At 64.1% G+C, this 57025-nt stretch carries 48 protein-coding genes and 3 tRNA genes (1 of these 51 running past the window's edge); 24 read left to right on the top strand and 27 right to left on the bottom strand.

Going from position 1 to position 57025, the window contains the following annotated elements; translation table 11 throughout:
* On the bottom strand, window positions 1-257 hold the 5' portion of the coding sequence (locus WFP39_RS02130; protein ID WP_336917480.1) for a cell division protein ZapA. Its footprint begins 55 nt before the window's first position; 257 of the gene's 312 nt are visible here — the first part of the coding sequence; the start codon lies at window positions 255-257; its stop codon lies beyond the left edge, outside the window.
* Complete coding sequence (locus WFP39_RS02125) at window positions 254-457, bottom strand: hypothetical protein (RefSeq protein WP_336917479.1); 204 nt, start codon at window positions 455-457, stop codon at window positions 254-256. Before WFP39_RS02125 ends, WFP39_RS02130 begins: the two co-directional genes overlap by 4 nt.
* Before the next feature lie 171 nt (window positions 458-628).
* On the opposite strand from WFP39_RS02125, the gene tkt reads away from it, so the two are divergent.
* Genes tkt through WFP39_RS02110 form a run of 3 tightly spaced genes read left to right on the top strand, consistent with a single transcriptional unit; the run spans window position 629 to window position 4875 of the window.
* Entirely contained in the window at window positions 629-2626 is a 1998-nt protein-coding gene (gene tkt, locus WFP39_RS02120) for a transketolase (protein WP_336917478.1), read from the top strand.
* Between the two features lie 15 nt (window positions 2627-2641).
* A complete protein-coding gene (gene gap, locus WFP39_RS02115; protein ID WP_336917477.1) occupies window positions 2642-3649 on the top strand; it encodes a type I glyceraldehyde-3-phosphate dehydrogenase in 1008 nt (335 codons plus the stop codon).
* 23 nt (window positions 3650-3672) lie between these two features.
* Window positions 3673-4875, top strand: coding sequence for a phosphoglycerate kinase (locus WFP39_RS02110; RefSeq protein ID WP_336917476.1), 1203 nt, complete (start codon window positions 3673-3675; stop codon window positions 4873-4875).
* Here WFP39_RS02110 and WFP39_RS02105 read toward each other — a convergent pair.
* The gene (locus WFP39_RS02105; protein ID WP_336917475.1) at window positions 4872-5282 is read right to left on the bottom strand and encodes a putative periplasmic lipoprotein; all 411 of its coding nucleotides are present in this window, start codon (window positions 5280-5282) and stop codon (window positions 4872-4874) included. The two genes, WFP39_RS02110 and WFP39_RS02105, sit on opposite strands and share 4 nt — an antisense overlap.
* 80 nt (window positions 5283-5362) lie before the next feature.
* On the opposite strand from WFP39_RS02105, the gene thiE reads away from it, so the two are divergent.
* Complete coding sequence (thiE, locus tag WFP39_RS02100) at window positions 5363-5992, top strand: thiamine phosphate synthase (protein WP_336917474.1); 630 nt, start codon at window positions 5363-5365, stop codon at window positions 5990-5992.
* Between the two features lie 6 nt (window positions 5993-5998).
* Here the strand turns inward: thiE and WFP39_RS02095 are convergent, their stop codons facing one another.
* Complete coding sequence (locus WFP39_RS02095; RefSeq protein ID WP_336917473.1) at window positions 5999-6358, bottom strand: elongation factor P; 360 nt, start codon at window positions 6356-6358, stop codon at window positions 5999-6001.
* Between the two features lie 129 nt (window positions 6359-6487).
* On the opposite strand from WFP39_RS02095, the gene efp reads away from it, so the two are divergent.
* From efp to WFP39_RS02075, 4 genes are all read left to right on the top strand, one after another.
* The gene (gene efp / locus WFP39_RS02090) at window positions 6488-7051 is read left to right on the top strand and encodes an elongation factor P (RefSeq protein WP_336917472.1); all 564 of its coding nucleotides are present in this window, start codon (window positions 6488-6490) and stop codon (window positions 7049-7051) included.
* 6 nt (window positions 7052-7057) lie between these two features.
* The gene (locus WFP39_RS02085; protein WP_336917471.1) at window positions 7058-7879 is read left to right on the top strand and encodes an inositol monophosphatase family protein; all 822 of its coding nucleotides are present in this window, start codon (window positions 7058-7060) and stop codon (window positions 7877-7879) included.
* Window positions 7880-7965: 86 nt separating this feature from the next.
* Window positions 7966-8049, top strand: a tRNA-Leu gene (locus WFP39_RS02080).
* Window positions 8050-8137: 88 nt separating this feature from the next.
* Window positions 8138-9937, top strand: a complete 1800-nt coding sequence (locus WFP39_RS02075) for an SLC13 family permease (protein WP_336917470.1) — start codon at window positions 8138-8140, stop codon at window positions 9935-9937.
* Window positions 9938-9944: 7 nt separating this feature from the next.
* Here WFP39_RS02075 and WFP39_RS02070 read toward each other — a convergent pair whose 3' ends face one another.
* The gene (locus WFP39_RS02070) at window positions 9945-10463 is read right to left on the bottom strand and encodes a hypothetical protein (RefSeq protein WP_336917469.1); all 519 of its coding nucleotides are present in this window, start codon (window positions 10461-10463) and stop codon (window positions 9945-9947) included.
* A 214-nt stretch (window positions 10464-10677) separates the two neighbouring features.
* On the opposite strand from WFP39_RS02070, the gene WFP39_RS02065 reads away from it, so the two are divergent.
* From WFP39_RS02065 to WFP39_RS02045, 5 genes are read left to right on the top strand one after another with little or no spacing between them, the layout of a single operon-like run.
* Window positions 10678-12063, top strand: coding sequence for a TIGR03013 family XrtA/PEP-CTERM system glycosyltransferase (locus WFP39_RS02065; protein ID WP_336917468.1), 1386 nt, complete (start codon window positions 10678-10680; stop codon window positions 12061-12063).
* Entirely contained in the window at window positions 12063-14210 is a 2148-nt protein-coding gene (gene prsK / locus WFP39_RS02060; RefSeq protein ID WP_336917467.1) for an XrtA/PEP-CTERM system histidine kinase PrsK, read from the top strand. The genes WFP39_RS02065 and prsK overlap by 1 nt, the downstream gene beginning before the upstream one ends.
* Complete coding sequence (prsR, locus tag WFP39_RS02055) at window positions 14207-15571, top strand: PEP-CTERM-box response regulator transcription factor (RefSeq protein WP_336917466.1); 1365 nt, start codon at window positions 14207-14209, stop codon at window positions 15569-15571. The genes prsK and prsR overlap by 4 nt, the downstream gene beginning before the upstream one ends.
* A complete protein-coding gene (locus tag WFP39_RS02050) occupies window positions 15555-17330 on the top strand; it encodes a tetratricopeptide repeat protein (RefSeq protein WP_336917465.1) in 1776 nt (591 codons plus the stop codon). Before prsR ends, WFP39_RS02050 begins: the two co-directional genes overlap by 17 nt.
* 45 nt (window positions 17331-17375) lie before the next feature.
* Window positions 17376-18341: a bile acid:sodium symporter family protein gene (locus WFP39_RS02045; protein ID WP_336917464.1), complete on the top strand. Its 966-nt coding sequence runs from the start codon at window positions 17376-17378 to the stop codon at window positions 18339-18341.
* On the opposite strand, the gene WFP39_RS02040 is transcribed toward WFP39_RS02045, so the two are convergent.
* Both WFP39_RS02040 and panB read right to left on the bottom strand, forming a co-directional pair.
* On the bottom strand, window positions 18325-19389 hold the full coding sequence (locus tag WFP39_RS02040) for a DUF475 domain-containing protein (protein WP_336917463.1): 1065 nt from the start codon (window positions 19387-19389) through the stop codon (window positions 18325-18327). The two genes, WFP39_RS02045 and WFP39_RS02040, sit on opposite strands and share 17 nt — an antisense overlap.
* Window positions 19390-19457: 68 nt before the next feature.
* Window positions 19458-20327, bottom strand: a complete 870-nt coding sequence (gene panB, locus WFP39_RS02035; RefSeq protein WP_336917462.1) for a 3-methyl-2-oxobutanoate hydroxymethyltransferase — start codon at window positions 20325-20327, stop codon at window positions 19458-19460.
* Between the two features lie 119 nt (window positions 20328-20446).
* Here panB and WFP39_RS02030 point away from each other — a divergent pair, with 119 nt between their 5' ends.
* From WFP39_RS02030 to WFP39_RS02000, 7 genes are all read left to right on the top strand, one after another.
* Window positions 20447-21862 (top strand): sodium-dependent transporter, encoded by a 1416-nt coding sequence (locus WFP39_RS02030; RefSeq protein ID WP_336917461.1) that lies wholly within the window; start codon window positions 20447-20449, stop codon window positions 21860-21862.
* A gap of 98 nt (window positions 21863-21960) precedes the next feature.
* Window positions 21961-22713 (top strand): hypothetical protein, encoded by a 753-nt coding sequence (locus WFP39_RS02025; protein WP_336917460.1) that lies wholly within the window; start codon window positions 21961-21963, stop codon window positions 22711-22713.
* On the top strand, window positions 22664-24229 hold the full coding sequence (locus tag WFP39_RS02020; RefSeq protein WP_336917459.1) for a Y-family DNA polymerase: 1566 nt from the start codon (window positions 22664-22666) through the stop codon (window positions 24227-24229). Before WFP39_RS02025 ends, WFP39_RS02020 begins: the two co-directional genes overlap by 50 nt.
* Before the next feature lie 68 nt (window positions 24230-24297).
* Window positions 24298-25539, top strand: a complete 1242-nt coding sequence (locus WFP39_RS02015) for a putative DNA modification/repair radical SAM protein (protein WP_336917458.1) — start codon at window positions 24298-24300, stop codon at window positions 25537-25539.
* Complete coding sequence (locus WFP39_RS02010; protein ID WP_336917457.1) at window positions 25539-27029, top strand: UdgX family uracil-DNA binding protein; 1491 nt, start codon at window positions 25539-25541, stop codon at window positions 27027-27029. Before WFP39_RS02015 ends, WFP39_RS02010 begins: the two co-directional genes overlap by 1 nt.
* A 6-nt stretch (window positions 27030-27035) precedes the next feature.
* Window positions 27036-30461, top strand: a complete 3426-nt coding sequence (locus WFP39_RS02005) for an error-prone DNA polymerase (RefSeq protein ID WP_336917456.1) — start codon at window positions 27036-27038, stop codon at window positions 30459-30461.
* A 2-nt stretch (window positions 30462-30463) separates the two neighbouring features.
* The gene (locus WFP39_RS02000; protein ID WP_336917455.1) at window positions 30464-31186 is read left to right on the top strand and encodes an extensin-like domain-containing protein; all 723 of its coding nucleotides are present in this window, start codon (window positions 30464-30466) and stop codon (window positions 31184-31186) included.
* Between the two features lie 4 nt (window positions 31187-31190).
* Here the strand turns inward: WFP39_RS02000 and phoB are convergent, their stop codons facing one another.
* The 11 genes from phoB to recJ form a co-directional block, all read right to left on the bottom strand.
* Window positions 31191-31880, bottom strand: a complete 690-nt coding sequence (gene phoB, locus WFP39_RS01995) for a phosphate regulon transcriptional regulator PhoB (RefSeq protein WP_336917454.1) — start codon at window positions 31878-31880, stop codon at window positions 31191-31193.
* A gap of 80 nt (window positions 31881-31960) precedes the next feature.
* Window positions 31961-32629: a phosphate signaling complex protein PhoU gene (gene phoU / locus WFP39_RS01990; protein ID WP_336917453.1), complete on the bottom strand. Its 669-nt coding sequence runs from the start codon at window positions 32627-32629 to the stop codon at window positions 31961-31963.
* On the bottom strand, window positions 32629-33438 hold the full coding sequence (gene pstB, locus WFP39_RS01985) for a phosphate ABC transporter ATP-binding protein PstB (protein ID WP_336917452.1): 810 nt from the start codon (window positions 33436-33438) through the stop codon (window positions 32629-32631). The genes phoU and pstB overlap by 1 nt, the downstream gene beginning before the upstream one ends.
* Window positions 33432-34715, bottom strand: a complete 1284-nt coding sequence (pstA, locus tag WFP39_RS01980) for a phosphate ABC transporter permease PstA (RefSeq protein WP_336917451.1) — start codon at window positions 34713-34715, stop codon at window positions 33432-33434. The genes pstB and pstA overlap by 7 nt, the downstream gene beginning before the upstream one ends.
* Window positions 34708-36087, bottom strand: a complete 1380-nt coding sequence (pstC, locus tag WFP39_RS01975; RefSeq protein ID WP_336917450.1) for a phosphate ABC transporter permease subunit PstC — start codon at window positions 36085-36087, stop codon at window positions 34708-34710. The genes pstA and pstC overlap by 8 nt, the downstream gene beginning before the upstream one ends.
* A 32-nt stretch (window positions 36088-36119) precedes the next feature.
* Window positions 36120-37163 (bottom strand): substrate-binding domain-containing protein, encoded by a 1044-nt coding sequence (locus tag WFP39_RS01970; RefSeq protein ID WP_336917449.1) that lies wholly within the window; start codon window positions 37161-37163, stop codon window positions 36120-36122.
* Between the two features lie 154 nt (window positions 37164-37317).
* On the bottom strand, window positions 37318-38712 hold the full coding sequence (locus WFP39_RS01965) for a porin (RefSeq protein ID WP_336917448.1): 1395 nt from the start codon (window positions 38710-38712) through the stop codon (window positions 37318-37320).
* 110 nt (window positions 38713-38822) lie between these two features.
* Entirely contained in the window at window positions 38823-40007 is a 1185-nt protein-coding gene (locus tag WFP39_RS01960) for a sensor histidine kinase (RefSeq protein ID WP_336917447.1), read from the bottom strand.
* Between the two features lie 94 nt (window positions 40008-40101).
* A tRNA-Glu gene (locus tag WFP39_RS01955) sits at window positions 40102-40176 on the bottom strand.
* Between the two features lie 55 nt (window positions 40177-40231).
* A tRNA-Glu gene (locus WFP39_RS01950) sits at window positions 40232-40306 on the bottom strand.
* 123 nt (window positions 40307-40429) lie between these two features.
* Window positions 40430-42139: a single-stranded-DNA-specific exonuclease RecJ gene (recJ, locus tag WFP39_RS01945; RefSeq protein ID WP_336917446.1), complete on the bottom strand. Its 1710-nt coding sequence runs from the start codon at window positions 42137-42139 to the stop codon at window positions 40430-40432.
* 374 nt (window positions 42140-42513) lie between these two features.
* Here recJ and WFP39_RS01940 point away from each other — a divergent pair, with 374 nt between their 5' ends.
* On the top strand, window positions 42514-43266 hold the full coding sequence (locus WFP39_RS01940; protein WP_336917445.1) for a hypothetical protein: 753 nt from the start codon (window positions 42514-42516) through the stop codon (window positions 43264-43266).
* Window positions 43267-43337: 71 nt separating this feature from the next.
* Here the strand turns inward: WFP39_RS01940 and WFP39_RS15220 are convergent, their stop codons facing one another.
* Complete coding sequence (locus tag WFP39_RS15220) at window positions 43338-43502, bottom strand: SGNH hydrolase domain-containing protein (RefSeq protein ID WP_419716199.1); 165 nt, start codon at window positions 43500-43502, stop codon at window positions 43338-43340.
* A 143-nt stretch (window positions 43503-43645) separates the two neighbouring features.
* Here WFP39_RS15220 and WFP39_RS01935 point away from each other — a divergent pair, with 143 nt between their 5' ends.
* Entirely contained in the window at window positions 43646-44137 is a 492-nt protein-coding gene (locus WFP39_RS01935; protein WP_336917444.1) for an AHH domain-containing protein, read from the top strand.
* A gap of 9 nt (window positions 44138-44146) precedes the next feature.
* On the opposite strand, the gene WFP39_RS01930 is transcribed toward WFP39_RS01935, so the two are convergent.
* From WFP39_RS01930 to miaA, 7 genes are all read right to left on the bottom strand, one after another.
* The gene (locus tag WFP39_RS01930; protein ID WP_336917443.1) at window positions 44147-45733 is read right to left on the bottom strand and encodes an ATP-binding protein; all 1587 of its coding nucleotides are present in this window, start codon (window positions 45731-45733) and stop codon (window positions 44147-44149) included.
* A 249-nt stretch (window positions 45734-45982) separates the two neighbouring features.
* Window positions 45983-47677, bottom strand: coding sequence for a 2-isopropylmalate synthase (gene leuA / locus WFP39_RS01925; RefSeq protein WP_336917442.1), 1695 nt, complete (start codon window positions 47675-47677; stop codon window positions 45983-45985).
* Window positions 47678-47950: 273 nt separating this feature from the next.
* A complete protein-coding gene (locus WFP39_RS01920) occupies window positions 47951-48601 on the bottom strand; it encodes a YceI family protein (RefSeq protein ID WP_336917441.1) in 651 nt (216 codons plus the stop codon).
* Between the two features lie 143 nt (window positions 48602-48744).
* Window positions 48745-49764, bottom strand: coding sequence for a ketol-acid reductoisomerase (ilvC, locus tag WFP39_RS01915; protein WP_336917440.1), 1020 nt, complete (start codon window positions 49762-49764; stop codon window positions 48745-48747).
* A gap of 135 nt (window positions 49765-49899) precedes the next feature.
* Window positions 49900-50415, bottom strand: coding sequence for an acetolactate synthase small subunit (gene ilvN, locus WFP39_RS01910; protein ID WP_336917439.1), 516 nt, complete (start codon window positions 50413-50415; stop codon window positions 49900-49902).
* Window positions 50416-50425: 10 nt separating this feature from the next.
* Window positions 50426-52171: a biosynthetic-type acetolactate synthase large subunit gene (gene ilvB, locus WFP39_RS01905; protein WP_336917438.1), complete on the bottom strand. Its 1746-nt coding sequence runs from the start codon at window positions 52169-52171 to the stop codon at window positions 50426-50428.
* Between the two features lie 143 nt (window positions 52172-52314).
* Window positions 52315-53256, bottom strand: a complete 942-nt coding sequence (gene miaA, locus WFP39_RS01900) for a tRNA (adenosine(37)-N6)-dimethylallyltransferase MiaA (protein WP_336917437.1) — start codon at window positions 53254-53256, stop codon at window positions 52315-52317.
* On the opposite strand from miaA, the gene serB reads away from it, so the two are divergent.
* Together serB and WFP39_RS01890 are read left to right on the top strand one after the other, a co-directional pair.
* Window positions 53249-54133: a phosphoserine phosphatase SerB gene (gene serB, locus WFP39_RS01895; RefSeq protein WP_336917436.1), complete on the top strand. Its 885-nt coding sequence runs from the start codon at window positions 53249-53251 to the stop codon at window positions 54131-54133. The genes miaA and serB overlap by 8 nt on opposite strands.
* Window positions 54133-54768, top strand: a complete 636-nt coding sequence (locus tag WFP39_RS01890; RefSeq protein WP_336917435.1) for a DUF1345 domain-containing protein — start codon at window positions 54133-54135, stop codon at window positions 54766-54768. The genes serB and WFP39_RS01890 overlap by 1 nt, the downstream gene beginning before the upstream one ends.
* Window positions 54769-54771: 3 nt before the next feature.
* Here the strand turns inward: WFP39_RS01890 and purL are convergent, their stop codons facing one another.
* Window positions 54772-57006 (bottom strand): phosphoribosylformylglycinamidine synthase subunit PurL, encoded by a 2235-nt coding sequence (purL, locus tag WFP39_RS01885; RefSeq protein WP_336917434.1) that lies wholly within the window; start codon window positions 57004-57006, stop codon window positions 54772-54774.
* Between the last annotated feature and the right edge of the window lie 19 nt (window positions 57007-57025).

Here is a 57025-nt window from a genome sequence, read left to right as displayed (position 1 = left end):
GCGAGATTTTCGAGTGGTTCGGCCATGTTCGGGGCCGTTTGGTGCCCCTTGGCCGCTTTCTGTCCTTCCGCCACTTCATCGGCCAGCAACAGCGCGGCATAGAGGAGTGTGCGCACCTCAGTCTGTCCGGCAAGGCCCGGTGCTTCCGCCAGTCGCCCGTTGATAAGCGCGCCCAGCGCTTCGATATGCGCTTCCTCGCCCGCAGCGCAGGCAACGGTATAGCGACGTCCGCCAATATCGAGAGTGACATTGCTCATGCGTCCAGCGCCTCGATCAGCGAATCGATTTCCGCCAGCGCGGCCCATGCTTCCTCGCGCAGTTTTTCGTGCCGCTGAACCAGATCGCTTTCGAACAATGTTGGGGCAGGCGCGGGCTGCTTTTCGAGTGCTGCCTCGATCCGGCGAGCGGCGGCCTCGATCCGGGCCAGTGCGGCCGCGATGCGCTCCTTTTCCTCCATGCCGGCCAGCCTATCGCAAACCGGCAAATGCGGCAAAGCCGTGTCCGGCGAAGCTGTGAATAAGCTCTGCCCGTTCCCGTGCGGCGGGCTTTGCTTGACGCCTGCGGCCACGCTGCCCAATGAGCGGGCAACCGAATCGTGCCGAAGAACTTGAGTGGAGAGAACCCGACCATGAGCCAGGACGCCGCCCGTTTCACGCAAATGGCCAATGCCATCAGGGCGCTCACCATGGATGCGGTGCAGGCCGCCAATATTGGGCACCCCGGTATGCCGATGGGCATGGCCGATGTGGCAACGGTGCTGTGGTCGGATTATCTGAAGTTCGATCCCGCCGATCCCAAATGGCCCGACCGCGACCGCTTCGTGCTGTCGGCCGGCCACGGTTCGATGCTGATTTACGCGCTGCTGCACCTTACCGGCTACGCCAGCCCCACGCTGGACGACATCCGCAATTTCCGCCAGCTGGGCAGCCCCTGCGCGGGGCACCCGGAAAACTTCCTGATCGACGGGGTGGAATGCACCACCGGCCCGTTGGGGCAGGGCTTAGCGATGGGTGTGGGCATGGCCATGGCCGAGCGGCACCTCAACGCGCAGTTCGGCGACGATCTGGTCGACCACCGCACCTGGGTGATCGCGGGCGATGGCTGCCTGATGGAAGGCATCAATCACGAGGCGATCGGCCTTGCGGGGCACTTGAAGCTGGGCAATCTGATCGTGCTGTGGGATGATAACAAGATCACGATCGACGGCGCTGTCTCGCTCGCCTCGTCCGAGGATATTCCCGCCCGCTACCGCGCAACCGGCTGGCATACGGTGGAATGTGACGGGCATGATCCCGCCAGCATCCGCGCCGCGCTGGACGAAGCGCTTGCCGATCCGCGCCCCTCGCTGGTCGCGTGCAAGACGGTGATCGGCAAGGGGGCGCCCAACAAGCAGGGCACGCACAAGGTGCACGGCGCGCCGCTTGGTCCGGACGAAGTGGCCGCCGCGCGCGAATATATGGGCTGGCATCACGAACCTTTCGTGGTGCCCGCCGACGTGCTGGCCGATTGGCGCGCGCTGGGCGCACGGGGTGCGGCGCTGCACGCCGAATGGAAGGCCCGCCATGCGGCCAGCGCGAAGGGTGAGGAGTTTTCCGCCCGCTTCGCCTCCATTGCCGACAAGGCCGCGCCCGCGCTGGAATCGCATATCCGCGATCTCGCCGCCAACCCGCCCGCCATTGCCAGCCGCGTGGCGAGTCAAAAGGCGCTGGTCGCGCTGACGGCAGCGATCCCGCAACTGGTCGGCGGCTCTGCCGATCTTACGGGATCGAACAACACCGACACGCCCAGCCTGCTGCCGTTTACGGCGGAAGATTACAGTGGCCGCTATGTCTATTACGGCATCCGGGAATTCGGCATGGCCGCCGCGATGAACGGGATGTTCCTCCATGGCGGGATTGTGCCTTATGGCGGCACTTTCCTGATCTTCAGCGATTACGCCCGGAACGCCATCCGCCTGTCCGCGCTGCAACATGCGGGCGTTGTCTATGTGCTGACGCATGACAGCATCGGCCTTGGCGAAGACGGCCCCACGCACCAACCGGTCGAACAGGTGATGAGCCTGCGCCTGATTCCGAATCTCAATGTCTACCGCCCCGCCGACGCGATCGAGACAGCGGAATGCTGGGCGCTGGCGCTGCAAACGCCGGGAACGCCTTCGGTGCTGGCCCTGTCGCGCCAGAACCTGCGGCCCGTGCGCGGGGAAGGCGATGCGGATTGGACTGCCGCCGGCAACCGCTGCGCCAAGGGCGCCTATCGCCTCAAGGCTGCCTCTGCCGCGCGCCGCGTCGTGCTGCTGGCGACGGGCAGTGAAGTGGCCGTGGCGCTGGATACCGCCACCGAACTGGAGGCGCAGGGGATCGGCGCGGATGTCGTTTCCATGCCGTGCCAGGAATTGTTCAATGCGCAGGATGCCGCCTACCGGGCGGACCTGCTGCCTGCCGACGCGCTGATCGTCAGCATCGAGGCGGGCGTGACGCAAGGCTGGGAACGCTATACCGGCACAAACGGCCTCAATATCGGGCTCGACAGTTTTGGCGCATCGGCCCCGGCCAATGTGCTGTTCGACCATTTCGGCTTCAGCGCCGCTAAGATCGTTCCGCAAGTGCTCGCAAAGCTGGGCAACTGAACAGGAGTTAAGTCCATGACCATCAAGGTTTCCATCAACGGCTTCGGGCGCATCGGGCGCAATGTGGCGCGCGCCATTCTGGAACGCGGCGATCACGATCTGGAACTGGTGCATATCAACGATCTGGCCAGCCCCAAGGCGAACGCCATGCTGTTTGCGCGCGACAGCGTGCACGGCCCCTTTGCCGGCACGGTGACGGTGGATGGCGACGATCTGGTGATCAACGGCAAGCGCGTGCGCGTGACCGCCGAACGCGATCCCGCCAATCTGCCGCACGGGCAGTTGGGGGTGGACATCGCGCTCGAATGCACCGGCTTCTTCACCGACCGCGCCTCTTGCGAAAAGCATCTGGCCGCAGGCGCGAAGAAGGTGCTGATTTCGGCACCGGGCAAGAATGTCGATCTGACCGTTGTCTACGGCGTGAACCATGAAAAGCTGAGCGCGGAGCACACCATCGTGTCGAACGCCAGCTGCACGACCAACTGCCTCGCGCCCTTCGCCAAGGTGTTGAACGACGCGATCGGGATCGAGCGCGGCCTGATGACCACCGTGCACGCCTATACCAACGACCAGAAGATCCTCGACCAGATCCACGACGACCCGCGCCGCGCCCGCGCCGCCGCGATGAGCATGATCCCCACCACCACCGGTGCCGCGCGTGCCGTGGGCGAGGTGCTGCCTGAACTGAAGGGTAAGCTGGACGGCTCGGCCATCCGCGTGCCCACGCCGAATGTCTCGGTTGTGGACCTGACTTTCATGCCCGGCCGCGACACGACCAAGGAGGAGGTCAACGCCCTTCTCAAGGCCGCCGCCGATGGCCCGATGAAGGGCGTGCTCGGCTTCTCGGACGAACCGCTGGTGTCGATCGATTACAACCACTGCCCGAACTCCAGCACCATCGACAGCCTCGAAACGGCTGTGATCGATGGCAAGCTGGTGCGCGTGCTGAGCTGGTATGACAACGAATGGGGCTTCTCCAACCGCATGGTCGATACCGCCGGCGTGATGGGCAAGCTGCTGTAAGCACGGGACAGGGGAGATTTTCGATGACCGGTTTCAAGACTCTCGACGATCTCCCCGCCGATATTTCGGGCAAGGTGGCACTTGTCCGTGTGGACCTGAACCTGCCGATGGCCGATGGCGCGGCGACTGACCTCACCCGCGCGCAGGCGGTGGCGCCGACTATCCTCGAACTGGCGGGGAAGGGCGCGAAGGTGCTGTTGCTCGCCCATTTCGGGCGGCCCAAGGGCGAACGCAATTCGACCATGTCGATGAGCTTGGTGCAAGGCGCGCTGGAAGGCGTGCTGGGCCGCGAGGTGATGTTCATCCCCGAAGTCGCCGGGCCGGTTGCGGCGCAGGCGATCGACATCCTGCGTCCCGGCGATGTGGGCCTCATGGAAAACACCCGCTTCTGGAAAGGCGAGGAGGCGAACGATGCCGAATTCGCCCGCGCGATTGCCGCAAATGGCGATTTCTATGTGAACGATGCCTTTTCCGCCGCGCACCGTGCCCATGCGACGACCGAAGGGCTGGCGCATCTGCTCCCCGCCTATGCGGGCCGCTCGATGGAGGCGGAGCTGAAGGCGCTGGATGCCGCGCTGGGCAATCCCGAAAAGCCGGTGGCGGCAGTGGTGGGCGGGGCCAAGGTTTCGACCAAGCTCGCGGTGCTGGAAAATCTGGTAGGCCGGGTGCAGCATCTGATTATCGGCGGCGGCATGGCCAACACCTTCCTCGCCGCGCGCGGAGTGGATGTGGGCAAGTCGCTCTGCGAACATGATCTGGCGGCAAAGGCGGAAAGCATCATGGATGCCGCCGACGCCGCAGGCTGCATTGTCCACCTGCCTTACGATGTGGTGGTGGCAAAGGAATTCGCGGCCAATCCGCCATCTCTGCGCACCTGCAATGTGCACGAAGTGGGTAGCGACGAGATGATCCTCGATGTCGGCCCGCAGGCGACAGTGGCGCTAGGCGATGTGCTCAAGACCTGCCGCACACTCGTTTGGAACGGCCCGCTGGGTGCATTCGAAACGCCGCCATTCGATACGGCCACGGTGTCGCTCGCGCGCATGGCGGCAGCGCTTAGCGCGGAGGGCTCGCTCATATCGGTGGCGGGCGGGGGCGATACCGTTGCCGCACTCAACCATGCGGGCGTCGCGGGCGATTTCACCTATGTTTCCACGGCAGGCGGCGCCTTCCTCGAATGGATGGAAGGGCGTGAATTGCCCGGCGTTGCCGCTTTGCTGGTTTAATCCAGCGGGCGGCCGGGCGGCCAGCCTTCAAAGGCAAAGCGGTAATCGGCGGGCTTCACCGCCGGGCCGCCCGCCATCTGGCCGGGCTCTGCCGAAATCAGGTTGAGGATATAGCCGCGCACGCCGGCGGGTTCACCCAGTGTCAGATCTGTCGTCTCGCGCCAGCCGGGGCCGTCCACCCGTGTTTCCACGACGATCCGCCCCGCCTGTATGCAGCGGGCATTGATGGGGCAGCGCGAATCCTCGATCACGCGCATCGGGGTAAGGGCGATATTCGCCACCGTCACGGCTTGGCCCAGCGCCACGGCGCTACCTGCTGGCAGGGGCGGACCTGCGTCCACAATCGGAGTTGTCGCGCATCCGGCGATCAGGAGCGGGGCTGATAAAGCGAGAAGGATCCGGTTCATTCCGCCTTATGGCGCGCTGTTTCATTTCGCTTTGCTTAACACATTGGCGCGGCGCGGCGCGTCGGCTAAAGGCGCGAGCCATGACCGATTGCCAGCTCTATCTCATCTCGCCGCTTGATGTCGGCGGTACCTTTCCGGCGCGACTCGCCCGCGCGTTGGACGCAGGCAAAGGGCTGGTTACCGCGTTCCAGTTCCGCGTGAAGGGCGTTGACCAGCACGAGGCCGCGCGCCTTGCCGCGCCGCTTCAGGCGATTTGTGCGGCGCGCGAAGTGGCGTTCATCGTCAATGACGATGTGGCGCTGGCCAAGCGGATCAAGGCCGATGGCGTGCATCTGGGGCAGGACGATGGCTCGCCCAAGGAGGCGCGCGAGGAACTGGGGCGCGAAGCGCAGATTGGCGTCACCTGCCATGCCAGCCGCCATCTGGCGATGGAAGCGGGCGAGGCGGGGGCCGATTACGTCGCCTTTGGCGCGTTCTATCCCTCCACCACCAAGGACAAGGGCCCGGATGCCGAACGCCCCCAACCGGAACTGCTCGCCTGGTGGGCCGAACTGTTTGAGATACCGTGTGTGGCGATTGGCGGCATCACGCCCGAAAATTGCGCGCCGCTGGTCGAGGCAGGGGCTGATTTCCTCGCGGTATCGGGCGCTGTGTGGAACGGGGATGAAGTAGCGGCGGTGAAAGCCTTTGCGAGGGCGATGAAGGGCTAGGCATGCTCAGCGCTCCCGCCGATAGCAGCGCAGCTGGCCCGGCTGGCCGTTCTCGATCTTGCGCAGGAATACCGGCGAGATCACCGCATATTGATCGCCGTTGCGCGGGCCGCTGCTCATGGTCAGCACATCGCCGCGCCGCAGGTATGTGCCATTGCCCTGCGGGCTGCGATACCGGCTGGCGCTGGCAATGGTGAAATCCTCGTCCGGCTGGTGAATCCCGGCATCGCCGCCTGCATCGCCCGGCAGTTCGCAGACATAGCGGCCACGCTCTACGGTCCCGATCGGGCCGTTGGCGGGTATCTGGGCGGATGCGCTGGCAGCCAGCAACAGCCCGGCGGCGGGGATCAGGGGGAAGGCTTTCATGGCAAGCGGCCTTAGCACGCCACGTTTGCCCGGTCATGAATGATTGCGCGCACTTGCCCAAACGCCCTGTGCCAGCTAGGGCCGCGCGCAATCCTGAAAACCCATATACTATGCGAAGGCCCTTCTGCCATGAAGATCAGCGGCGTTGATATCCGTCCCGGCAATATCCTCGAATATGAAGGCGGCATCTGGAAAGTTGCCAAGATCCAGCACACCCAGCCGGGCAAGGGCGGTGCCTATATGCAGGTCGAAATGAAGAACCTGATCGACGGCCGCAAGACCAATGTCCGCTTCCGCAGCGCCGACACGGTGGAGCGCGTGCGCCTCGATACCAAGGATTACCAGTTCCTCTATGAAGACGGCGACCAGTTGGTGTTCATGGATCAGGATACGTATGAACAGATCAATCTGCCGTCGGATCTGCTGGGCGATGCGCGTCCCTTCCTGCAAGACGGGATGCAGGTGATGCTGGAACTGTGGGACGAACGCCCCATCTCGGTCGAACTGCCCAGCCAGGTGGAAGCCACCATTGTGGAAGCCGATGCCGTGGTGAAGGGGCAGACCGCCTCGTCCAGCTACAAGCCTGCCGTGCTCGATAACGGGGTGCGCATCATGGTGCCGCCGCATATCGAAAGCGGCACGCGCATCATCGTGGATGTGTACGAACAGGCCTATGTCGGCAAGGCCGGCTGACGCGTAATGGCTGTTCTTTCCGGTTTGATCCGCGTGATGGAAAAGGCTGCCCGCAAGGCGGGTGGCCGCCTGCGCCGCGATTTTGGCGAGGTTGAGCATTTGCAGGTCTCGCGCAAGGGGCCGTCCGATTTCGTGTCCAAGGCTGATCAGGCAAGCGAACGCACGATCTATGACGAACTGCGCGCCGCGCGCCCTGACTGGGGCTTTCTGATGGAAGAAGGCGGCGAGATCGAGGGCGATCCCGCCAAGCCGCGCTGGATCATCGATCCGCTCGATGGCACCAGCAATTTCCTCCACGGCATTCCGCATTTTGCCATTTCGATCGCCGCGCAGGAGCCGAAGCTCGATGGCAGCGGCTGGGGTGATGTGGTGGCGGGCGTGGTATATCAGCCGATCACCGATCAGACCTTCTGGGCCGAAAAATCGCGCGGTGCCTGGCTGCATGACGGCCGCCTGCGCGTGTCAGGCCGCCGGCAATTGTCGGAAGCTCTGATCGCCACCGGCACGCCCTATCAGGCGCATGGCGACTTTGGCGAATGGATGAAGATTTACGGCGCGCTGGGACCGCAGGTCGCGGGTATTCGCCGCTTTGGCGCGGCCTCGCTCGATCTCGCATGGGTGGCGGCGGGCCGGTTCGACGGCTTCTGGGAAAGCGACCTTGCGCCGTGGGATACCGCCGCCGGATGCCTGCTGGTGCGCGAGGCGGGCGGTTTCGTGTCCGATTACCGCGGCCGTTCGCTGCCGATATGCGATGCGCAGGTGATTGCGGGTAACGATCCGCTGCATTCGCGCCTGCACAAGATCGTGGTGGAGGCGTTGAAGGGCTGAATTGCCGCATTTGTTGCCTTGAACCTGCCTGAATGCGCCGCTAATCCGCGCGAATCCATTATTCGGGAACGAATTTGGGAACCCAGGCCCCCGTGGCGGAATTGGTAGACGCGCTCGACTCAAAATCGAGTTTCTTTGAAGTGCCGGTTCGAGTCCGGCCGGGGGTACCAGGGTTCAACACAAGGCCATTTCGGCATCTGCGCTTCGGCCCCTACCGACAGGCGGAGCAGCCAGGCATTTTGCAGAGGCAACGGGCACTTGCTGGCATCGATACTGACTGATTACAGCGCGTATATCGGCCTCTTGCTGCTGATCGTCACCTTCGTTGCTTTCGCGATGGAACGGCGCCCGCCCGTTGTGATCGCGGTGGTGGCCGGTATTGCCATGCTGGCACTCGGCTATCTGACATCTGGCGAATTGCTGGCAGTTTTCAGCAACACCGCGCCCATTACCATTGCGGCGATGTTCGTGCTGAGCGGCGCTTTGCTGCGAACTGGCGCTCTGGAAGCGATTGCGGCCTGGGTGATCCAGCGCACGCAGCGCCACCCGCGGCTTGCCGTGGTCGAAGTGGGCGGGGGCACGATGATTGCCTCGGCCTTTATGAACAACACGCCGGTGGTGATCGTGATGATCCCCATCATCCAGCGCTTGGCCAAGGCGCTGGACATTGCGCCCACGCGGCTGCTGATCCCCCTTTCCTATATCGCCATCATGGGCGGCACCTTGACGCTGATCGGCACATCGACAAACCTGCTGGTAGACGGGGTAGCGCAGACGCAGGGGCTGGCCGCGTTCGGCATTTTCGAGATCACCATTGTTGGCCTCGTCAGCGCTGGCGCGGGGCTGGTGCTGCTTCTGGCGACGGGGCGCTTTCTGTTGCCCGACAGAGCGGCGCACGCAATATCGGAAAAGGGGGAAAGCGATTCCTACCTTTCCCATCTCCAGGTGCAGGAAGAGAGCGATCTGATCGGCAAATCGGTGGAAGATGCTGCGGTATTCAAGCGACCTGGTATCCGCCTGATCGGTATCCAGCGCGGCACTACAATCGAGCGCTCTGACCTGGAGGAATGGGTGCTGGGCGCGGGCGATCAGTTGGTGGTGGAGGCGAGCCCGGTCGAACTCGCGTCTCTGGCCGAGGCCAGCGACTTCCAGACCGGGCTGACAGGCGTGGGCGGCGGCGTACGCACATCCGGCCCCGACCGACCCAAGGATATGCAGTTGATCGAGGCGGTCATTTCCTCCTCGCATCCGATCATCGGCCGCCGTCTGGCGGAAATTCCGTTGCTTTCCCGTCTTAAGGTCCGCGTGCTCGGCCTGTCGCGCCCGCGCCATGTGGCGGGACCTGATCTTGCCAATGTGCGCGTGCGGGCAGGCGATCGGCTGCTGATTGCAGGCGGTAGTGACGCGGCGCAGGCGTTGCAGGCCAATGTCGGCCTTGCCGATGTGGCGGTGGCACCGGTGCGCGCCTTTCGCCGCAAGAAAGCGCCGATCGCGGTTGCGGCGCTGGCCGGGGTGGTGCTGCTGGCTGCCACGATGGGCTGGCCGATCGAGGGGCTCGCTTTGGCAGCGGTGGGCGTGGTGCTGCTGTTCCGCTGTGTCGAGCCGGAGGAAGCCTGGCAGGCCATTGACGGCAACACTTTGGTGCTGATTTTCGGAATGCTCGCCTTTGGCCGCGGGCTGGAGAATGCCGGCACGGTGGAATTGCTGGTGAGCGCCGCGCAGCCCTTTCTCGCCACGATGAGCCCGCTTCTGCTCATCATGGCCATTTATGCGGTATCGAGCCTGTTGACCGAAACGGTCACCAACAATGCGGTGGCGGTCATCATGACGCCGATCGTTATCGCGCTGGGCGGCGCGCTGGATATCGACGCGCGGCAATTGGTGGTGGCGGTGATGTTCGGGGCGAGTGCGAGCTTTGCCACACCCATCGGATACCAGACCAACACACTGGTTTACGGTGCGGCAAATTACCGCTTCATGGATTTCGTCAAGATCGGCGTCCCGATGAATATCGTGGTGGGACTGGCCGCCTCCTGCGCGATCTACTGGCTGCTCTAGCGCCGCACTAGTTTGCGTGCTGCATATGGCCGCTGCGGCGGCGCGATGCGGCTTCGATGATCGCCGTTACGCGCTGCATTTCTTCAGGACTGGTGATCCCCCCGTCGCGCAGGGCCTGCAACATGGCATCAAGTTCCTCGTCGCTCAGCGTGTCGAGATAGGCAGGGGTCAGCTGCGCGTTCTCGGAATTGGCGGGCGGAACATTGGAAAAGGAGATAAAGCCGCTGCGTCCGCGCACGCGCTGGCCCTTGCCAAAGCCTGTGCCCGGTGCGGCTTCCTCGCCAAAACTCGCGTTGCCGCCCCCGCGCGTGGAAAAATTGGCCTCGCCATAGGCAGGGGTGCTGGTGGAGCGCGGTGCGCCGACCGGGGGTGTTGAGGATGTGGTCGCGCTGGCCTCTCTTTCGCCGGGTCTTGCACCTTCGCCATTGCCCGCAAGCAGCGCCACACCGGCGGCGAATGTCACCGTGATGGCCGCGATGTGGCGATAGGTTTTGGCCGTGACCTGGGGCTTTGTAATCTGCGCCATGGGCAGCGGCCATAATCCAAGGGCCTTAACGTCCCAGCGGACAGGCATGGTTAATTTCGCACTACGCGATCACCTGCTGCCGGATCGGCGCGCAAGGGGAGCAGCCATCGCTTGGCGACATAGTGACTGTAAAGTTTACCGACATTTCACCTCTGCCCGCTAGGTGAACGGCAGGTAGGTGCGTCATCCGGGACGCAGCCAGGCAAAAGGGCCAATGGTCAGACTTTTCAAACATTATGTGCCGCACGCCGTGCTGCTGCTGGGCTTGATCGACCTGGTGCTGCTGCTGGTGGCAAACAACCTGGCTTGGACAATGCGCGCCAACCAGATCGGCATGGATCAGGGATTGCTGATCGACCGGATGCCGACAATCGGCGGTATCGCCGTCGTTACGCTGACCGCGATGATTGCGGTGGGCGTTTTTGGGCCGGAAGCGCTGCGCTCCATGCGCTTTGCCGGAGCGCGGCTGCTGGTTGCGGTGAGCCTGGCGGTGCTGGGGCTGGCCTTCCTCGATTTCCTGCTTCCGGGGCATACCTATTGGCGTTCGATCCTGCTGTATGCGATGGGTTTTTCCATCGTCTTCCTGATGCTCAACCGACTGGTGGTTGGGGGAATCCTGGGCAATTCCGCCTTCCGGCGCCGTGTGCTGGTGCTGGGTGCCGGCGCGCGGGCCAAACGGATTGTTGATCTGGCAGAGCGGCCCGAAAGCGGCTTTGCCGTGGTGGGTGCGGTTTCGATGGGCGCTGCCAACCCGGCGGTGGAGCAGGCGATCCCGCGCGCTGCGATCGAGGATTTGCAGCGCCACGTTGCCAATCTGGGTGCGAGCGAAGTGGTGCTGGCGCTGGAAGAGCGGCGCAATGCGCTGCCGCTGAAAGACCTGCTGCGAATCAAGACGCTGGGCGTGCATGTGAACGATTTCTCCAGCTTCCTGGAACGCGAGACTGGCCGGGTCGATCTCGACACGCTTAACCCAAGTTGGCTGATCTTTTCCGATGGCTTTTCGTCAAGCCGGATGCTGTCGAGCGCGGTGAAGCGGGTGTTCGACATCACGGTCAGCCTGCTGCTGCTGGCGCTGACCTTGCCGGTGATCGCGCTGTTTGCGGCGGCGGTGAAGCTGGACAGCCCTGGCCCGGCCTTCTTCCGCCAGACACGCATTGGCCTCTACGGCCAGCCTTTCACGCTCATCAAGCTGCGTTCGATGCGCACCGATGCGGAAAAGGACGGCGCGCAATGGGCGCAGAAAGCCGATCCGCGCGTGACGCGGGTGGGCCGCATCATCCGCAAGCTGCGGATCGACGAATTGCCGCAAATCTGGTGCGTGCTCAAAGGCGAGATGAGCTTTGTCGGTCCGCGCCCCGAAGTGCCGCAATTCGTGGAGGATCTGGAAAGCCAGCTGCCCTATTACGCCGAGCGGCACATGGTAAAGCCGGGCATTACCGGCTGGGCGCAGATCAACTACCCCTATGGCGCCTCGATTGCGGATTCCCGGCACAAGCTGGAATATGATCTCTACTACGCCAAGAACTATACGCCATTCCTTGACCTGCTTATCCTGTTGCAGACATTGCGCGTGATCCTGTGGCCGGAAGGGGCGCGGTGATGGCTGCGCTGGGGCAGATCTTCCTCGATGCCTTGCACGCGCTGGCAGGCTGCGCGGCAATTATCCTGGCTCTGTGGCATCTGTCGCACAAGGATGCGGCGGGCCACTTGCGCCCACGGGTCGTCGCGGCGCTGGTGCTCAGCGCGGTATGGGCCTTTGCCACTGCTGTGGTGGGGCATCGCGCGATCGGGGCGCAAGTGCTGGTCAGTGCGACATATCTGGCGTGGCTGTGGCTGCTGTTTGGCCTGTTCACAAATGACAAGCGTGACGAAACCCTGCGTCCGATCAGGCCCGTAGTCCATGCGCTTATCTTCGTCGAAGCGCTCCAGATCGGCGTGACGCTGTCGGCATTGGGCCTGTTGGACAGGTTTGGAAGCTCGGCCCTGTTGGAGCCGCTGGCGGTGATGCTGCGGCTGCTGTTTGCGATTGGCGCGCTGGTGCTGGTGCACAACCTGTATGCGGGCGCGGCGCAATCGGCCCGTCAGGCGCTGCGCTGGCCCGCAGCGGCGCTGGCGGCGTTCTGGCTTTACGACCTCAACCTCTACACGATCAGCTATCTGGCCCATGCCTTGCCCGCGCCGCTGGTGGAGTTGCGTAGCCTGGCGCTGCTGATGGCGCTTGCGTTTCTGGGCTATGGCACGATGCGCCAACGCAGCAATCTGCGCTTCCAGCCTTCACGCAGCTTTGCCTTCCGCTCCTTCTCGTTGGGTGTGATTGGCGTCTACCTGATGGTGATGGTGCTTATTGCGCAGGCGCTCGCCTATGCGGGGAGCGATTACGGGCGCGTGCTGCAGATCGCCTTCGTGCTGGTGGCAAGCGGCGTGGCGTTGGCGCTGGTCCCGTCACGAAAGCTGCGCAGTTGGCTGCGCGTCACATTGGTCAAGAACCTGTTCCAGCACCGTTACGACTACCGCAACGAATGGCTGCGCTTTACCGATACGATCGGACGCGCGGGTGCGCAGTCCGCGCCGCTGCACGAACGCGCAGTGCAGGCGGTGGCCGACATAACCGACAGTTCGGCAGGCCTGCTCCTCACCCCGCGCGAGGAAGGCGGCATGGCGCTGGCCGCCCGCTGGAACTGGCCGCAGATCGACGTGCCTTCGCCCGCGCTCGACAGTGCGGCGGTGCGCTTTTTCGAGGAGAGCCAGTTCATCCTCGACCTCGACGATGCGCGGGAAGGGCGGCAGGAAGGCATTCCCCATTCGGCAATCCCCGCGTGGCTGCGCGCCAACGATGCCGCCTGGGCAATCGTTCCGCTGTTTCATTTCGAACGGCTGGTGGGTCTTGTCGTGCTCTCCCGCCCGCCGCTGGCGCGCAAGCTGGACTGGGAGGATTTCGATCTTCTGCGCGTGATCGGCCGACAGCTCGCCAGTTATCTGGCCGAACAGACCAGCCAGGACGCGCTTGGCGAAGCGCAGCGGTTCGACGAATTCAACCGCCGCATCGCCTTTGTGATGCACGACATCAAGAACCTTGCCAGCCAGTTGTCGCTGCTGGCGCGCAATGCCGAAAAGCACGCGGAAAAGCCCGAATTCAGGGCCGACATGATCCTGACTCTGCGCAATTCCACCGATAAGCTGCAAGGCCTGCTTAACCGTCTGGGTCGCTATGGCGCGCAGGGGCATGGTGCGCACGCCCCCGTGGCACTGGATGAATTGCTGGCGCGTGTAGCGCGGCAATATGCCAGACAGCATGAAGTAAAGGTGCTGGACCGCGACAAGATCAGCGTAATCGGCGACGGCGAGGGGCTGGAACAGGCGCTTGTCCATCTGGTGCAGAACGCCATCGATGCCAGTCCGCCGCACGCGCCCGTGATGATCGACCAGCGCGTGGACGGCGCGCACGCTGTGATCGAAGTGATCGACAGCGGCTGCGGCATGAGCCCGGAATTCATCCGCACGCGCCTGTTTCGTCCCTTCCAGTCGTCCAAGCAGGGCGGCTTTGGCATCGGCGCCTATGAGGCGCGCGAACTGGTGCGCGCGATGGGTGGGCGGCTGGATGTGGAATCGTGCGAAGGGATCGGCACGCGCTTCCTCATCTGCTTGCCGTTGGCCCGCACCGCGCAGATGCTGCACGCCCAGTTTGCGAATGACACGTCAGGCCGGAGCGCCCCCATTGCGCCCGGATCACCCCCGGAGGCCGCATGAAAGCCGAACACAAACCAAAGCTGCTGATCATCGAGGATGACGAGGGGCTGCAAGCGCAGCTCAAATGGGCATATGATGATTTCGATGTCGTGATCGTGGGCGACCGCGAGAGCGCGATTGCTGCGCTGCGTGCGGAAGAGCCTGCCGTTGTAACGCTCGATCTGGGGCTGCCACCCGATCCCGATGGCACCAGCGAGGGCTTTGCCGTTCTGGATGCGATCATGGCGCTGAAACCCGATACCAAGGTGATCGTGGCATCCGGACACGGCGCGCGCGAAAGTGCGCTCAACGCTATCGAACGCGGCGCCTATGATTTCTACCAGAAACCGGTGGATATCGAGGAATTGGGCCTGATCGTCCGCCGCGCCTTCAACCTGCACCAGATTGAGGCGGAGAACCGCGCGCTCGCCGCCCGTGCGGGCGACGGCAACCGCGTGCTGGGCCGCATCATCACCGCCGCGCCTGAAATGGTGAAGGTAGCCCGCACGATCGAGCGGGTGGCGAACACCAATGTCTCGGTCATGCTGCTGGGGGCGAGCGGCACGGGCAAGGAATTGCTGGCGCGCGGCCTGCACGATGCCAGCGACCGCCGGGACGGGGCATTTGTGGCAATCAACTGCGCGGCAATTCCGGAAAACCTGCTGGAAAGCGAACTGTTCGGCCATGAAAAGGGCGCGTTCACCGGGGCGGTCAAGACAACCGAGGGCAAGATCGAACAGGCGAGCGGCGGCACGCTGTTCCTCGATGAAGTGGGCGATATCCCCCTGCCGCTTCAGGTGAAGCTGCTGCGTTTCATTCAGGAACGCACGATCGAACGGATCGGCGGACGCAAGGCGATCAATGTGGATACCCGCATTGTCTGCGCCACGCACCAGGATCTGGAACGGATGATCGGCGAAGGCACCTTCCGCGAGGATCTGTTCTACCGTTTGGCCGAAGTGGTGGTGAAGGTGCCATCTCTGGCGGAGCGGCCGGGCGACGCCACTTTGCTCGCCAAGGCGTTTCTCAAACGCTTTGCCGAAGAGATGAACCCCGCCGTTACCGGCTTTACCCCCGATGCGCTGGCGGCAATTGATGGCTGGCCGTGGCAGGGCAATGTCCGCGAACTGGAAAACCGGGTGAAGCGGGCGGTCATCATGGCCGACGGCAAGCTGGTGAGCGCGGACGATCTCGACATGATCGGTTCGGGCGAAGACACCTCGGTGCTTAACTTGAAGGCCGCGCGCGAGGCGGCAGACCGGCGCGTGATCCGCCATGCCTTGGCACGTAGCGAGGGCAATATCTCCAGCACCGCCAAGCTGCTGGGGATCAGCCGTCCGACGCTGTACGATCTGCTCAAGCAGTATGACCTTTCCGCCTGAACGCCTTCTGCTCCCGCTGCTGCTGGGTGCGGCGGCGATGGCCGCGCCGCTGGCTGCTGCGCCGGGCGATGCCGCGCTTGCCGAGGCGGAGGCAGCCCTGACGCGCGAGGATGGCGTCGCGGCGGAACTTGCCGGAAAGCGCGCGCTGGAAGCAGGAGCGGCCCGTGCCGATGTTGCCGCGCTGGTGGGTGAGGGGGAACTGCTGCAAGGCGATCTGGCCGATGCGCGCAGCTGGCTGGGCGATGCGGACTTTTCCGATGCCACGCGCACCCGCGGCCTCAGCGCGCTCGCCCGGTTGCAGATGGCCGAGGAAAATTTTCCCGCTGCCATTGCCACTTACGATCTGATGATCTCCGAAGGGCGCGAAAGTGCCGCCTTGTGGGTCGATATCGGGCGGATGCGTTACCGTCTGGGCCTGCATCATCAGGCGCTGGAAGCCGCGCGCCGTGCGGTCGAACTGGACGGCCGCGATCCGCGCGCGCTGGAATTCAAGGCGCAGCTCACGCGCGATGCCGAAGGGGTCGTGCCGTCGCTCGCGCTGTTCCGCCGCGCACTTGAAACGGCGCCTACCGACAAGGCGCTGATGCAGCAATATGCCGCAACGTTGGGCGATGCGGGTGAATACCGGCGGATGCTGCACGCGGTGCGCGCACTGGTGAAAGAGCACGGCAACGATCCCTTCGCCTTTTACCTTCAGGCGGTAATGGCGGCGCGTGCCGGGCAGGACGATCTGGCCCGGCGCCTGTGGTGGCGCACCGAGGGACAGTTCGACGGCAACGCCGCCGGGCTGATCGTGAACGGGGTGCTCGAATACCGATCGGGCAATCCGGCAGTGGCGGTGGAACTTTTCGATAGCTTGCGCCGGATGCAGCCGATGAGCGATGTCGCGCTGCTGCTGTATGCCCGCGCGCTGGTCGCCAATGGCGAGGCGAATGCCGCGCTGGCGGTGCTGGAACCCCATGCGCAGCGCCCCGATGCCTCGCCCTATATGCTGATGCTGGCCGCGCGTGCGCATGAGCAATTGGGCGACCGCGTGCGGGCAGGCGACTATCTCGACCGGGCCAGTTTTGCCGTGGCCCAACATGGCCGTGCGATGCCTGCCTTTCTGCCGCGCGACGCAGCGGGCCGGATTACCCACCCGGCAAATCCGCTGCTGCAACTGCGCGAAATGTTGAACGAGGGCGATCTGCCCGGTGCGCTTGCGATGGTGGAGCAGTTGAACCGCCAATATGAAGGTTCCGCCGATTTGCAGATGCTGGCGGGCGATGTGCATCTGCTGGCCGGGTCGCGCGATAGGGCGATGGACTACTACCAGAAGGCGGCGCAAATTCGCCGCGATTGGCCGCTCGTGCTGCGCCTGGTCACCTTGCACAATGCTTCACCGGAGAAGGCACGTGCGGTGCTGGCGAGCTATCTTGCGGGTAATCCGCGCCAGCAGGCTGCCGCCGCGCTGCTGGGCCGGATGCACCGCGACGCGAACAATCCGGCGCGCGCCACCGCGCTGTTGCGCCATGCGGCGGCCCTTGGCGCAGGTGGGCGCGATCCGCTTCTGCTGGCCGATCTGGCGCAGATGGAAGCCGCCTTGGGCAATGGCGCGGCGGCCCTGACCCATGCGGGCGAAGCGCATCGCCTGTGGCGCGGCAACCGCAATGTCGCGCGCGTTTTCGGACGCATCCGGGAGATGCAGGGCGATGCAGGTTCAGGCACCGCTGCCCTGTTGGCCAAGGCGCAAGGGACGGGCACAAGCCCTTCGCCTTAGGGGCCGGGCTGGACAGAAGGCCGAGGGCGATGCAGGGCGCGAGGCATGGCTTTGCGTTCCGTCCTTTCCGGCATCGATCCGCTCGTCCGCCTGCTGGTGTTGGCAATCCTTCTGGCATCCTTCCTGCCGGTCACGGGGGAAGGAAAGGCGGCGGCTCAGCGAGTCTCGGATGCGGCGATTTTCGTGCTGTTCCTGCTGAACGGCCTGCGCCTGCCGCGCCGGGATGTGGCGGCGGGCATCGCCAATTGGCGCTTCCTGTCGCCGCTGTTCCTGTGGTGCTTTTTCGGCATGGGCGCAGTCGGCTGGGCCTTGTGGCAGGCGGGGATGGCGCTGTTGCCTGCGCAAGTTGCGCTAGGTCTGCTGTTCCTGGGCGTGCTGCCTTCCACGGTGCAATCGGCTACCGCTTATTCCTCGCTCGCCGGGGGGAATGTGGCGGCATCGGTGGTGGCCGCCGCGGTGCTGAATGTGGCGGGCGTGTTTGTCACCGCGCCGCTGCTGGCGCTGATGGCAGGCGGGGCGGGGCCGGGGATTGATCTGGCGGGGCTGGAACGGATCGCCACGATCCTGCTGCTGCCCTTTGCCATTGGCCAGTTACTGCAAAACCGGTTCGGCGGCTTGGTGAAGGAGCGGCGTGCACTGGTCAGCTGGATGGATCGCAGCGCGATTGCGATTGCCGTCTTTGTCGCCTTTTCCAGCGCGGTGGAGCAGGGGCTGTGGAGCCTTGTTGGTCCGGTGCAATGGGGGGTGCTGCTGGCGTTCGTCGCGGCTTTCCTTGCCATCGGCTTTGGCGGCGCGTGGTGGCTGGGCGGCGCGGTCGGTCTGGCGCGGGCGGAGCGGATATCCTTTCTTTTTGCCGGCGCGCAGAAGAGCATCGCCCTTGGCGCGCCGCTGGCCAGCGTGATGTTCCCGCCTGCGGCCGCAGGGCTGATCCTGCTGCCGGTGCTGGTCTATCATCTGCTCCAGCTGGTGCTGTCCGCTCCGCTGGCCAACAGGCTCAATCGGCAGGGATAGCTTCGTGCCCGTGGCGGCGCTGCCAGCGCACCGACCACCACAGCGAGAAGCCGATCATCACCGCGCCGATCAGCCCGGTGATCGTTTCCGGGATATGGAACCGCGCCGAGATCAGCATGATCGACCCCAGCGCGATAATCGCCCAGAACGCGCCGTGTTCAAGGAAGCGGTATTCGGCCAGCGTGCCCTGCCGCACCAGATGCACTGTCATCGAGCGCACGAACATCGCGCCGATCGACAGGCCGATGGCGATCACGATCATGTTGTTCGACAGCGCAAAGGCGCCGATCACTCCGTCGAAACTGAACGAGGCGTCGAGCACTTCGAGGTAAAGGAACCCGCCAAGGCCCGACCGTACCACAACGCCGCTTGCCTTCTTTGCCTCCTCGCGCATGTCGAGCCATGTGCCCAGCGCGTCGACCGCGATAAAGGTAAGCAGGCCGCACATCCCGGCGGTGAGGAAGGTCAGCGCCTCGGCATCGGTCAGCAGCGAGGATATGCCCCACAGAACCAGCAGCAACAGCCCGATTTCCACAGCGGGAAGGGCGGATACGCGCGTCAGCCGTTCTTCGATCACTGCGATCCAGTGCACTTCCTTGTCGGCATCGAAGAAGAAGCGCAGCCCCACCATCATCAGGAATGCGCCGCCAAACCCGGCAATCCCCACATGCGCGCCCGACACGATGCGTTCGTATTCCTGCGGTTGGTTGAGCGACAGGTCGATGGCGTCCATTGGGCCAATCCCCGCCGCCACCGCCACAATCGCGAGCGGAAAGACGATGCGCGTGCCGAACACGGCAATGGCGATGCCGTAAATCAGGAAGCGGCGCTGCCAGACTTCGTCCATTTCCTTGAGGATGGAGGCATTGACCACGGCATTATCGAAGCTGAGCGAGATTTCGAGGATCGAGAGCACAAATACGATCCACAGCAGCGACAGCGTGCCCGCCATCGTGCCGGTGCTGGCGACGCCATACCACAGCGCGAGGCCAAAGCAGACCGCCATGAAAACCAGCGAGAAGGTGTAATAGCGCAGCAAGGTTGCCATGCGGTGTGTCCCCAGAGGATAATTGAGCGGGCCGCTAGGCGAGCGCGCCGATCTGCGCAAGGGGCGCGCTATTTCGGCTGATAGGTCTGCTCTTCACCGGGGAAGGTGCGGGCGCGCACTTCGGCGGCATAGGTTTCGGCCGCACGCGCGATGGTCTGCGCCACATCCTCATACCGCTTCACGAAACGCGGCACGCGTTCGAACATTCCTACCATGTCGTCAGTCACCAGCACTTGCCCATCGCACTGCGCCGATGCGCCGATGCCGATGGTGGGGCAGGCGACATTCTGCGTCACCGAAATGGCGATGGGTTCCACCACGCCTTCGACCACGATGGCAAAGGCTCCGGCTGCATCGAGCGCGCGCGCATCGTCGAGAATCTTGGCAGCTTCCGCCTCGCTGCGCCCACGAACGGCATAGCCGCCCAGCACATTCAAGGCCTGCGGGGTGAGGCCCACATGGCCCATCACCGGGATGCCGCGTTCGGACAGGAAAGCCACGGTTTCGGCCATGGCCGCGCCGCCTTCCAGCTTTACCGCCGCCGCCCCGCTCGCTTTCAGCAGCATTGCCGCGCTTTCAAACGCCTGCGCAGGCGAGGCTTCGTAGGAGCCAAAGGGCATGTCGACCACCACGGCCGAATGATATGACCCGCGCACAACGGCCGCCGCATGGTTCGCCATCATCTCCAGCGTGACCGGCACGGTGGATGGCAGGCCATAGATCACCTGTCCCAGCGAATCCCCCACCAGCAGCATGTCGCAATGCGCATCGAGCAATTGCGCCTGCCGCGCGGTATAGGCGGTCAGCATCACGATGGGTTCTGCCGTCACCCCGTCCTGCTTGCGCGCGCGGATCGCCGGCACAGTGAGGCGGCGCATGGGCTGCGGCGTGGGATGCGCGCGGCTGGTCGAGGTGTCGAGATTGAAGGTCGTGGACATGGCCCGCCTTCTAGCGGGCCGCAGGGGCATCTTCCAACACTTCTTGGACAATGCGCTCTCGACGCCAGCGCGAAGTCAGGGCAGAACGGCGCTTTCACGATAAGGCAGGGTAAACGGGCGTGGCAGCAGCAATCGGATCGGGGACACAGGGTTCGGGCGATCACTGGTCTTCGCGCACGGCATTTGTGCTGGCGTCGATCGGATCGGCGGTAGGGCTGGGCAATCTGGTGCGCTTCCCGGCAGAGGCCGGGGCCAATGGCGGCGCAGCCTTTGTGCTGTTCTATATCTTCTGCGTGGTGCTGATCGGGATCCCGCTGCTTTTGTCCGAAACGCTGATCGGGCGGCACGGGCAGGCCGCCGCGCCCGCCAGTTACCGCAAGATGGCGGTGGAATCGGGCGCATCGCCCAAATGGGAATGGGTGGCGGGGATCGGCGTGTTTTCCTCCACGCTGGTGCTGGGCTTTTACTGCGTGCTGGGCGGATGGGTGCTGTATTACATCGGCATTTTCGCGGGCGACCTGGTGGCGACGGGCATTTCGGGCACTGCGTTTCAGGGTATGTCGGTTGAGGCTGTCGAAGCCCTGTTTCCCGCGCTGATCGGCAACGGCCCGCTGACCGTGGCGTTGGATGTCGCCTTTCTCCTCATCACGCTGGCTTTTGTGGCGCGCGGCGTGTCGGGCGGGATCGAGAAGGCGGCAGTGTGGCTGATGCCTGCCTTCTTTGTCCTGATGCTGGGGATTACCATCTACGGCGCGACCGGCGGACATTTCATAGATGCGGCCAATTACCTGTTCAAGTTTGAACCCGAAAAGCTGACCGGGCCGGTTATGCTGGCAGCTGTGGGGCAGGCGTTCTTTTCGCTGTCGCTCGGCATGGCCTGCATGGTGACCTATGGTGCTTATGTGGGGCGCGATGTGAACCTGGCGAAATCGAGCGGCATCATCGCCGGTTCCGATACGCTGGTGGCGATGGTGGCGGGGCTGTGCATCTTTCCCATCGTCCTTGCCGCAGGGCTGGCGCCCGAAGGCGGGCTGGGCCTGATGTTCCAGACGCTTCCGCACGCGTTTCAGGATATGCCTTTTGGCTCGCTGATCGGCCTGTTGTTCTTCATCATGGTCGCCTTTGCCGCGCTGACCAGCTCAATCTCGCTGCTGGAGGTGCCCACCGCCTGGCTGATCGATAAGTTCGGCCTGCGCCGGATTGCCGCCTCGGTGATTGTGGCGACGGCCGGGCTGGTGCTGGGCGTGCTGTCAGCGCTGTCGACGGGGATGCTCTCGTGGTTCCACCCGCTCGATTTCGTGCCGCTGTTTGCCGACAAGGGCGTGATGGATGTGCTCGACATCTTCACCTCGCGCCTGACGATGCCGATCACCGCGCTGCTCACCTGCATTTTCATCGGCTGGGTAGCAGACAGGCGTCTGGTGGACAGCGAGAGCGGGTTGGGCGGCGGCGCACACAGGGTCTGGCGCTTTCTGGTGCGGTGGGTGTGCCCGGTCGCGCTGCTGGCGATTTTGTGGGTGGGGCTGACTTCTTGATCCCTTGATCTGGCGACCAGCCACATTCTGCCCGCACGCTGCGGACGGTTGCCATTCGTCTCCGATAAGAACATAAAAAGAACATCGGAGCGATTCGGATGGACCTTTCTTCTCTTCCCACAGCCGCAGGGTTGCTGGCACCGCCTGCCACGGCGCAGCGGTGGCGGCCGGGGCTTGGCCGTGAAGGCGCGCGTGTGCTGCACAGCGAAATCTTTGCACATGGCGATGACGGAGCCGGCGTGGCTGCTGCGCTGGCGCTGGCGCTGGATGATCTGCGCCATCAACCCGCCGCCGGGGCAGGGGAAAAGCCGGTGCTGTGGGTGCAGGATGAAGCGTCGCTGAAAAGGACCGGGCGTCCCTATCGTCCCGGCCTGCCGCCCGCCTTGCGCCACCGGGTGATCCATGTCGCCGCGCGCGGGGCGGCCGATGCCTTGTTCGCGCTGGAAGAAGGGCTGCGCTGCCGGGACCTTGCCTTCGTGATCGGGGAAGTGGCGGGCAATCCGCGCGAGCTGGGGCTCACCGCGTCGCGGCGGCTCAGCCTGGCGGCGGAAAAGCACGGGGTCCCGCTGTTCCTGGTGCGGCACGATGCGGCGCGCGATCTCGGCTCTGCCCGGATGCGCTGGCAGGTGCGTTCCGCCCCGTCGCCGCATGGCTGCTGGAACCCCGCCGCACCGGGCGTGCCCAGCTGGCACGCCGAACTGTTCCGCGCCCGTGCGCATCCGCCGGGAGAATGGATCTTGCGCAATGACCGGGAAAACCTTGTCGCCGAACGTCCCATCATCGCTTCCCCCGCGCCGGGTCATGGCGATCTGGTGCCCGCTGCTGGCGCTGGATCGCTGGCGGCAGGCTGAAGGCTGCGCACGCGGGCAGGGGGCAGATGCCGCCCCGCTGGCGCTGATTACCGACACCGCGCACGGCCCGCGCATCGCGGCGGTGAACGATGCAGGCCATGCAGGCGGCGCGGCGCCGGGCATGATGTTGGCCGATGCGCGCACGCTGTGCCCGCAACTGCGCGCCCTGCCCGCAGATCCGGCGGGTGATTTGGCCTTTCTGGAACGGCTGGCGCTGTGGGCGGGGCGCTGGGGGCCGTGGGCGGCGATGGACGCGCCCGACGGCCTGCTGGTCGATGTGACCGCGGTGGCGCATCTGTTCGGCGGGGAGGAGCGGCTGCTGGCCGATGTTCACGCCCGCTTTGCCGCGCAAGGGCTGGCGGCGCGTGCGGCGATCGCTTCCACGGCAGGCGCGGCCTGGGCATTGTCGCGCTATGGCCCCGATGCCGCGATCATTGCTCCGGGGGAGGACGTGGCAGAGCGGCTTTCCTCCCTGCCGGTGGCGTCATTGCGGCTCGACGCAGATGTGCTGCTGGTGCTGCGCCGTCTCGGCATCAAGCGGGTGGGGGATATGGCGGGCCTTGCGACCGGCGAAGGCGGGCGGGATGCAGTGCAGCGACGCTTTCGCAACCGCCGATCCCCCGCCGCCAATCCGCTGGTGCGGCTCGATCAGCTGGCAGGCCGCGTGCCCGAACCGCTGCTGCCCGTGGTGGCGGTAGAGCCCGCACTGGTGCAGCGCCGCCTGCTCGAACCCATTCGCCACCGCCCGCTGCTCGATAAGGTGCTGGCCGATCTGGCGGAGGATCTGGTGCGCGCGCTGGAGGCGAAGGGCGAAGGCGCACGGCGGCTGGAACTGGCGCTGTGGCGGGTGGATGGCGATGTGCTGACCCGGCGGCTGGAACTGGCGGCGGCCACGCGCGACGCGGCGCATATCTGCCGCCTGTTTGCCGCGCGGCTGGACGATGTGGAGGCGGGCTTCGGCATCGAGATGGCGCGGTTGATGGCGACATGGGCCGAACCGCTGGCGCTGGCGCAGGCCGATCTGGACGCCGCGGCAGAGGCGCATGGTACGTCGCTTGCCGCCTGTATCGACCGGCTGACCGTGCGGCTTGGCCCGCGCGCGGTGCGCCGCCCGGTGCCGCGTGGCAGCCATCTGCCCGAACGCGCACAAGGCTGGGTGGAGCCGCTGGCGGCCGAGCCACCTTCGCAGCATTTGCTCGATTTTCACGCCAGACCCTTGAAATTGCTTGATACGCCAGAGCGGATTCTGGTGACTTACGCCGCGCCCGATGGGCAACCGCGGCAGTTCAGCTGGCGCGGCTCTGTGCGTGAAGTGGCGCGTGCGGAAGGGCCGGAACGCATCGCGCCCGAATGGTGGCGCGAGAAGGGCAGCGCACGCCTGCGCGACTACTACCGGGTCGAGGACGGGGAGGGTCGCCGCTACTGGATATTCCGCGCAGGCCTTGCAGGCGATGGGCGCGGGGGCGACCGGCACGGCGCGATGCCCGACTGGTTTCTGCACGGCCTGTTCGCCTGATGCCGTTTGCCTGATCTGGACGAAAGCAGGGGCTAGGCAGGCGTATCATAAGAACATATATAGAACAAATGCGCCAACTCAGCACTCTCGAAAAGCTCGGCATTCTGGCCGATGCGGCCAAATACGATGCCTCCTGCGCCTCATCGGGCACGGCGAAACGCCATTCGAAAGGCGGCAAGGGCATCGGTTCGACCGAGGGGATGGGCATCTGCCATTCCTATGCGCCTGATGGCCGCTGCATATCCTTGCTCAAGATCCTGCTGACCAATCACTGCATCTTCGATTGCCATTACTGCGTGAACCGCAAGAGCAGCAATGTCCCCCGCGCGCGCTTTACCCCGCAGGAAGTGGCGGACCTTACGCTCAGCTTCTACCGCCGCAATTACATCGAAGGGCTGTTCCTCTCCTCCGGCATCGTCAAAAGCGGCGATCACACGATGGAACAGATGGTAGAAACCGCGCGTATCCTGCGGGAAGAACACGATTTTCGTGGTTATATCCACCTCAAGACCATTCCCGAAGCCTCGCCCGAACTGATCCACCGCGCGGGCCTGCTGGCCGACCGGGTGTCGATCAATGTCGAACTGCCCACGGTGGCGGGCCTCACCCGTCTGGCGCCGGACAAGAATGCCGGCACGATCGAGCATGCGATGGGCGGCATGAAGCAGGCGATTGAGGAGGCGAAGGATGCAAGGAAGCGCTTTCGTCACGCGCCGCGCTTTGCCCCCGGTGGCCAGTCCACGCAGATGATCGTGGGGGCAGACGGGGCCAGCGATACCGACATCGTGGGCAAGGCCAGCCGCCTCTATGGCAATTTCCGCCTGCGCCGCGTCTATTATTCGGCCTTCAGCCCCATTCCCGATGCGAGCGCGGTGCTGCCGCTGAAACGCCCGCCGCTGGTGCGCGAACATCGCCTCTACCAGTCCGACTGGCTGATGCGCTTCTACGGTTTTGCCGCCGATGAAGTGGTGGCGGCCGCCGGGCCGGATGGTAATCTGCCACTGGACATTGATCCGAAACTCGCCTGGGCTCTGAAGTTTCGCGAACAATTTCCAGTGGATGTGAACCGTTCTTCGCGCGAAATGTTGCTGCGCGTGCCGGGGCTGGGCACACGCGCGGTGGGCCAGATCCTTGCCAGCCGCCGCCACCGTACCTTGCGGTTGGAGGATGTGGCGCGGCTGACCACCTCGCTGGCGAGAATCCGCCCTTTCATCGTCACCGCCGACTGGCGTCCCACTCTGCTGACCGACCGCGCCGATCTGAAAGCGCTGATTGCGCCCCGGCAGGAGCAATTGGAGCTGTTCGGGTGATGACCGCGTCCCGCCAACGCCGCGCGGTGCGTCTGGGCGCGTTCTACGCCGTGCATCTGCCCGAAGCCGACGATTTCGCCTTCTGGCGTGAACGCGCGCGCACGCTGGTGCAATGCGATGTGCCGCCTGATCGTGTCGCCTGGGTGGAGCCGGGGGCTACGGGAAGCCTGTTCGGATCAGGTGAGACGCGCCTGCCCGCCGCTCCGCCCGATGCTGCCCCGGTGCGCGCCAGCAAGGCTTTCGTGCAGGCGGCGCAGCTTGCCATCTGCCATTCGGATAGCGAGCGGTTTGGCCTGCTCTACCGCTTGTTGTGGCGCCTGCAGGCCCAGCCGCGCCTGCTCGAAGACCGCGCCGATGCAGATGTGCGCCGTCTGGATGACCTTACCCGGCAGGTGCGGCGCGACATGCACAAGATGCGCGCCTTTGTCCGTTTCCGCCTGGTGCCCGCCGATCCCGATGCTTTCGTGGACGGGTTTGCCAGTGCGGAGGCGCAGGAGCATTACGCCGCCTGGTTCGAGCCGGAGCACCATATCCTGCGCAGCAATGCGGGATTTTTCGTGCGCCGCTTTGCCAATATGCGCTGGGCGATCCTGACGCCGCGGGGCTCGCTGCACTGGGACGGGCAGGCGCTGTGCGAGGGGCCGCCGGCGGTGAAATCGGATGCGCCATCAGGCGATGCGGCGGAGGATCTGTGGCGGCGTTATTACGCCTCCATCTTCAACCCCGCGCGGCTGAAAATCGGCGCGATGGTGAAGGAAATGCCGCGCCGGTATTGGCGCAATCTGCCTGAGGCTGAGTTGATTGGCGATCTGATCGCGGGTGCGCAGGGGCGCGAGGCGCGGATGATCGCCACCGGCGCTGCGCCCGATCGGGCAGAGCGGCCCGCCAGTCTGGCCGCGCTGGCCGATGCGATTGCCGCCTGCCGCCGCTGCCCCATCGGTGAATGCGCCACGCGAGCGGTGGTGGGCGAAGGGCCGGATGAGGGGCGCTTTTCCGGCCTGATGATCGTGGGCGAACAGCCGGGGGATGAGGAGGACAAGGCCGGTCGCCCCTTTATCGGCCCGGCGGGGCAGGTGCTCGACCGGCATCTGGCGCAGGCCGGCATTGATCGCGGCGCGGCGCGCGTCACCAATGCGGTGCGCCATTTCAAATTCGTGCAGCGGGGCAAGAGGCGGCTGCACCAATCGCCCACTGCGCGCGAAATCGACATCTGCCGCTGGTGGCTGGATGCGGAACGGGCGCTGGTCAAACCGCGCATCGTGCTGGCGCTGGGGGCAAGCGCGGCGCGCGGCCTGCTGGGCCGCACTGCCAGCATCGCACGCGAACGCGGGCGGCCGTTGCCGCTGGATGACGGCAGCGAACTGTGGATCACTGCGCACCCGTCTTACCTGCTGCGTCTGGAAGGGGCGGCGCGGGAGGAGCAGGAGCGCCTGTTCGCCGCCGATCTCGCCGCCGTAGCCGCGCGCTTGGCGGAGGTGAGCGAGGGTTAAAGCGCGATGCCCGAAAACGACCTTCAGGTGCCGCGCCGGACATTAGTGCATGAGGCCGGGGATAGAACGCCACCCCCGCGCGCCGCCTTTGTCGAACTGGGTGTGGCGAGCTGTTTCTCCTTCCTGCGCGGCGCGTCCGATGCGGTGGACCTGGTGTTGCGCGCCCGTGTGCTGGGCTATGATGCGCTGGGACTTGCCGATGCCAATTCCTTTGCCGGGGTGGTGCGCCTTCATACCGAGGCGCGCGCGCTCAATATCCGCCCGGTGATCGGCTGCCGAATCGAGGTGGTGGAGGGGCTGGCTTTCCTGGCCTATCCCACAAACCGCGCCGCCTATGGCCGCCTCTGCCGCCTGATTTCCGCCGGTCGCATGGCGAAACTGGACGGCGAATGGCAAGACAAGGGAGCCTGCGACATTTCGCTCCCCATGCTGGCGGAGCACAGCGAGGGCGTGCAGCTGATCCTGCTGCCGCCCCGCGACCTGGCCGCGCCGCTTACCGTGCCGGCATGGGGCAGCAATGTGGTGGGCATGGATGGCAGCGCCTATCAGGAACAGGTGACAGGCGGCTTTGCCGATATCCTGCCGCATCTGGCCGCAGGTCTGCCCGCGATGCGGCATATTGCCGCCAGCTACCTTTACCGTGGCGACGATGTGGCGCGGATCGAGCGGCTCGATGCGCTGGCCCGCGCCAATGGCTGCGCAATTCTGGCGACCAATGATGTGCATTACCATGCGCCCGATCGCCGCCCCTTGCAGGATGTGATGACCGCGATCCGGCACAAGACCACGGTGGCCGCCGCCGGGCATCTGCTTCACGCCAATGCCGAACGGCATCTGAAAGCGCCGGAGGAGATGCAGGCGCTGTTCGCCCGCTGGCCGCACGCCATCACTGCCGCACGCGAAGTGGCCGATGCCTGCACTTTCAGCCTGGAGGAGCTGCGTTACGAATATCCGGAGGAGATTTACCCTGACGGCATGAGCCCGCAGGATTACCTCGTGCAGCAGACATGGGAAGGGGCAAACTGGCGTTATCCCAATGGCTTGCCTGAATCTGTTAAGGAAGCGCTGGAGCGCGAGCTGGCGCTGATCGGCAAGATGGATCTGGCGCGCTATTTCCTCACCATCAAGGATATCGTCGATTTCGCGCGTGCGCAGAATCCGCCCATTCTGTGTCAGGGGCGCGGCTCCGCTGCCAATTCGGCGGTGTGTTATGTGCTGGGCATCACTGCGGTTGATCCCGCCAAGCACCAATTGCTGTTCGACCGGTTCATATCCGAAGACCGCAAGGAGCCGCCCGACATCGATGTCGATTTCGAACATGAGCGGCGCGAGGAGGTGATCCAGCACATCTATGCCAAATACGGCCGCCACCGCGCCGGGCTGTGCGCCACGGTGATCCATTACCGTCCGCGCATGGCGATCCGGCAGGTGGGCAAGGCCATGGGCCTGACCGAAGATGTCACCGCCGCGCTGGCGCGCACCGTATGGGGCGGTCACGGGCACGAGATTGGCGAGCGGCACGCAGCCGAAGCGGGGGTGGACATCACCGATCCACACCTCAGACGCGTGCTGAAACTGACCGAGCAAATGATTGGAATGCCGCGCCATCTGGGGCAGCATGTGGGCGGTTTCATCCTGACGCAAAGCCCGCTGATCGAGACGGTGCCCATCGGCAATGGCGCGATGCCGGATCGCAGTTTCATCGAATGGGACAAGGACGATATCGAGGCGCTGGGGATACTCAAGGTCGATGTGCTGGCGCTGGGCATGCTTACCTGCATCCGCAAATGCCTTGATCTGCTGGAGGCGCATCACGGCCGCGCGCTGACGCTGGCGAGTGTCCCGCGCGAGGATCCCGAAACCTATGCCATGCTCAGGCGCGGGGATTCGCTCGGCGTGTTTCAGGTGGAAAGCCGCGCGCAGATGAACATGCTGCCGCGCCTGCGCCCACGCGAATTCTATGACCTTGTCATCCAGGTGGCGATCGTGCGGCCCGGCCCGATTCAGGGCGACATGGTGCACCCCTACCTCAAGCGCCGCCGGGGGGAGGAGCCGGTGGTGATCCCCGCGCCCGGCGCAGGCCACGGCCCGCCCGATGAACTCACCAGCATTCTGGGCCGCACTCTGGGCGTGCCGATCTTTCAGGAACAGGCGATGAAGATCGCGCTGGATGCGGCGAAGTTTTCCGGCGCGGAGGCGAACCGGCTGAGGAAAGCGATGGCGACCTTCCGCAGCCGGGGCATGGTAGACGAGTTGCAGGACATGATGGTGGAGCGCATGGTGGCGCGCGGATACGACCGCGACTTTGCCCAGCGCTGCTTCAACCAGATCCGCGGTTTTGGCGAATACGGCTTTCCCGAAAGCCACGCGGCCAGCTTTGCGCATCTCGTCTATGTGTCGAGCTGGCTCAAATGCCATTTTCCCGCGGCTTTCGCAGCGGCCTTGCTCAATTCGCAGCCGATGGGCTTTTACGCGCCCGCGCAGATCGTGCGCGATGCGCGCGAGCACGGGGTGGCCGTGCTGCCGGTGGATGTGAACGCGTCCGAATGGGATTGCACGCTGGAAAGGGAAGGCGCGCGGATCGCCTTGCGCCTTGGGCTGCGGCAGGTGGACGGCCTGCCCGAACATATCGCCGCGCGCATCGTCGCCGCGCGCGCGGAGGGCGGGACGTTCACCGATGTGGAAGATGTGCGCGCCCGTGCCCGTATCGGCCCGGCTTATGTCGAGAAACTGGCCAGCGCCGATGCCTTTGGCTCGCTGGGCCTCACCCGGCGGCAGGCCTTGTGGGATGCGCGCAGCCTGATCGGCGCACCTGATCTGCCGCTGTTCGCCCATGCGCAGGCGCGTGGCGAGGGGGTGGAGAAAGGCCGCGCGGTGCTGCCCGCCATGCCGCTGTCCGAAGAAGTGGTGGCCGATTACCAGACCACGCGCCTGTCGTTGAAGGCGCATCCCATGGCTTTCCTGCGCGCCGATCTGGCGCAGCGCGGCTTTGTGCGCGCCTGCGACTTGCGCGACCGGAAATACCGCAGCATGGTGCAGGTGGCGGGCGTGGTGCTGATCCGCCAGCGGCCCGGATCGGCAAAGGGCGTGTGCTTCATCACGCTGGAGGACGAGACGGGCGTGATCAACCTTGTCATCTGGCCCGATCTGAAAGAGCGGCAGCGCAAGGTGGTGATGGGGTCGCGGCTGATGGAAGTGCGCGGGCGGGTGGAATATGATGACGAGGTGATCCATGTCATCGCGCACCACATGACTGACGCCACGCACAGCCTGCACCGCCTGTCGGACGATCTGCTGCAAGCCCCGTTGGCGCGCGCCGATCTGGCGGGTTCCTTGCCAAAGAATGCGCCCCAAAACGCGCCTGCTCTGCCGCCCAGCCGCAGCCATCCACGCAATGTGCGGATCATTCCGCCGTCTCGTGATTTTCACTAGGCATGAGGATCAGCCGCAAGGTTGGCCGCTTTGGCCTGGATCGTGCCATCCTGATGCTGCTCGCGCTGCTGGGCCTTGGTCTCGCCGCACGCGGATGGCTGGAGGATTACCCGCAGCACAATCCCTTTGCGCCGCTGGAAATCGCCCATCCGCCGGGCTGGGCCACCGGCATGAAGCTGGACGCGCTGCGCCAGGATGTGGACGCATGCCGCGCCGTGCTGGAACGCGGCGGCATCGCCTTTGATACGCTGCCACCTGCGGGGGAGGGGCAATGCGCAAGGCCCGATCGCACGGTTCTGGACGGTGGAGGCATCGCGCCTGCCAATCCGCAGATGACCTGCCCGGTGGCCGCCGCGCTGCATATGTGGCTGGCCCATTCGGCCCGGCCCGCCGCGCTGGAAATCCTTGGCTCTCCGCTTGCCCGGATCGAGCATATCGGCACATTCAGTTGCCGCCGGATCGGCGGGGGTGAGGGCGGCAATTGGAGCGAACATGCCACCGGCAACGCCATCGACATCGCCGCTTTCGTGCTGGAGGACGGTCGGCGGATCACCCTGATCGGTGGATGGAACGGGAACGACGCCGAACAGGCATTCCTGCGCACAGTGCGCGATGGGGCCTGCGCGGCCTTTGCCACCGTGCTCTCTCCCGATTACAACGCCGCGCACGCCGATCATTTTCATTTCGATCAAGCGCCGCGCCGGATTGGCGGGGTGTGCCGTTGAGCAATTATACCGGTTCGAGCGCGTAACCCGCCGAGCGCACCGTGCGGATCGGGTCGCGCGCATTTTCCACCGCAATGGCCTTGCGCAGGCGGCGGATATGCACATCGACGGTGCGCTCTTCGATCTCGCTGCCAGTGCCCCAGACCGCATCGAGCAGCTGATTGCGGCTGAACACGCGGCGCGGATGTTCCATGAAGAACTTGATCAGGCGGTATTCCGTGGGGCCGATCTGCAACTGGCGGCCGCGCCGTTCCACCCGGTGCGCCACGGGATCGAGCCGTAGGTCGCCCGCCTCGATCGCTTCGCCGGCAAGCGCGGGACGCACACGGCGCAGCACGGCGGACACGCGGGCGAGCAATTCGCGCGGCGAAAACGGCTTGGTCACATAGTCATCCGCGCCCGTTTCCAGCCCGCGCACCCGGTCATCCTCACCCTCGCGCGCGGTGAGCATGATGATGGGGACATGCGCGGTTTCCTTGTTGCGGCGCAGGCGGCGGCATACCTCGATCCCGCTGATTCCTTCGATCATCCAGTCAAGAATCACCAGATCGGGTGCTTCCTCGGATGCCATCACCATCGCTTCCTCGCCATCGGCGGTGACGCGCACATCATACCCTTCGTTCTCGAAACGGTATTCGAGCAGTTCGGCAAGGGCCGTATCGTCTTCAACAAGCAGCAGTTTGGGTGCGGACATATTGCGCTTTCCAAAGGGCGGGGGACATCCCCGCCCGTTCCTTCGCCGCCACCATATTACATTTCTGTGTCAGAAATGTTTCAGCGCTCGATTTCGGTGGGATAGGAACCCAGTGCGACGAAGTGAACCAATTCCGCGATGTTGGTGGCATGGTCGCCAATGCGTTCAATATTGCGCGCCACGAACAGCAACTGCGCCGCGCTGCTGATCGTGGCCGGGTTTTCGACCATGTAGCTGACAAGGTTGCGGAATACGCTGTCGTAAAAGGCGTCAACCTTGTTGTCGCGCGCAATCACCTCGCGCGCCACGATGGGGTCGCGCGCGGCATAGGCGGTGAGGACATCGTGCACCATCTCCGCCGCCACCTCGGCCATGGCGGGAAGCAAGGTCAGCGGTTCGAACCGGCTGCGCCCTTCGATGCGCCCCGTGCGCTTGGCAATGTTCTTGGCATAATCGCCAATCCGCTCGATCACGCCGGCGATCTTCAGCGCGGCGATGATTTCGCGCAGATCGTCCGCCATCGGTGCGCGCAGGGCGAGCACGCGGATCGCCATCGCGTCGACTTCGGCCTCCAGCGCATCGAGCTTGGCATCACGCTCCACCACCTGGCGGGCCAGTTCCTCGTCACCCGTGACAATGGCTTCCATCGCCTGCTGGATGGCAAGTTCCGCCAAGCCGCCCAGCTCGGCAATCAGGCCGCGCAGGCGGGTGATGTCTTCGTCGAACGCCTTGACCGTATGCTCTGCCATCAACCGTACCTGCCTGTAATGTAATCCTGTGTGCGCTTCTCGCGCGGATTGGTGAATATGTCCGATGTATGACCGTATTCGACCAGATTGCCGAGATGGAAAAAGGCGGTGCGCTGCGAAACGCGCGCGGCCTGCTGCATCGAGTGGGTGACGATCACGATGGCATAGCGGCCGCGCAGTTCGTCAATCAGCTCCTCGATCTTGGCGGTAGCGATGGGGTCGAGCGCGGAACACGGCTCGTCCATCAGGATCACTTCGGGATCGACCGCAATGGCGCGGGCAATGCACAGGCGCTGCTGCTGCCCGCCCGAAAGCGCGGTGCCCGAATCGTCCAGCCGGTCTTTCACCTCGTCCCACAGGCCGGCCCGCTTGAGGCTGCGCTCGACAATCGCGTCCATCTCGCTCTTGCCTTCGGCAAGGCCGTGGATGCGCGGGCCGTAGGCGATGTTTTCGTAGATCGATTTGGGGAAGGGGTTGGGCTTCTGGAACACCATCCCCACGCGGGCGCGCAATTGCACCACGTCCATGCCCGATTGGTAGATATCCTCGCCATCCAGTTCGATCACGCCTTCGACACGGGCCGAGGAAATCGTGTCGTTCATGCGGTTGAGCGTGCGCAGAAAGGTGGACTTGCCGCAGCCCGACGGGCCGATGAAGGCGGTTACATGTTCGGTGCGGATGTCGATCGACACATTGTCGATCGCCTTCTTGTCGCCGTAGAACACCGAGACATCGGTGGCGCGCATTTTCGGCTCGCCCAGGTCCTGCGCGGCGGTCGTGTCGGCGGACAGTGTTTCGGAAGTCACCATTTCTTTTCGAACCTGTTGCGCAGATAGATGGCAAGGCCATTCATCAGCAGAAGGAAAACCAGCAGCACGATGATAGCTGCACTTGTGCGTTCCACGAAACCGCGCGTCACCTGGTCAGACCACAGATAGATCTGCATCGGCAGCACGGTGGCGTTGTCTGTGAATCCGCTGGGTGGTGTGGATACAAAGGCGCGCATCCCGATCAGCAGCAGCGGCGCGGTTTCACCCAGCGCGCGGGCCATGCCGATGATCGTGCCGGTCAGAATGCCGGGCAGGGCGAGCGGCAGCACATGGTGGAACACCACCTGCACCGGCGATGCGCCCACGGCCAATGCGCCGTCGCGGATCGATGGGGGCACCGCCTTGATCGCGTTACGCCCGGAAATCACGATCACCGGCATGGTCATCAGCGCCAGCGTCATCCCGCCGATCACCGGCGCGGATCGCAGTGTGGGGAACAGGGTGAGGAAAACGGCCAGCCCCAAAAGGCCGAAAATGATTGAAGGCACCGCAGCCAGATTGTTGATCGACACCTCGATAATGTCGGTCCAGCGGTTACGCGGAGCGTATTCCTCAAGATACAGGGCGGCTAGCACGCCGATCGGGAAAGCCAGCAACAGGGTGACGATCATCGTGTAAAACGAGCCGACGAGCGCGCCCCAGATGCCCACGAGCTGTGCATCGGTAGCGTCCGCCCGCCGGAGAAATCCGAAATCGAACGCGCGCCGCACATGGCCCGCTGCCTCCAGCTCGCGCGCCAGGGGCTGCAATGCTGCCTGGCCCTCGCCGAGATAGGCGGTGGAGAAACGATCGGTCGTGGGCAGGGCAAAGGTGCCGCCGCTCCGCACGATGGAAGGATCGGCAATGATCGCGGCTGCGACTTCGCGCCAGGCTTCGGAATTGATCTGCGCCGCGCCCGCCTCTCCCAGCGTCTTTTCCGCGGCGAAGCTGACGATTTCGGGCAGGCCCTGGCTTTGCAAGGCACGGATCGCTGCGCCTTCATTGTCGGTCTGCATGACGGTCAGGCCCATGCCCTCGAAACTCACCGGCACGTCGAAAACGGTGCGCTGAAACCCGCCCAGGCCATTCCAGATCATGGTGCCGAGCAGGAAAACAAGCACAAACAGCGAAAAGCCCACCGCGCCAAGCCCCAAGGCCTTGAAGCGGCGTTCCTGCGCGTAACGCTTCTTTAGCCGCGCTTCGAATGCGGGAGAGCGCGTCGGCGTGACAATCGGGTTTCCTGCGAGAGTGCCAGTCATGGTCACAGCCTTACTCATACGCTTCCCGGAACCTCTTCACCACGCGGAGCGCAATGACGTTAAGAGCCAGCGTGATCATGAAAAGCACCAGGCCCAGCGCAAAGGCGCTGAGCGTGGCCGGGCTTTCCAGACTGGCTTCGCCTGTCAGCATGGCGACAATCTGGAATGTCACGGTCGTCATGGCTTCAAACGGATTGGCGGTCAGGTTTGCGGCGGCGCCGGCTGCCATCACCACGATCATGGTTTCGCCAATCGCACGGCTGATGGCCAGCATGACGCCCGCCACAATGCCGGGCAAGGCTGCAGGGATCAGCACGCGGCGGATCGTTTCGTTCGTGGTCGCGCCCATCGCCAGTGAACCGTCGCGCATGGCCTGAGGGACAGCGCTGATTGAATCGTCGGCAAGCGAGGAGACAAGCGGAATGATCATGATGCCCATCACCATGCCCGCGGCCAGCGCACTTTCGCTCGACGCGTTGGAAATCCCGATGGCAACGCCGAAGTCGCGCACGGCAGGCGCCACCGTCAGCGCGGCGAAATAGCCATAAACCACGGTTGGCACGCCGGCCAGAATCTCCAGCGCGGGCTTGATCCATTTGCGCGCCTGCGGACTGGCATATTGGGTGAGGTAGATTGCGGACATCAGGCCCAGCGGAATGGCGACGATCATCGCGATGATCGCGCCGATAAAGATTGTGCCCCAGAACAGCGGGATCGAGCCATAGCGCGCAGGGTCGGGTGTCATCGACATGGGGTCCGGCCCCCAATGCGTACCCAGCAGGAAATCTACCGGCGAAACCATGCCGAAGAAACGCACGGTTTCGAACACCAGCGTGCCGAAAATGCCCAAAGTGGTCAGGATCGCTACGGTTGAGGCAACGAACAGAACAACCAGAACGCCGCTTTCAATGCGCGATCGGGCGCCGAAATTGGGTTTGAGGCGGGTAAAGGCCCAATACGCACCCACCAGGCCCAGCAGCAGCGCCACCACCACGCCGATCCAGTTATAGAGCGCCATCGCTTCGCGGAAGGTTTCAACCAGCGGCTGCGCTTCGGGAATCAATGCCCGGTCGGCAAGGCCCATAGCCACGACGCGCGCTTCATCCAGAATGGCATCGCGGCGCAGCCCAAAGGCGGGGAGGGCCGCCGCATCCGGACTGGACAGCACGTGTTGCAGCACGAGATTGCCGGAAATGCCACGCCACAACGCCGCAAAGGCGAGCATCGGCAGGCCGATCCACAGGCCTGCATACCACGCATGATGGATTGGCAGAGAGGGGATCTTGCCCCCTGGCGCTTCCCTGCGGAAACGCCATGCCCGCGCGCGTGCCACCAGCCATCCGGCCAGACCCAGCCCGATGGCGAGGAGAAGCGGTATGACTGATGACATCGCGCTGACTTCAACCCCTGCTCTCGCCGACTTTACTGAAAATCGGCTGCCGTCAATGTACGCTGTTCGCTGAAAGCAGCGGCATTGCGCGCCGCAACTTCATCGGTGTTCACGATTAGCCCGACTTGCGCAAGCGGGCCACCACGTCCAGCGTTTTCTAACCAGGTTTGCACAAATTCGCGCAGGCCAGGAACTGCATCCAGGTGGTTTTTCTTCACATAGATGAACATCGCGCGCGCGCCCGGATAGGCGAAGCTGGCAATGTTGTCATAGGTCGGCTCCACGCCGCCCAGCGGCACACCGCGCACCCGGTCGAGATTTTCTTCCATGTAGGAATAGCCGAACACGCCGACCGCGTTGGGGTTGCTCTCGATCTTCTGGACAATCAGGTTGTCCTGCTCGCCCTGATCGACATAGGCGCCGTCCGAACGCACTTCGGTGCAGACCTGCTTGTGACGGTCTTCATCGCTGTCCTTGAGTGCCTTCATCTCCGCGTTGGTGTCGCAGCCGGCCATCAGGATCAGTTCGTTGAAGCTGTCGCGGGTGCCCGATGTGGTCGGCGGGCCGTATACAAGGATCGGCAGCGCAGGCAGCGACGGATCGACATCGCTCCAATTGCGCGCAGTCTGCGGCTTCCCATAGGGATTGGCCGCCAGCGCGCGGTAAACCAGTTCCGGCGTCAGGCTGAGATTGATGCCGTTATTGGCCGCAGCCATCACCACGCCATCCATCCCGATCTGAATTTCGATGATATCGGTCACGCCATTGGCCTGGCAGGTTTCGAACTCGCTCACCTTCATCCGGCGGGAGGCGTTGGCGACGCTGGGCGTCTGCGCCCCATCGCCCGCACAGAACAGCGCAATCCCGCCGCCTGTCCCCGTCGATTCGATCAGCGGAGCCGGCAGGTCCGGGTGATTGCGGCTGAAAAGTTCCGAAACCACGGTGGCAAACGGATAGACGGTGGAGGAACCAACCGCGCGCACGGCAAGGTTGGAGGTCGACTCTCCACCACTACCGCACGCGGCAAGAGCGATCGCACCAAGGGCGGCTGCAGCAAACTTGAAAGCATGGGTCATCAGGGGTTTTCCACTTCACTTGAGAGTTAGCGTTAGAGGCCCACTATTGCGCAAAGGCGACAGATTGGTGACAAGTTGCTGGCACATCCATGTCATGCATGGGTCAAGTGCCGTGTGGCAAGTCCCGTCAGCCGTGGTGCATGGGCCATACGGATCAGAAATCGACCTGGCCGCGGATGCCCAGAACATCGGCATTCCACTTCCGGCTGCCTCCTGGCAGGGCAAAGGCGGCATCCGAATATTCCAGGTGCCCGTAATTCACGGTAAGGCGGGTGTAGGTGGTGGGCACCCAGACCAGCGAGGCAAGGTAGCCATCCTGCTGGCCCCCGGTGATCCCGGCATCGACAAGATCGAGATAATCGTAACGCAGATTTATCTGCCACGCGCCGGGTCCTCCCGCATCCACGCCGCGGGCAGGGCGCGTGCGTTCCCATTTGCCGGAGCGGTAGCCACGGGAATCACCATTGGTCAGGTAATAGCCGACTTCGACAAACCCGCCGAAGAAGGTGGGATCGGCTGCGAGGCCAGGCACTGTGACATTCTGCCAGAATGCCTCGGCATTGGCGTGCCAGCGGCCTGACAGCAAGGCGGCTTCCACGCCGCCGCCGAATTGCCGGCTTGCGGCGATATTGGGCGTGGCAAGCGGGCGTTCGGAAGTGAAATGCACAAGCGGGCGCTGGCGGTAGCGGACCGTGCTGCCGGCTTCCAGATCGGCCCTATGGACGGATGCGCCGAAATGCAGCTGCGTCTCGCCCAGCTTGGGCGCATACACGGCCCGCGCATCCATGCTCCAGTTCTTGGCAGGCAGATCCTCGACATTGTCTGTGAAGACACCAGCCTGGAACAGCAGATCGCCCGTGGAATATTGCGCCGAAAGCCCAAGGCGCCTTTCGAATCCGAATGCATCGGTAAAGGCGGCGCGCTCGATGAAGGTCGACCAGCGGCTGCTGGTGAGCTCTTCCATGCCTTGAAAATTGTTGTGCTGGCCCGCTGTCAGCGTCAGCCCGCCGTCGCGGTAGGTTACATAGGCATCGGTAAGCTCTGCCGCGCCGCCGGTAAAATCGACTTCCGCCTTGTAGCCGAAACCACCCGGAATCTCGCCTTCCACGCCCAGACGCATTCGGCGCATCTCGCTACCAAAGCCGTCGCTGCGGCCCAACGCTTCGGGAAGATCGGTGAGGCCGGCGTCGATGTTGAGGCGGCCAAACGGCTTGAACGACCACCCGCCGGCCTGCCGGACTTGCGGGGCACCTGCAAAGCTGATTTGCGGCGCAGCGGCTCCTGCCGAAGGTGCAGCTGGTGCGGCAGGGGGAACAGGGGGCGCCGGGACTTCCGCCTGACTTGCCTGCAACCCGTCGAGGCGTGCGGAAAGAGTGGCGAGCTGCGCTTCCAGAGCGGCCACCTGGGCGCGCAAGGCCGCGATCTCGCTTTCCGGGGAGGCGCTGGTCATGGTGCGGCCAGTTTCCTGCGCCGTCGCGGAAGTGGAGACAAGGAGCGAGGATGCTATGAGACCTTGCGCCAAGGCGCCCGTCATTCGCGAAAATGCCATGCATTATTCCCTTTTTCTGTCCGATATGTGACAGAAGCCGGGCGCACCTATGACCGCCTTATTGCATTTTTATGACAGATTGCGCGCGAAAATGTCAGTTTCTTGAAAACTCAGTCCTGCGCGGCGAGGGGTAGTCGCACGCTGACACGCGTCCCGAACCCCAGCTTGCTGGTGATGTCGAGTCGCCCGCGATGCCGCTCCACGATGTGCTTGACGATAGCCAGCCCCAGGCCCGTTCCGCCGCCCGCGCGGCTACGCGACGGATCGGTGCGGTAAAAGCGCCGGGTGAGGTGAGGGATGTGTTCTGGCGCGATGCCTTCGCCCCGATCCTCCACGCACAAGAGCGCCATATCGCGTTCCGCTTGCGAGAGGCTGACAATAACCGGCTTGTCCTCCGCACCGTATTTGAGCGCGTTGTCGACCAGATTGCGCACCAGCTGTTCCAACTGGTTGCGGTCGCCCCGCACGGTGACGGGATCGGGCGGCAGTTCAAAGCGGATGCGATCGATCCGCTCGGCCCCCGCCCCGTCGCGCGCGGCCTGCCGCACGATGGCCGCCAGATCGAGCTTCTCGCGCGGCTGATCGTGCTTTTCCGCCTCCACCCGGCTCAGGCTCATCAGATCGTCAACCAGCGCCTGCAGCCGGCGCGCCTCGCGCAGCACCGTGGCATAGAAGCGCTCGGCCTGTTTTGGCGCAATATCGGCGCCCGGTTCAGCTAGCGTTTCCATATACCCGATGATGGACGCAAGCGGCGTGCGCAATTCGTGGCTGGCATTGGCGACGAAATCGGTATGCGCGCGGCTGACGTCGGCTTCCGAGGTGCGGTTGATCAGTTCGATCAGGCCATAACGTTCGTCAATCCGCTGATACGACATTTGCCAATTGCTGCGCGGGCCGGTCAGGCCCTGCACGACCACGCTTCCGCCATCGGGCCTGTCGAGCAGGTCAACCGCCAGCGGATGCCGCAGCGCCACGCGCGCATCCTGCCCCACGATATGCGCGCCAATCGCCTCGCGCGCGGCCTTGTTCGCTACAATGATGCGGCTGCCATCGAGCATCAGCATGGGCAGGCCCGAATGTTCGATCAGGTCGCGCATCCCCGAACGGGTCAACTGCACGCCTTCCAATGCAGGCGGGGCGGGCGGGGCAGGCGGCGGCATGGCGAGCCAGAACGACGCGCACCAGACCAGCACCACGCCCGCCACAACCGCCGGGTCTATGCCCGACACGGCAAGCACGCCCCCCGTTGCCAGAGCAACAAGAAATCCGCCGATGGGAATGAAACGCCCCTCCATGGCAAGGGGCAATAGACGCAAGTTTGCTGGCAGGAAACCGCCAAAAGCCGGGGCTGTGCGCCCATTTCGTGCTGTTGACCGGGATATGTCCGGATGGTGACCCCTACGGGAATCGAACCCGTGTTTCAGCCGTGAAAGGGCCGCGTCCTGACCGCTAGACGAAGGGGCCGTCACCGTGGTGAACAGGCCCGCCAACGGGGCCGGTATCGGCAAATTCGCACCCGTGGTGACCCCTACGGGAATCGAACCCGTGTTTCAGCCGTGAAAGGGCCGCGTCCTGACCGCTAGACGAAGGGGCCACTGCGGTGCGAGGCCGCGCACTTACGGGCGCGCGGGCACGCGGTCAAGCCCCGCTGATGGCGGCAAAGGCCTTTTCTGAAAAGGCCAGGGCGTTCGTGGCGCTTTTCGCCTGCAAGCCGGCATCAATCTGCCCAGGCCGCATCCTCCAGATGCAGTTCTGCGGCAGGACGTGCGCCCCAGTCATCAATCTTTGCCCGGCCCGCCAGCCATAGTTTCCTGCCTTGTGTGCCGTGCAGCAAAGTCTGGCCAAGCGTGCTGTCTGCCGCGCGGAACGCCATCGCCTTGAACGAGGCGCCATCATCCCCCGCCGCAATGAGGCGCAGATGGTCCTTGCCCACTATGTCAGCCTTCACCAGCCGGACCGGACCGACGGCGATTCGCGGCCCCGGCCAGCCGACACCGAACGGGCCGGCCTTTTCCATCACCTGCACGAGATCAGGATTGAGGCCGCGCGGCGCAGTGGCAAGGTCAAGCCGCAGCACCGCCTCCGCGCTGGCGCGGGCCACGGGCGCCGCGAGCAGGTTCTCCAGCCAGGCGGCCAGATCGGACAAGCGCGCTTCCTCCACCGTCAATCCCGCTGCCATGGCGTGCCCGCCGCCTGCCACCAGCAAGCCGCCTTCACGCGCGGCGATGATGGCGGCGCCCAGATCAACCCCGGAAATGGAACGGCCCGACCCCTTGCCCTGACCCGTTTCCGAATCGAGGGCAATGACGATCGCCGGCTTGCCGGTCTTTTCCTTGATGCGCCCTGCGACAATCCCGATAACGCCGGGGTGCCAGCCATGCCCGGCCACCACCTTCACCGCCCGGTCCCGCTGGGCGGCAAGTTGCTCCTCCGCCGCTTCCTGCACTGCTGTCTCGATCGCGCGGCGTTCCTCGTTCAGGCGGGAAAGTTGGGCGGCGATGGCGGCGGCCTCGGCCGCGTCCTCGGTGGTGAGCAAGCGCACGCCGAGCGTCGCTTCACCCACGCGGCCGCCGGCATTGATGCGCGGCCCCAGCGCGAAGCCCAGATCGCTGCAGGTGGGCGCGCGTGTCAGGCGCGCGGCATCGATCAGCGCGGCCATGCCGATATTGCGGCGATGCGCCATCACCTTCAGCCCCTGCGCCACAAATGCCCGGTTCAAGCCGCGGATCGCGGCCACGTCCGCAACCGTGCCCAGCGCCACCAGATCGAGCAGCGAGAGCAGATCGGGCTCCGCGCGATTGGCGAAATAGCCGTGCCCGCGAAGCGTGCGCACCACCGCGACCGCCAGCAGGAAGGCAACCCCAACCGCCGCCAGATGGCCGTGCGCCGCGCCGATATCGCTTTCGTCTAGCCGGTTGGGATTGACCAGGGCCAGCGCAACGGGAAGTTCGCTGGCGCATTTGTGATGATCCACCACGATCACATCGACGCCCGCCTGGTGCGCTGCGTCCAGCGCGTCATAAGCCATGGCCCCGCAATCGACCGTGACGACGAGGCTTGAGCCGTCCTTGCCCAGCCTTACGAGCGCTTCCCCGGAGGGGCCGTAACCTTCCAGCAAGCGATCTGGTATGTAATGACCGGCATCATGGCCCAGCATACGCATCAAACGGATGAGCAGAGCGCTGCTGGTGGCACCGTCCACATCGTAATCCCCGTAGATCGTCATCCGCTCGCGCGTCAGCACGGCCTGTGCGATCCGCTCTGCCGCGCGGTCCATGTCGCGAAAGGCCGAAGGATCGGGCAGGAAATTGCGCAGCGAAGGATCCCGGTGCAGGGCAAGTTCAGTCTGAGGCACCCCGCGCGCCATCAGCAATTGCGCGATGATCGCTTCTCCCGCTTCTGCCGAAGCCGCATTGCCAAGCGCCATATTCCCACCCATCCATTGCCAGGACTTGCCGGACAAGGAAGTGCTGATACCAAGGGCCGCATGGTGGTGGTGGGATTGCTGGCCGCGATTTGCGGCAGGACTGCGGGCGGGAGCGTGTTCCATCGGGGCGATGCTAAACAATGCTTGGGGAACAGGAAAGCGCTGCAAGGCGTTTCGCACAACCAGATGACGCAAAAATGGTCCGATCTGGACCAGAGTCCACAGTCCAGCTTGCCTTGTGAGCCATTTGACATATCGGGCCACTCCTCTTGTAGGGTGCAAGGCATTGGGAGGGCGGGAAAATTCCGTATTACAGGGAGGGTGGTGTCATAGCGACTGCGCAACGCCCTTTGCGAAACCTGATCGATCATCCCGTGGTGCTGCTTTTCGCGCAGCATCAGCGCCCTTTCCTGGCCCGGATTCAGGCCTTGTCGCTTACCCATGGGCAATTCGCGGTCACGCTGGACCGCGTGGCGGATGAAGGGAAGGCGGGCGAGCAAGGCGCACTTCACTGGTGCGAATTGCTGGCGAACGGCCTGACTTTTGATGTGACGGGGCTTGCCCCCGGTGTGGCGGCGGCGATGCCGGAAATGCGCCATTTCTATGCGCTCGATGCGAACGCTGGACTTGGCGATTGCGAGGCGGTGGCGCTGACGCCGGGGCCGCACCTTCTGAGCGGCGGTGCGATGATTCCCGTGCTGCGCTGCCTTGCCTGGCTGGCGGGAGAGCTGGCCGGGCTGGAGAACATCAAGGGCGTTGCCTGGGGCCCGGCGGCTACGGTCTGTGCGCCAGGCTATTTCCGGGACGCGGTGACGCGCTGGCTGGGCGGAGGCGCCTTTCCGGGGCTGGGGCTGACGGCGCTGCGCACGCTGGACGATGGCAGCCTGCAAAGCGAGGGGCTTTCGCTATTCACCGGGCAGGAACTGCACCTCGTGCCCGATGCAGGAGGCGATCCGCAGCGCATGGCCAAGCTGGCCTTGCGCCTGCTGCATTGGCTGGTCGACATGGGGCGCATCACGCACACGATGAGCCTGACCGGTCCCGAAGGAGAACCGCTGCTGCTTGAGCCGCAGGACGCAGACGGGGACCGCCCCGCACTTGTGCGCGTGTCGCGCGGCGCAAGCTAAGACACGGCGGCGTCCATCATCTGCGGAACCAGCCAATTGGCGCCTGCGATACTGAGGTGATCGTCATCACGTTAGAGTGGCTTGCCTTTGCGCAAGACAGCACAGCTTGATCCATTGCACAGGAAATCCGCCGGACGAACGAGCGTTGCACCATACCGCTCTGCCACGCGGGCAAGAAGGGGATCGGAAGTGGCAATGCGGTGATCAAAGGTTGCGCGCGAAACTTCGCACTGCAGGCACCCGAATTGGCAGAGAGCCTTGTCTTGGCAGGCAAAGCGGGCATGGTAGCCATGGTGAGAGGATAAAGGGTCGCCAGTCAGTGCACAGAAATGCAGTGGGGGATGGGGCCCGCGGGCGCGAGCGGCTGCCTTTTCGGTCTGTGAACCGACCCGGCAAGCCCGGTTACCGCAAGCATATGCAGCGGCACCATCTCATTCCGCGCACTTTGCTGTCGGATCGCAGCCTGTCGTCGCTGTTCGATGCGCTGGGGCATGGCGGAGCCAGCCTTGATGATTTCCGCAGCAACGGGCTGCTGCTGCCCGCGCTGGAACAGGCGGCATTGGTGCTGGGCCTGCCTTTGCACCGCGGCCCGCATCCCCGCTACAACGAAGTGGTGGCCGAAAGGTTCGGTCAGATCGAGGCGAACTGGCAAAACAGCCGCAGCCGCAATCCGGATGAGGCCTTGCGCGATGTGCTGATGCGGATGCGGCTGTTGCAAGCGGCCTTGCGGCGCGCGCTGATGCAGCCGGCCGCACCCCCCCGCATCCGCCTCAATCTGCGCGATCCGGTGGGTTATGGCGTGGATTTTGCGGAACTTGATGCGATGGCCGAAACCATCTGGTCAGTCACGCAGCCTGCGGGCGGCTCGTGATTGTGGGGATCACCGCTGCTGCGCGGCCCGATCGCGCAGCGATGGCCAGTGCGCGACCAATATCCGCAGCGCTTCGGCAGCGCTTTCGCTGCGTTTAAGCGCCTGTTCCAGATGGCGCGCGGTCTGGCCCGTCTCCTCATCGCCGAAATTCGCCGCTACGCCTGCCAGCTTGTGCAGGCCGGAGACGATTTCCGGCAGGTTGTCCGCCGCGCGGTCGCCGGCGATTGTGCGCGCGATCAGGTCGAGCAGGTGCTGCTTGCGGGTGCGGTATCGGTGATCGAGCGCGTGGATGGCCGGTATTGCGCCATCGCCAAAGCGCATCACATCCAGCCCTTCGGGCGGGGCGGGGGCGACATCGGTGTTGGGAAGGGTGGCGAGCAACTTTGCGAGATCGGCCAGCACAACCGGCTTGAAAAGGTGCCCCTGCATCCCGGCATCGCGCGTGGCTGCCAGATCTTCGGGCTGGTTGCGCCCGGTCAGGGCGACGATGGGAAGTTGCTGGGCCGAATGGCCCGCACGGCGCATGGCGCGGGCAGCGGCAATTCCGTCCAGCAGTGGCATTTGCACATCCATCAGCACCAGGTGATAAGGAGAGCCTGCGAGGCGCGCGGTATCAACCATGGCCACCGCTTCCTCCCCGTTTGCCGCGATGTCGAGGTGAATTCCCAAAAGCGGAGCCATCGCCAGCACAAGCTGCTGGTTGATGTCATTATCCTCTGCCAGCAAGACGCGGCGCGGCGCTGCGGCCGCTGCTACCACCACATCGGGTGCGCCAGACACCCGCGGTCCCGCTTGCGGAGGCGGGGGAGCCGCGGCGACCCGAACCATTTGCTCCACAGGCCGGTGATCACGAAAAGGCAGGCGAAGCGAAAAACAACTGCCGCCTTCCTGCGCATTGCTTGTGACTGCCAGTGATCCGCCCATTCTGCGTGCCAGTTCCGCCGCAATGGCGAGTCCGAGACCGCTTGCAGGCGATACCGCAGATGCCGGCTGCATGGCATTGGCAAAGGGGATGAACAGCCTTTCCAGATGGTCCGGATCAATCCCGGCGCCGGTGTCAGCAACATCGACGATCAGCATGCCGCGTTCTATTCGCGCACTCAGGGTGACGGTTCCCTTGTCGGTAAACTTGACCGCATTGCCCACAAGATTGAGCAGAATCTGGCGCACATGCACCCGGTCAACCCAAAGACGCGCGGGCAGATCGGGGGACAGGGTGTGGATCAGCTTGATCTCTTTGGCTGTCGCCAGGGGACGGAAAATCTCGATCAGGCGAAGCAACTCTGCCGCCAGATCACATTCTTCGTGAACAATGCGTGTTTGCCCGGTGCGAATGCGCGAAAGTTCCAGCGTGTCGCTGACCAGCCGCAGCATGGATCGGGCGTTTTCGGTTATCAGGCGCGCCTGGCGCTGCTGCCCTTCGGAAAGTTCCCCCTGTGCCAGCAAGTCGGCAAAGCCGATTATCGAATTGAGCGGTGTCTGCAATTCCTGGCTCAGGCGAAGCAGGAAAGCCGCGCATTCATCATTCGATGCGGGGCATTGTGGTGCCAGTAGTGTTGTCGGCCGGGCCTCGCCGCGATACCTGCGCAAGATCATCAGGCCGATCAGGACAGCCAGGAGCGCAAGACATGCGAACAGGGAAAAAGCGGACATATGGCCAACCGGAATTGCACCAGTTTGGCCTACAGCGCTTGTGTTGTCCGAAGGTGGGCAAGGCTGCGCGTATTGCTACCTAGCAAGCGCGCCGAACATGAGCGTCCGGAAGTCTGTTGCGACCGAATGCGTAGCCCGGTAGACCGCAACAGACTTCCCGCCATTCACGCGGCAAGGGGCTAACCCGATCTGTCAGCCGGCAGACGCCATGCGCGCCACGACACCATTGGCCGCCGACAGGATCGCGCGGACGCTGGTAGTGGCGACATCCTGATCGATGCCGACGCCCCAGCTGGTGCTGCCATCGGGCAGGCGGCATTCGATATAGGCCGCCGCCCGTGCATCCACCCCCGATCCCAGCGCGTGCTCGACATAATCGACCACTTCGAAATCCAGCCCGAATGCCTCGCGCATGGTGCCAAGGATGGTGGAGAGCAGGCCCTTGCCACGCCCCGAAATGCGCTGTTCCTGCCCGTTCACCAGAATGGTGCCGGAAAAGACCTGCGTGCCGTCGCCTGCCTTGCTTTCCTGGTAATCCACCAGCCGGAAACGCTTGGGCACATCGCCGATGAAATAGGCCTGCCGGAAGCAGTCCCAGATGTCGGCGGCGTTGAGTTCGCGGCCCAGATCGTCGGCCATCTTTTGCACATGGCGCGAAAAATCGGCCTGCATCTTCTTGGGCAGTTTCAGGCCCTGATCCTGTTCCAGCACCCACGCGAAGCCGCCCTTGCCGCTTTGCGAATTGACGCGGATCACCGCCTCGTAAGAACGGCCCAGATCGGCCGGATCGATCGGCAGATAGGGCACACGCCACAGCTCGTCATTGCGCGCGGCCTGCGCCTCGAAACCCTTCTTGATCGCGTCCTGATGGCTGCCCGAAAAGGCCGTGAACACCAGTTCTCCGCCATAGGGGTGGCGCGGGTGCACGGGGATCTGGTTGCAGTATTCGACCGTTTCGATCACCTTGTCGATATCGCTGAAATCCAGCCCCGGATCGATGCCCTGCGTGTACATGTTCATGGCCACGGTGACGAGGCAACAATTGCCGGTCCGCTCGCCATTGCCGAACAGACAGCCTTCCACCCGGTCTGCGCCCGCCATCAGGCCCAGTTCCGCCGCCGCAACGCCGGTGCCGCGGTCATTATGCGTATGCAGCGATATCACTGCCGATTGCCGGTTCGGCAGGTTGCGGCAGAAATATTCGATCTGGTCGGCATAGATGTTGGGCGTGGCTGCCTCGACGGTTGCCGGCAGGTTCAGGATCAGCGGGTTGTCCGGCGTGGGCTGGATCACCCCCATCACCGCCTCGCACACCTCAAGGCTGAAATCGAGTTCGGCGGTGGAGAAGGTTTCGGGGCTGTATTCGAACTGCCATTTGGTGCCGGGACGCTTCGCTGCCTCGTCCACCAGCCATTGCGCACCCTTGATCGCGATCTGCTTCACCTCGTCGCGGGTCATGCGAAAGACGATCTCGCGCCAGGCCGGGCTGACTGCGTTGTAGAGGTGAACGATCGCCGCGTGCGCGCCTTCCAGGCTTTCAAAGCTGCGGCGGATCAGATCCTCGCGCGATTGGGTCAGCACCTGGATGGTGACATCCTGCGGGATGCGGCCCGATTTGACGAGGCCGGAGATGAAATCGAACTCGGTCGCGCCCGCACTGGGAAAACCGACCTCGATCTCCTTCACGCCCACTTCCAGCAGCAGGTCGAAGAACCGGTTCTTCTTCACCGCGTCCATCGGATCGATGATCGACTGGTTGCCGTCGCGCAGATCGGTCGACAGCCAGCGGGGCGGCTTCGTGATGGTGCGCGAAGGCCATTGCCTGTCCGGCAGGTTGACCTGCGGGAAGGGCTGGTATTTTCGGCTCGGGTCCTTGAGCATCGGCATGGAAAAATCCCTTATCGCTTCCGGCCCGCACGGCAAGGGGTGCGGGGCAAATTCACCAGTCTTGCGGATGGCCCTTAGGCGATGTCCCGGCGGCAAAGGCGCAGGGGCAATGGCACGCCTAAGGGCGTGTAAGTCGAAGCAGCGATAGGGTTTCGCGGGTCTTCATGTCGGGCAGCATATGCGCATGGGGTAAACAAATGTCCAGTGGGCGCATGAAAAACGCGCGGTCCCGCTTGGGAACCGCGCGCCTTGGACGCCCAAAGGGGCGAAGATTTACTGCTTTTCGAAAGCGATGGTGATGTCCAGTTCCACATCATCGCCCACCAGAGGCACGAAACCGCCCAGGTTCCATTCCGAACGCTTGATGGTGGCGGTGCCGTGGAAGCCCAGTGTCGCGCGCTGGTTGAAGGGGTGGTTGCCCGCGCCCGAAAACTCGGCCTGGATGGTGACCGGCTTGGTCACGCCGTTCAGCGTCAGATCGCCCATGATATGTGCAGTGTGCGTGCCCGTGGTGTGAACCGAGGTGGACACGAAACGGGCCGGGGCAGGATTGGGGCCGAAGAAATCGGGGTTGCCGCCATTGGCGCCCGCGCGCATCAAATGCTCGGTCAGGCCCGCGCTGGCGGTTACCACGCTGGCGATGGGAATGGTCACATCGACCTTGGCCGCGTTGAGATTGGCCGGGTCGATCTCCAGAGTGCCCGCAACATCGCCAAAAATGCCGAAATAGTCGTTGAAACCGAAGTGGTTGACCTTCCAGCCGACAAGCGAGTGGCTGGCATCGGTGGCATAGGTTCCCGCAGTCACGCGGCTTGCGTCAACGGCACCCGGCAGCTGCGGCGGGCCGCCCTGGGCATTGATGCCACCGGCCACAAGAGCGGTAAGGCCACCGGCGGCGGCGATGGAAAGCAGGGTCTTGCGCATGAAGGTTTCTCCCAGTGGTAAACTCAGGCGCGCAATGTGGCGATGCGGCCTGCCAATGTCCACCGGTAAGCGAATGCGCAGTGCAGGGGGCGGCGGGGATTTTTGTCGCGATTTGTCGCAGACCCCCGCCGCTTGCCTGCGGATCAGTTCTTGGTCTGGTCGACCAGCTTGTTGGCCGAAATCCACGGCATCATGGCGCGCAGACGGGCACCGGTCTGCTCGATCGGATGCGCAGCAGCAGCCTTGCGCGCCGCCTTCAGTTCAGGCTGGCCCGCGCGGTTGTCGAGCACGAAGTTTTTCACGAACCGGCCCGACTGGATGTCGGCCAGCACGCGCTTCATTTCGGCCTTGGTTTCGGCGGTGATGATGCGCGGGCCGGTGGTGATGTCGCCATATTCGGCCGTGTTGCTGATCGAGTAGCGCATATTGGCGATCCCGCCTTCATACAGCAGATCGACGATCAGCTTGGTTTCGTGCAGACATTCGAAATAGGCCATTTCGGGGGCGTAACCGGCTTCCACCAGTGTTTCGAACCCGGCCTGGATCAGGTGCGTGATGCCGCCGCACAGCACGGCCTGCTCACCGAACAGGTCGGTCTCGCACTCTTCCTTGAAATTGGTTTCGATGATGCCCGAACGGCCGCCGCCCACGCCGCTGGCGTAAGCGAGCGCGATATCATGCGCATTGCCGCTGGCATTCTGATGCACCGCGATCAGGCAGGGCACGCCGCCGCCCTTCTGGTATTCGCCGCGCACGGTGTGGCCCGGCCCCTTGGGTGCGATCATAATGACATCAATGTCCGATGGCACTTCGATCAGGCCGAAATGGATGTTGAGGCCGTGGGCAAAGGCCAGAGCCGCACCCGGCTTCATCTTGCCCTTGATGTCGTTTTCCCAGATCGCGGCCTGATGCTCGTCCGGCGCGAGGATCATCAGGATATCGGCCCAGCCGGCAGCTTCCGAATTGCTCAGCACCTTGAAGCCCGCGCCTTCGGCCTTCTTGGCCGAGGCCGAACCGGGGCGCAGCGCGATCGCGACATTCTTGCAGCCGCTGTCGCGCAGGTTCTGCGCGTGGGCGTGGCCCTGCGAGCCATAGCCGAGGATGGCGATGTTCTTGTCGGTAACCAGATTGAGGTCGCAATCGGCGTCGTAATACACTTTCATCGGGTGGTCCTGTCTTTGTTCTGTCTGTCCCCGGCCTTGGGCGGGAGGAAAATTTCGCGGTGGAGCCTCTAGCGGCATTTGCGCGCCGGGGCGATGTGCAATGTGATCTTTTTTGAAACCGGATTTACGCGGCGCTCACGCCCCCTGTGGCCCGCGCATCATGCCGACCACGCCCGTGCGGCCCACTTCGACAAGGCCAAGCTCGCGCATCAGCGTGATGAAGCTGTCGATCTTGTCGGGCGTGCCGGTCAGTTCGAAGATGAAGCTTTCGGTGGTGGTGTCGACCACCTTGGCGCGGAACAGTTCGGCAATGCGCAGCGCTTCCACGCGGTTGTCGCCTTTGCCGGCCACCTTGATCAGCGCCAGCTCGCGTTCGACATGCGGGCCGGACTGGGTGAGGTCGACCACGCGGTGCACCGGCACCAGCCGGTCCAGCTGCGCCTCGATCTGGTCGATCACGCGCGGCGGCCCTTGCGTGACGATGGTGATGCGGCTGACCTTGTGGTTGTCCGAAATGTCGGCCACCGTCAGGCTGTCGATATTGTATCCGCGCGCGGTGAACAGCCCGGCAATCTTGGCCAGAATCCCCGCCTCGTTATCGACGGTGATGTTGAGCACATGGCGCTCGGCCTCGGTTTGCTTGATCTTCATCACTACATCCTCAGACCAGCGCTTTGGCTTCGTCGTCCAGCGTGCCCGCCACCATGTCGCCATAAAGCAGCATTTCGGTATGCGCCGCGCCGCTGGGGATCATGGGGAAGCAGTTGGCTTCCTTGGACACCTGGCAATCGACCATGACGGGGCCGTCATGCTCCATCATGGCCTTGATGCCTGCATCGAGCTCCGCCTCGCAGGTGATGCGGATGCCTTTCCAGCCATAGGCCTCGGCCAGCGCGACGAAATCGGGCAGGCTGTCCGAATAGGAGTTGGAGTAGCGGCTTTCATAGGTCAGTTCCTGCCACTGGCGGACCATGCCCATATATTCGTTGTTGAGGATGAACACCTTGATCGGCAGGCGGAACTGGCTGGCGGTGCCCATTTCCTGAATGTTCATCTGGATGCTGGCTTCGCCGGCAATGTCGATCACCAGACTGTCCGGATTGCCCAGTTGCGCACCGATCGCGGCGGGCATTCCGTAACCCATCGTGCCAAGGCCGCCGCTCGTCAGCCACTTGTTCGGGTCGGTAAAGCCGAAATATTGCGCCGCCCACATCTGGTGCTGGCCGACTTCGGTGGTGATGATGGGGTCGAGATGATGGGTGAGGGCGTGCAGCCGCTCGATCGCCAATTGCGGCATGATCGTTTTGCCGTCCCCCGCCGGATAGGCAAGGCTCTGCCGCGCGCGCCAGCCGCTGATGCGCGCCTTCCATTCGGACAGGTCGAGCCGGTCGCGCTTGCCCCAGGCTTCCACCAATTGTTCGAGCACGGTGGCGCAATCGCCCACAATGCCGAGATCGACGGGGATGACCTTGTTGATGGATGAGCGGTCGATATCGATGTGAATCTTGGTGGAATCGGGCGAAAACGCGTCGAGGCGGCCGGTCACCCGATCGTCAAACCGCGCGCCGATATTCACCATTACGTCGCACTGGTTCATCGCCATGTTGGCTTCATAGGTGCCGTGCATCCCCAGCATCCCTAGCCAGTCCGGATGGCCCGCCGGAAAAGCGCCTAGCCCCATCAGCGTGGAAGTCACCGGCGCGCCGGTCAGTTCCTGCAAGCGGCGCAGCATCGTGGTGGCGCGCGGGCCGGAATTGATCACGCCGCCGCCGGTGTAGAAAATCGGGCGTTTGGCATTGGCGATTAGGTCAATCGCCTCGCCGATCTCGTCGGGTGAGGCAACCATGCGCGGCGTGTAGCGACGGGGGCGCTGCACCGGCGCATCTGTAAACGGGGCGGTGGCAACCTGCACATTCTTGGGAATGTCGATCACGACCGGGCCGGGGCGGCCGGTGGTGGCGATTTCGAACGCCTCGTCAATCGTGGCGGCAAGATCGGCCGGATCCTTCACGAGGTAATTGTGCTTGCAGCAATGGCGCGTGATGCCGATCGTGTCGGCCTCCTGAAAGGCATCGGTGCCGATCAGATTGGTCGCCACCTGTCCGGTGATGACTACCATCGGGATCGAATCGAGGAAGGCATCGGCAATGCCGGTCACCGCATTGGTAGCGCCGGGGCCGCTGGTGACGAGCACGACGCCGGGCTTCCCTGTGGAGCGCGCATACCCTTCCGCCGCGTGCGCCGCCCCTGCTTCGTGGCGGACAAGGATGTGCCGGATGCGGTCGTCCGAAAACAGCTCGTCATAAATGGGCAGCACTGCGCCGCCGGGATAGCCGAAGACATATTCGACACCCTGACGCACCAGCATTTCGCACAATATCGCAGCGCCGCTGCGTTCGTTGCTCACCGTATTTCTCCTGCTCAGGGCTTGGCGGAAGCGGAAAAAGACCAACCCGGCACGAGGGTTCGCGCCGGGCCGCCTGATCTGTTCCTGTTACCCGTTTATGCGGCGCTGTTATGGGACAGGAAATATCCTGTCAACCCCGAATATCAGAATAATATTTCAAAGTCTGTCTCAAATGAGACATTTTCTGGCGCAATGCGCGGCCATTCGGTTGGGGGTTGATGCCTCAGCCAGGTATATTGCCGCTTGGCGTAATTGCGCGTGGCCTGCTGGCCGGCCGCCAGCGCCTCCTCGCGGGTGCTTGTTCCGGCCAGCATTCGGGCGATCTCGGCCACGCCGATCGCACGCATGACGGGCAGGGCGGGGTTGAGATTGCGCGCCAGCAGGCTTGAGACCTCATCCACGGCACCCCCATCCAGCATGGCGGCAAAGCGCGCGTCGCAGCGAGCGTAGAGTCTTGCGCGTTCGGGCAAGAGGATCAGCGGGGCGAGCGTGATCGCCTCGCCAATGCCGCCGGTCATTTCCGCCTGCCATGCCTTGAGCGATCTGCCGGTCGATCGCACCACTTCCAGCGCGCGCGCCAGCCGCTGGCGGTCTGCCGGGCCGAGTTGCGCGGCATAAACGGCATCCTCCTGCATCAGCGCCGCATGGATTTCCGCCACCTCCATTGCCCGCACCTCGGCCCGGACCGCCTCGTCAATCGGCGGAACCGGCGCAATTCCGTCCAGCAGCGTGCGGATATAAAGCCCTGTTCCTCCCACCAGGATCGGCACCGCGCCCGCTTCATGTGCGGCGGCGATTTCCGCTTTGGCAGCCGCAGCCCAATCTGCGGCAGAGCAAGCGATGGCCCCGTCCCAGGTGCCGAACAGGCGGTGCGGCACCCCGCGCATCTCGTCTTCGCTCGGCCGCGCGCTCAGCACTGCCAGATCGGCATAGACCTGCGCGCTGTCGGCGTTGATGACCAGTGCCTGTTTGCCCGCCTCGTGAAGGGCCAGTGCCAGCCGCACCGCCAGATCGCTCTTGCCGCTGGCCGTCGGCCCTGCGATGAGCGCCACCGGATTTTTCGCTGGAGTTCGTCCCTTGCTCATTGCCCGCCTGATAGCAGACACCACCAATCTGGAAACACGCCTCGATGCCTTTGCCGCAGATCTGGCGGGAAAGGGCGTGGCGCTCGCATCGGCCGGCTTGCTCGACGGCGCGGGCGATGTGGTGGAAATCGCGACGCCATCCGATGACATGGCCGCGCTGCGCGCCGCGCTCGATGCGCATTTTCACCCCAGCGATGCGATCATTGCCACCGCGCCCTTTGCCGTGCCGCATCTGTTCGTGTCAGACATGGATTCGACCATGATCGGGCAGGAATGCATCGACGAACTGGCCGACTTCGCCGGGATCAAGCACCACATCGCCGCCATTACCGAGCGCGCGATGCAGGGCGAGCTCGATTTCGAAGGCGCGCTGCGCGAACGCGTCATGCTGCTGCGCGACCTTTCCGCAGGCGCGATTGCCGAATGTCTTTCCACGCGTATCACCCCGATGCCCGGTGCGCGGGTGCTGGTCGAAACGCTGAAAAGCCGCGGTTGCCGGACGGTGCTGGTGACCGGCGGTTTCCACCAGTTTGCCGATCCGGTGGCGGAGATGCTGGGCTTTGAGCGGGTGGTGGGCAACCGGCTCGAAATTGTGGATGATGTGTTGACCGGGGATCTTGTCGGCCCGATCACCGACAGCGGCGTGAAACGCACCGTGCTGCGGCAAGAGGCAGCGGAGTTGGGAGAAAATGTGGTGACGCTGGCGACGGGAGACGGAGCGAACGACATCCCGATGATTGCCGAGGCGACGTATGGCGTTGCCTACCACGCGAAGCCCAAGGCGCGCGATGCGGCCAATGGCTGGATTGACCGGGGCGATCTTACCAGCGTGCTGAAACTGCTCGGCGTGCCCGAAAAGGATTGGGTGGGCCGCTGATGTCACGGCGCATCCCGCACCCGCGCTATGTCCTGTTTCTGGCGGTATTTCTGCTGGGGGTAGTGGTTGCGGGAACGGTGATGCCGATCATACCGGCGCTGCTTGTAGGTTTTGATGCGGGCGTGGCGGTGTTCTTGCTCTCCTGCATTTCGCTCTGGAAATATGGACAGGCCAACCGTCTGCGTCGGGACGCGCGCGACAACGATGCGGGGCGCATCCTGCTGCTTGTGCTGACACTGCTTATCGCGGCGACCATCATGGGCGCGTTGGGCCTGCTTGTCCTGCTGCGCGAAACAGGCAGCGCGTTCATGGCGGGGCTAATCATCCTGACGCTCTGCGCCAGTTGGCTGTTCGTCAACCTGATCTACGCCCTGCATTACGCCCGCCTCTATTTTGACGAGGAAGCGCAGGAGGACAGGGGAGGTTTGGTGTTCCCCGACACGGCCACGCCTGAGTTTGCCGATTTCGTGAACTTTGCCTTCGTGCTCGGAACGACCTGCCAGACCGCGGATGTTGCGATCACCGGCACGCATATGCGCCGGGTGGCGACCTTTCACGGCCTGTTCGCCTTTGCCTTCAACCTCGTGATCCTGGCCCTGACGATCAATGTGCTCGCGGCCGGGATCGGGCGCTGAGGATCAGGCTTCCATCCAGTCCTTGAAGAAGCTGAGATGGGCCTCGCGCAGCGCGTCCAGCTTCACGCCGAACACGCTGTCGCCGCCCACTGTGCCGAGGCGCCGCACGCCGGACCCGGCGGTGTCCTCATTCCGCGTGCCCTTTGCCAGCTGCGCCTGGAAAGCAGCGACATCGGGCACGGTGACGATGTAGCGGGCCTGATCCTCGCCAAACCACCAGCGCGCCGGGTCGTAATCGGGGTGGTTCTCCACCTCTGCGCCCAGACCGCCCGCCAGCGCCATTTCCGCCAGCGCCACCGCCAGGCCGCCGTCGGAGACATCGTGCACCGCGTTGACGAGACCCGCCGCAATCAGTTCGCGCACGAATTCGCCGCTGTGCTTTTCCAGCGTCAGGTCGACGTGAGGAGCGCGGCCTTCGCAGCGCCCATGGATTTCGCGCAGCCACAGCGACTGGCCCACAAGGCTGCGTTCGGGGTTGGGGGTAGCCCAAGGCTCCGCGCCGATCAGATAGATGGCATCGCCTGTCTGCTTGAACGGCATGGTCATCATCTGCGCGTAATCGTCGATCAGACCCACGCCGCCAATGGCCGGGGTGGGCAGGATCGCGCTTCCGCCGCCGGTCGCCTTGCTTTCGTTATAGAGCGACACATTGCCGCTGACGATCGGGAAATCGAGCACGCGGCATGCCTCGCCCATGCCGTCCAATGCGTGGACGAGCTGCGCCATGATTTCGGGGCGCTGCGGATTGGCGAAATTGAGGCAATTGGTCACCGCCAGCGGCCGCGCACCCACAGCGCACAGGTTGCGGAACGCCTCGGCAATCGCCTGCTTGCCGCCTTCATAGGGGTCGGCAAAGACATAGCGCGGGGTGCAATCGGTGGTGATCGCCAGCGCCTTCTTCGTGCCGTGCACACGCACCACGCCTGCATCGCCGCCGGTTTGCAGCGTGTCCGCGCCGACCTGGCTGTCATATTGCTCCCAGATCCACTTGCGGCTCGCGAGATCGGGGCAGGCCATCAGTTTCAGCAGATCGCCGCCAATATCGCTGCCTCCCGGAATGTCCTCCAGCGGCTTGGTGCCCGCCCATGCGCGGTATTCCGCGCGGCTGAGGTAGGGCCGGTCGTATTCGGGCGCTTCGTCCGCGAGCGGCGCGAGCGGAATGTCGCAGACCACCTCGCCGTTGAACTCCAGCACCATGTGCCCCGTGTCGGTAACTTCGCCGATCACCGCGAAATCGAGTTCCCATTTGCGGAAAATCGCCTCGGCCATGGCTTCCTTGCCGGGCTTGAGCACCATGAGCATCCGCTCCTGGCTTTCGCTCAACATCATCTCATACGGCGTCATGCCTTCTTCGCGGCAGGGCACGGCGTTCATGTTGAGGCGAATGCCCGCGCCGCCCTTGCTGGCCATTTCCACGCTGGAGGAGGTGAGGCCCGCTGCGCCCATATCCTGAATGGCGACGATCGCATCGGTCGCCATCAGTTCCAGACACGCCTCGATCAGCAGCTTTTCGGTGAAGGGATCGCCCACCTGCACGGTGGGGCGCTTGGCCTCGGCATCCTCGCCAAAGTCGGCGCTGGCCATGGTGGCGCCGTGAATCCCGTCACGCCCGGTCTTGCTGCCGACATAGACGATGGGATTGCCCACGCCCGTGGCGGCCGAATAGAAAATCTTGTCCTGATCCGCGACACCCACCGTCATCGCGTTGACCAGAATATTGCCGTCGTAAGCAGGATGAAAATTGGTTTCCCCGCACACGGTGGGCACGCCCACGCAATTGCCATAGCCGCCAATTCCGGCGACCACCCCCTGCACCAGATGCTTCATCTTGGGGTGATCGGGCCGGCCAAAGCGCAGCGCATTGGCATTGGCGACCGGCCGCGCACCCATGGTGAACACATCGCGCAAGATGCCGCCCACGCCCGTGGCCGCGCCCTGATAGGGTTCGATGTAAGAAGGGTGGTTATGGCTCTCCATCTTGAAGATGGCGGCTTGCCCGTCACCGATGTCGACGACGCCCGCATTTTCGCCGGGGCCGCAGATCACCCAAGGGGCGCTGGTCGGCAGCTTCTTCAGATGCAGGCGCGATGACTTGTAACTGCAATGTTCGGACCACATGACCGAGAATATGCCCAGCTCCACCATGTTGGGCGTGCGGCCAAGCGCGTGGAGCACGCGGTCATATTCTTCGGGGCTGAGGCCGTGCGCCTCGACGATCTCTGCGGTGATTTCAGTCATGGCCCTGCGCCTTAGCGGG

Source organism: Alteraurantiacibacter lauratis (genome assembly GCF_037154155.1).
GTDB lineage: Bacteria > Pseudomonadota > Alphaproteobacteria > Sphingomonadales > Sphingomonadaceae > Alteraurantiacibacter > Alteraurantiacibacter lauratis.
Note: the sequence above shows the minus strand (reverse complement) of the source record. Positions and strands in the feature narration are given on the sequence as shown.

Excerpts from the sequence above, each read along its gene's own strand:
- WFP39_RS02125 (WP_336917479.1), bottom strand. The coding sequence starts at position 457 with ATGGAGGAAAAGGAGCGCATCGCGGCCGCACTGGCCCGGATCGAGGCC.
- tkt (WP_336917478.1), top strand. The coding sequence starts at position 629 with ATGAGCCAGGACGCCGCCCGTTTCACGCAAATGGCCAATGCCATCAGG.
- gap (WP_336917477.1), top strand. The coding sequence starts at position 2,642 with ATGACCATCAAGGTTTCCATCAACGGCTTCGGGCGCATCGGGCGCAAT.
- WFP39_RS02110 (WP_336917476.1), top strand. The coding sequence starts at position 3,673 with ATGACCGGTTTCAAGACTCTCGACGATCTCCCCGCCGATATTTCGGGC.
- WFP39_RS02105 (WP_336917475.1), bottom strand. The coding sequence starts at position 5,282 with ATGAACCGGATCCTTCTCGCTTTATCAGCCCCGCTCCTGATCGCCGGA.
- thiE (WP_336917474.1), top strand. The coding sequence starts at position 5,363 with ATGACCGATTGCCAGCTCTATCTCATCTCGCCGCTTGATGTCGGCGGT.
- WFP39_RS02095 (WP_336917473.1), bottom strand. The coding sequence starts at position 6,358 with ATGAAAGCCTTCCCCCTGATCCCCGCCGCCGGGCTGTTGCTGGCTGCC.
- efp (WP_336917472.1), top strand. The coding sequence starts at position 6,488 with ATGAAGATCAGCGGCGTTGATATCCGTCCCGGCAATATCCTCGAATAT.
- WFP39_RS02085 (WP_336917471.1), top strand. The coding sequence starts at position 7,058 with ATGGCTGTTCTTTCCGGTTTGATCCGCGTGATGGAAAAGGCTGCCCGC.
- WFP39_RS02070 (WP_336917469.1), bottom strand. The coding sequence starts at position 10,463 with ATGGCGCAGATTACAAAGCCCCAGGTCACGGCCAAAACCTATCGCCAC.
- WFP39_RS02065 (WP_336917468.1), top strand. The coding sequence starts at position 10,678 with ATGGTCAGACTTTTCAAACATTATGTGCCGCACGCCGTGCTGCTGCTG.
- prsK (WP_336917467.1), top strand. The coding sequence starts at position 12,063 with ATGGCTGCGCTGGGGCAGATCTTCCTCGATGCCTTGCACGCGCTGGCA.
- prsR (WP_336917466.1), top strand. The coding sequence starts at position 14,207 with ATGAAAGCCGAACACAAACCAAAGCTGCTGATCATCGAGGATGACGAG.
- WFP39_RS02050 (WP_336917465.1), top strand. The coding sequence starts at position 15,555 with ATGACCTTTCCGCCTGAACGCCTTCTGCTCCCGCTGCTGCTGGGTGCG.
- WFP39_RS02045 (WP_336917464.1), top strand. The coding sequence starts at position 17,376 with ATGGCTTTGCGTTCCGTCCTTTCCGGCATCGATCCGCTCGTCCGCCTG.
- WFP39_RS02040 (WP_336917463.1), bottom strand. The coding sequence starts at position 19,389 with ATGGCAACCTTGCTGCGCTATTACACCTTCTCGCTGGTTTTCATGGCG.
- panB (WP_336917462.1), bottom strand. The coding sequence starts at position 20,327 with ATGTCCACGACCTTCAATCTCGACACCTCGACCAGCCGCGCGCATCCC.
- WFP39_RS02025 (WP_336917460.1), top strand. The coding sequence starts at position 21,961 with ATGGACCTTTCTTCTCTTCCCACAGCCGCAGGGTTGCTGGCACCGCCT.
- WFP39_RS02020 (WP_336917459.1), top strand. The coding sequence starts at position 22,664 with ATGGCGATCTGGTGCCCGCTGCTGGCGCTGGATCGCTGGCGGCAGGCT.
- WFP39_RS02015 (WP_336917458.1), top strand. The coding sequence starts at position 24,298 with ATGCGCCAACTCAGCACTCTCGAAAAGCTCGGCATTCTGGCCGATGCG.
- WFP39_RS02010 (WP_336917457.1), top strand. The coding sequence starts at position 25,539 with ATGACCGCGTCCCGCCAACGCCGCGCGGTGCGTCTGGGCGCGTTCTAC.
- WFP39_RS02005 (WP_336917456.1), top strand. The coding sequence starts at position 27,036 with ATGCCCGAAAACGACCTTCAGGTGCCGCGCCGGACATTAGTGCATGAG.
- WFP39_RS02000 (WP_336917455.1), top strand. The coding sequence starts at position 30,464 with ATGAGGATCAGCCGCAAGGTTGGCCGCTTTGGCCTGGATCGTGCCATC.
- phoB (WP_336917454.1), bottom strand. The coding sequence starts at position 31,880 with ATGTCCGCACCCAAACTGCTGCTTGTTGAAGACGATACGGCCCTTGCC.
- phoU (WP_336917453.1), bottom strand. The coding sequence starts at position 32,629 with ATGGCAGAGCATACGGTCAAGGCGTTCGACGAAGACATCACCCGCCTG.
- pstB (WP_336917452.1), bottom strand. The coding sequence starts at position 33,438 with ATGGTGACTTCCGAAACACTGTCCGCCGACACGACCGCCGCGCAGGAC.
- pstA (WP_336917451.1), bottom strand. The coding sequence starts at position 34,715 with ATGAGTAAGGCTGTGACCATGACTGGCACTCTCGCAGGAAACCCGATT.
- pstC (WP_336917450.1), bottom strand. The coding sequence starts at position 36,087 with ATGTCATCAGTCATACCGCTTCTCCTCGCCATCGGGCTGGGTCTGGCC.
- WFP39_RS01970 (WP_336917449.1), bottom strand. The coding sequence starts at position 37,163 with ATGACCCATGCTTTCAAGTTTGCTGCAGCCGCCCTTGGTGCGATCGCT.
- WFP39_RS01965 (WP_336917448.1), bottom strand. The coding sequence starts at position 38,712 with ATGGCATTTTCGCGAATGACGGGCGCCTTGGCGCAAGGTCTCATAGCA.
- WFP39_RS01960 (WP_336917447.1), bottom strand. The coding sequence starts at position 40,007 with ATGGAGGGGCGTTTCATTCCCATCGGCGGATTTCTTGTTGCTCTGGCA.
- recJ (WP_336917446.1), bottom strand. The coding sequence starts at position 42,139 with ATGGCGCTTGGCAATGCGGCTTCGGCAGAAGCGGGAGAAGCGATCATC.
- WFP39_RS01930 (WP_336917443.1), bottom strand. The coding sequence starts at position 45,733 with ATGATCTTGCGCAGGTATCGCGGCGAGGCCCGGCCGACAACACTACTG.
- leuA (WP_336917442.1), bottom strand. The coding sequence starts at position 47,677 with ATGCCGATGCTCAAGGACCCGAGCCGAAAATACCAGCCCTTCCCGCAG.
- WFP39_RS01920 (WP_336917441.1), bottom strand. The coding sequence starts at position 48,601 with ATGCGCAAGACCCTGCTTTCCATCGCCGCCGCCGGTGGCCTTACCGCT.
- ilvC (WP_336917440.1), bottom strand. The coding sequence starts at position 49,764 with ATGAAAGTGTATTACGACGCCGATTGCGACCTCAATCTGGTTACCGAC.
- ilvN (WP_336917439.1), bottom strand. The coding sequence starts at position 50,415 with ATGAAGATCAAGCAAACCGAGGCCGAGCGCCATGTGCTCAACATCACC.
- miaA (WP_336917437.1), bottom strand. The coding sequence starts at position 53,256 with ATGAGCAAGGGACGAACTCCAGCGAAAAATCCGGTGGCGCTCATCGCA.
- WFP39_RS01890 (WP_336917435.1), top strand. The coding sequence starts at position 54,133 with ATGTCACGGCGCATCCCGCACCCGCGCTATGTCCTGTTTCTGGCGGTA.
- purL (WP_336917434.1), bottom strand. The coding sequence starts at position 57,006 with ATGACTGAAATCACCGCAGAGATCGTCGAGGCGCACGGCCTCAGCCCC.